Below are 57,671 nucleotides of genomic sequence, written 5' to 3'. Positions count from 1 at the left end.
GGATGCACTGGTCGCACTTGATGCAGCGCTGGAGGAACTCCTGCTCGGCGACCGAGCCGGGAGGCCGGATCACCCGGCGGTCGAAGTTCTTCTTCACGCCTCCGGAAAGGCGGGCCATCGGGAAGAAGAGGACGCCAAAGAGGCCGGCGAGCATGAGCGTGCGGCGGTCGAGCGCCGGGGCGGTGACCTCGCTGGCCTTGCGGGGGAGGAAGCGGAACTGCAGCGCGTCGTGAGGGCAGTCCTCGATGCAGTTGAAGCAGACGAAGCACTCGCTCTTGCGCAGGTCCCCCTGAGGGTCGGAGGCCCCCTCGCAGCTCTTCAGGCAGAGGTCGCAGTCGGTGCAGCGCACCGGGTCGCGGTCGATCCGCCAGAGGGAGAACCGGCTGAAGACGCCGAGCAAGGCCCCGAGCGGGCAGAGGGCCCGGCAGAAGAATCGCGGGATGAACCAGTTGGCGACCAGGAGGCCGAGGAAGATCAACCCGACGACCCAGGCGAACCAGTATTCTCGGGGTTCGGTGTAGACCCCCTCGGTCGCCTTGTCCACCGAGGGCAAGACGCTGGTGGTCATCGACCGGACGGTCAGCGCGATCGGATCAAGCAGGCCGATCTGGAGCGTGGCATTCTCGCGACGGGAGGCGTTGGCCGAGCGGCCCAGGCCGTCTCCGACCGCGGCGATCGTCTCCGGGAGCCCGGCCCGCAAAACGCCGATCCCCAGGCCGAGCACGATCACTCCCAGCGACGCTCCGACGACGGGAACCCTCCCCAGCCTCCGCGGGACGGGAAACCCCAGCCCCCGGAACACCGCGACGGCTCCCAGGCTCGCCAGGCCGAGCCCGACGATCCAGGAGGAAAGGCCGAACGCCTGGCCGAAGGTCGTCGGGGTCTGGCCGTCGGCGGCCCGGGAGAGGGCGGCCTCGTTGTACGACTCGGCGATCTTCTCCGGCGCGTTCCACAGCGTCGGGACGATCCAGAGGCTGGCCATGGCGATCATGCCGGCCAGAATGTAGTACTTCAGCGCATAAATGCGCCGGTATCGGTTGGCTTCGATCGCCTGCTTGGTACTCCGCCGACGACCGATGTTGCCGAACAGGTGGTGCAGGATGCCGAACGGGCACATCCAGTTGCACCAGACCCGGCCAAGCATCATGGTGATGCCCAGGATCACCAGGCCCCAGAACAGGTTGCGGTAGATCGTGTGCGTGGTCAGCGCCGTGGCGACGGCCACCAGCGGAGAGGCCTCCAGGAACCACGAAACCGGCCATCCCTTGAGGAACCGGAGGTCGGTGATCAGCAGGAAGAAGAGGAAGAGTCCGAGGGCAAGCGCCTCGTAGACGCGTCGGATCTTGACCATCGGTCCCTCCGAAGCCTGGGCCGGCGCGACCCGGGATGACTCGCGATCAGGACGAGCGATCGGGCGATTCTAACACGATCGAGCGGGAAGGTTGAACACGGGGGACGGGCGGTCAATCGAACCGGAGGCCCTCGCGGTCGAGGACGAGGACAAGGATGAGGACGGAGAGGACGTCCTCACCGGAGCGCGTCTCCGGGCGCTTGCGGCGCTCGACCGGGGAGGGGAGCCGGGGCGGTCGAGCTCGAAGAGGATCGCCTCGATCCCTTGGACCCGGCCCCGGCCCCGCGACTCCGAGGAGCAGAGGCGCTTGGCCCGCCTCGCCGCGTCAGGCCAGTCGGATTTCCCGGGTCCACTGCGGCCGCCAGTCCTGGGCGAGGCCGCGGTTGATGGCCTTGTCGAGGTAGAGGATCTCGTGTCGGCGCTTCTCCAGGAGCTTGGAGACGCACCAACTGTCCACGGCGACGTGGTCGGTGCCGACGACGATGGCGTCGGCCTGCTTGACGTCGTTGAGGCTGCCGCCGGTGGGGCCGTTGCGCATCAGGAGCTTGCGGCCGTCGGCGACGACGAGGGTCGGCTTCATCATCTTGGCGAAGTCGGAGATGATGCCGTGGATGTCCTGGTGGAACTGGTTGCGGGGGTTGCCGAGCAGGCCGTACCAGTTCTTCAGGCAGACGGTCGCCTTGCAGAGGTTGTGGTCCTTCACCGGGCTGACGCCGATGACCTTGGTGGCCTCCTTGAAGGGGGCGTAGAACATGCTCCAGGTGTCTCGGATCGTCTCGCCGCCGATGTAGAGCTGCTCGAAGGAGGAGGCCTTGGGGAGCATCAGGGTGGCGCCGGAGCGCTGGGCGGCCTCGCCGACCCGGGTCTTGAAGAAGCAGCTCTCGGGGTTGTTGATCGGGTTGTCGCAGACGATCACCTTGCGGGCTCCAGCGCCGAGGCAGAGCTTGACGATCGCCGAGACGGTGTCGGGCTGGGTGGTGGCGGCCAGGTCGGGGTTCTTGTCGAAGGCGACGTTGGGTTTGATGACGACGACGTCCCCCTTCTCGATGAAGGTTTCGACGCCTCCCATCTCCTCCAGCGCGGCCTTGACCATGCGGAGCGCCTGGTCCTCCCGGGCGGCGTACTCGGCGTCGGGAGTGTCGAAGGCCGAGCGGTCGGGAGGGGTGGCTCGGACGACGACGAGGCTCGGCCGGCTCGGCGCGAGGGTGACGGAGTAGTCCTTCAGTCGGACGGGGGGAGGGGGCTCGACCCCCTTCATGCCCCAGGGATCGGCGATGGCGAGGCCGACCCCGGCCGAGGCGCCGACGGCGGCGATCCCTCCGCCGACCTGCGTGAGGAACTGTCGCCTCGGGATCGGTTGCTCGGCGGGGTTGACGCCGCCGAGCCGTTCCAGGTTCTTCTGCTGGGTCCGGGTCAGCTTCTCGCCCATGGCGATGGCCTCGACGTTCGGGGGCGGGCGGCGGGGTCGGCAACGGAATCGCGATTGCGGCGGGAATGATGCCGGGTGGTTGGCGAGGGCCCGGGGAACAGGAGCCCGGGAGCAGGGGAGGCGCCTCGATCGGCCGGGAAGCGGGGTGGATGGACTCGCTCCGGGGCCAGGCGCCAGGCCCGACTAGTCCCCTTCCTCGGCGTCCGAGGCGGCCTTGGTGTCGGTTTCGGTTTCGGAATCGGTGTTGTCGAAGTGCGGGACCTCGGCGGGCAGGGAGCCGGCGAATCGCTCGGCGAAGGCGCGGGCGGCGTCGAGGTCGGTGGCGCCGTTGACGCCGCCGAAGACGTTGCCCCGGAGGAACAGCACGTCGATCAGGCCGAAGTTCTCGGCGACGTACATGGCATCGACCGATTCCGACTCGACCTCCTGGATCTTGGCGTCGAAGGCCTCGGCCTCGGCCCGGTAGAGATCGAAGACCTCCCGGGCGCGCTCGGGGGAGGCATACGGGCGGATGAAGGCCTGCCAGGAGCGGTCCCCCTCGGCGTAGCTGGCCATGAAGACGTGGGAGAGGAAGGAGTAGCCGAAGACGTCCTGGGCGACGTACTGCTCGTTCGAGCGGCCGGGGCCGTCGGGCAGCAGGGCGAAGAGGGCGGTGGGGTCGGCGGCCTCGGCCGGCTCCTCGGTCGAGGAGGGCGGGGGCTCGGAGCCATCCCTGCCGTCGGCCGCCGCGACAGCCGGGGAGGCCGAGGAGTCCGGCTCAGGGGCCGAGCCGGGGAGGATGTCGTTGGAGATCCGGCGGGCCAGGGCGAGGGCGAAGGCGCGGAACTCGTCGGATTCGGAGGTGGGGACGATCTGAACGTAGTACGACTTGGCGTGGAAGAAGACACTGGCGCCGGACGAGTAGCCGGCGGTCCCGAGCTGGAGGGGCTCGGCGTCCTCGGGCTTCTCGGTACCGTACTTGCCGAGGGCGTTCAGGGGGTTGGACAGCTCAAAAATGTAGAGTTGGACCTCGTTGGCCGGGTTCCCCTCGGGGTGGTAGAAGGTGTAGGCCATGCCGACGACGTCGTACTGAACGAAGGACTCGGCTCGGCCGTCGATCTTCTCGTAGAGGTTGTCGGCGTTGAAGGTTTCCAGCGATCGGCCGCCGGAATCGCCGACCTCCCAGCCTTGGGGAAGGTTGGTGAGGGGGAGCAGGGCGGCCAGGTCGCGCTGGGGGGCGGGGACCTGGGCGAGTTCGGCCTCGCGTTCGGCCGGGGTCAGGCCGGGGCCGACGGCGGGGGCCGGGGAGGCTCCCGGGGCCGAGGGCCAGTTGAAGCCGGGGGGAACGGCCATCGGGTAGGGAAAGGGGATCGCCGTCGCGGAGTCTCGAGCGAGCTCGATCGGCGGGGCGGTCTCGTCGAGCAACTGCTGAGGAGCGTCGACGCCGACGGCCTCTCGGATGGTCGCCAGGTTCTCGAGCACGCCGGGGAGCGCCTCGGCGGTGGGGGGGAAGGTCGCGGCGGCGGCCCGGAGGGGGATCATCGCCTCGTCGAGCTTCTTGACCCCTTCGACCAGAAGGCGGCGCTCCTCCTGGAGACGGGAGTACTCGCGCTCGGCGGCCTCGGCGAGCTCCTGGGCGCTGCGGTACTGCCGGCCCTGCTCGACGACCGACCAGGTGGTGTTCGGGTCGAAGGCGTAGCGGTCCTCGTCGAAGTACTGGCTCTTGACCAGCAGCGTGAGGACGATGCCCGGCACCCCCATGACCAGAGCCATGCCGCAGACGACCGACCACCACTCCGGGGGGCGGTAGGTCCGGCCGCGCCGGGTGAAGAGGTACTCGCGGCGGCCGAGCACGGCGAAGGCGACCGGTGTGCTCGCCAGCGCCAGCACGCAGGCCAGCGCGGCCAGCCCCCGCAGGGGATCGGACCAGAACCAGTCGAGCAGCACGGACCACCCCGACGAATCCTGTCCCATCCGCATCCCCCGGAGGAGGCTGAAGGTTGGCGTATGGTTGAACACTTGCCCCGAATTATAGCCGGGCGGAGCGGCCGGCTTCAACGGCGGGGCGAAGGCGCGAAGGCGGGCCAAGGCCGGCCGATCGCGGCGGGGCAGTGGAGGGGTCGATCGGCCCGAGAAGCTCCTCAGGAGAAGAGGGACTCGACAAAGGCGTCGGGGTCGAAGGGCTGCAGGTCGTCGATCCCCTCGCCGACGCCGACGAACTTGACGGGCAGGTCGGTCTGCTGCCGGACGGCGACGACGACTCCCCCCTTGGCCGTGCCGTCGAGCTTGGTCAGGATCACGCCGGAGCAGGCGATTGACTTCGAGAAGATCCGGGCCTGCTGGATGGCGTTCTGGCCGTTGGTGGCGTCGAGCACCAGCAGGGACTCGTGCGGGGCCCCCTCGATCTTCCGGGAGATGATGCCTCGGACCTTCTCCAGCTCCCGCATCAGGTGGGTCTGGGTGTGAAGGCGGCCGGCGGTGTCGACGATCAGGTAGTCGACCTTCCGGGCGAGGGCCCGGTCGCAGGCATCGTGGGCGACGGAGGCGGGGTCGGCTCCGGCGTTTCCCCGAACCATATCGGCGCCGGAGCGTTCCGCCCAGATGGCGAGCTGGTCGGCGGCGGCGGCTCGGAAGGTGTCGCAGGCGCCCAGGAGGATCGAGTTCCCCTGGTCCTTGAGCCGCTGGGCGAGCTTGGCGATGGAGGTGGTCTTGCCCGATCCGTTGACGCCGGCGATGAGGATGACCGTGGGGTTGGTCGGCGCCTTGGCCAGGGCGCCGGCCTGGGGATCCTGGAGCAGCGCCTTCATCTCGGCCTTGAGGAAGGCCAGCAGGTCCTCATCGGCGGTCTTATCGGCGTAGGCCTCCCGGACGCGGTCGATGAGGATCTGGGTGGCCTTCACGCCGACGTCGGCCCGGATGAGCTTGGCCTCCAGCTCGTCGAGGAAATCCTGATCCACCTTGCGGCCGAACCAGGAGCGGACGTCGAAGAGCCGGGCGGTCTTCGCCAGGCCGTGCTTGAAGCGGTCGAGCAGGTCTTTGAAGGCCATGATCGTCGGTTCGGGGTCGCGGGAAGAGAGAGCGTCGAGACTCGTCCCATTGTACGCGATCGGCCGACGCTCGTGCCCGGCCGGCTCAGGAGAGGGCGATCCCCCCTCCGGAGAGTTCCTCGCGGTAGCGGTCGTAATCCTCCTGGTCGAAGCAGCAGAAGATGACCTCCCGGGGCAGGTCGTGGCCGCGGAGGAACAGCCGGACGGCGTCCACGGCGATGGCGCAGGCCTCGTCCTTGGGGTAGCCGAACAGACCGGTGGCGATGCAGGGGAAGGCGATCGTCTCGATGCCGTGGTGCTCGGCGAGCGTCATCGCCTCGACGTAGCAGGAGCGGAGCAGGGCCTCCTCGCCGGACGAGCCTCCCCGGTAGCGCGGGCCGACGGCATGGATGACGTGGCGGGCGGGCAGGTTGTACCCCTGGGTGATGCGGGCCTGGCCGGTCGGGCAGCCGCCGAGGGTTTGGCACTCCTGCTTCAGCCCCGGCCCGGCGGCTCGGTGGATGGCGCCGTCGACCCCTCCGCCGCCGAGCAGCGACTCGTTCGCCGCGTTGACGATCGCCCCGACCGCCAGGGTGGTGATATCCCCCCGAACGACTCTCAAGCGGGAGGAGATGGGATCGGTCGCCATCGGGCAGCCCTCCGCGGTCGGTGGGATTCGGGTCGAGCGGGCCGGGCCGGCCGGGGCGTTATCGACTCGAGAGCCGGCGAAGCCGGTCGAGGTCGGCCGCCGGCGTGGTGATCGAGCCGACCCATCGGCCAGGGCGATCGGGAGCATGGAAGTCCGAGCCGGCGATCGGGACGAGGTCGAGCTGCTCGGCGACGAGCCGCCATCGCGAGGACCGGCGGCGGTCGAGGCTGGGGCCGTCGACTTCCAGCGCGCCGAGCCCCGCCTCGCGGTAGGAGCGGAGCCGCTCCATCGACAGATCATAAGGGGGGTGGGGCAGCCCCGCAACGCCCCCGGCGCGTCGGATCAGGGCGATCGCCTCGGCCACGGTCGGCCCGGCCTTGGGCACGGCGGCGGGGCCGTCGTCGCCGAGGAACCGGGAGAAGACCAGGCGATGGGTCGGCACCTGGCCGGTCCGGACAAGGTAATCGGCCAGGTGCTTGCGGCCGAGCGCCGCTCGGGGGAAGGCGCGCCGGAGGGCCTCGGGATCGACGATCAGGCCGAAGTCGGCCAGCCGATCGATCATCCGCTCCAGGCGGATCCGACGGGAGGCCCGAAGGGCGTCGGCAGCCGATCGCAGCTCGGGGTGATCGGGGTCGACGAAGTGGCCGAGGAGATGAACCTCCCTCCCCTCGTCCCGGGCGCTGAGCTCGATGCCGGGGACCAGCTCGATGCCGAGGCGGTCGGCCTCGGGGAGGGCCAGCGCCAGGGCGGAGAGGGTGTCGTGGTCGGTAATCGCGACGGCCGAGAGGCCGACGGCGGCGGCGGAGCGGACGACCTCGCCGGGGGAGAGGGTGCCGTCGGAGTGCGAGGTGTGGACGTGCAGGTCGGCCCCGCGGTCGGCCCGGTCGACCGGCCGGGGACGGGGCCGTCGGCGTCGGGTCATGGGGAGGGGGGGGCCGAGGGGCCGTCGACCGGGGAAGAGGCGTCGTCGGCCGGGGAGAAGGCCTCCTCCCCGGAGGCCTCTGGAGAGGAGGCGGCCCGGGATTCGGCGGCGGGGGCCTGGAGGCGGTCGAGGATGCCGTTGACGAAGCGGCTGGACTGGGCGGTGCTGTATCGCTTGGCGAGTTCCAGCGCCTCGTTGATGACGACCTTGGGGGGGACCTCGGGGCGGTGGAGCAGCTCGAAGGCGCCGAGGCGGAGGATGTTGCGGTCGATGGCCGCCATGCGCTCCAGCGACCAGTTCTCGGCGACCTGGCCGATGAGGGCGTCGAGCTGCTCTCGGTGAGAGCGGACGCCGGCGATCAGGGCGTCGGCGTAGCAGCGGAGGCCCTCGTCCCGGATCCGACGGGCGATGAAGTCGCGGACCTCGTCCGGGGCGCTGTCGGGATTCTGTTCGAGCTGGTAGAGGACCTGGAGCGCGATCTCTCGTCCTCGGGTGCGTCGGGTCATGATCGGCCGGGGTGCCTGGTCGAGGTTCGGTCGGGCGGTCGGCGAAAGACCGGGCGGGGGGCTCCGTCCGCCCCTCGTGCTCCTGGACCAATCTTAGTCAAACCTTCAGGCCGCCGGGAAGGGCGACCAATCGGGCCGGCCACCCCGGAGGGAGGCGACCCCTGGGAATCGGCCCCGGATCCTGTCATATTCGACGACAGCCGGGCCCGGCCAGGACCGGCCGACCCGCCTCCCGGACGCCGAGCGCGGCGAGCCGCCCGGCACGAACCAGGTCCCGCCAGGAGTCCGACCCCGCTATGATCGACCCCCGACTCGCCGCCCTGCTGCTGCTGTCGATCGCCCCGGCCCCGACCCCGGCCGAGCCCCAGGAGCAGGGCCAGCCCGCCGACCCGATCGCGGCGATCGACGCCGAGTTCGACCGCAAGTTCCGAGCGCTGGAGCGCGAGCGGCTGGAGCAACTGGCGGCGCTCGCCGAGCGGAGCGAGGGACCCGAGGCCATCCGGGCCTACGAAACCTACTTCCGCAGCGCCCTGGGCGCCGGCCTCTTCCAGGAGGCCGAGGAGCTGGCCCATCGGGTGCTCGAGGCCGGGGCCCCCTCCCCGGTGCTCCGCTACCTCGCCGAGGTGGCCAACGTGATGGCGGAGGCGGATCGGGGGGCCTTCGAGGAGTCGCTCACGAGCATCGTCCGCGCCGTGCAGGCCAGCGAACGAGAGGGGCAGGAGGACGCCCAGCTCGCTCGGATCGCCCTGCCCCCCGCGGCCCGGCTCTCGCTGCTGGATACCTACTACCAACGGCTCGTCCAGGCGGGGCAGTACGAGATCGCCCGCAAGGCCTTCGGGACGATCCGGCGGAATCTCCAGGACGGCAGCGAGCCGGAAATCGTCTCCTATCTGGAGAACCGGATCGCCCAGCTCGACATGGTCGGCCAGCCCGCTCCGGCGTTCGAGGGGGTCGACGTGGACGGCCGAGCGATCCGGTCGCAGGATCTCGCCGGTCAGCCGGTGCTGCTGGTCTTCTGGGCGACCTGGTATCAGCCGAACGCCGAGCAAATCGCCTGGATGAAGGAGGCCTACGGCTCGTACCGGGAGCGGGGGCTCCGGATCATCGGCGTGAACCTGGACGCCCTGGCCAATGGGGGACGCCCGCTGGAGGAGGTGCTCCCGGAGGTCCGCGAGTATGTGCTGCGACACAACGTCCCCTGGCCGAACATCGTCAACGTCCCGGGAGACGGGGACATCGCCCGGGCCTTCGGCATCAGCGAGATCCCGGCCAACGTGCTGATCGACGGCACGGGCCGGATCGCGGCGCTGGAGTTGGGGCCGGGGACGTTCGCGACCGAGGTCGAGAAGGTCCTCGGCGGCTCCTAAGGAGAAGCCAGCCCCGATCGATCGCGGGGAAGATCGCCCGGAAGGCGACCCTCCCCCTCGGTTCCTCCGGATCCGAGCGCTCCGACGAGATCGAATCGGATCGGGTCGAATCACGGAGGGGGAGGAGGGCCGCCGGTCCGGGAGGCGCCGCGTTCGGCGGCCTGGGCGAGGGCGTCGTAGAGCGAGAGCAGGAAGAGGTGGAAGGTGTCGGCGACGCGGGGGGTGGAGGTCTCCCGGACGAACTGGAGGGCCGGCTGACCGTAGTCGAGCAGGGCCTGGCGGGCCGAGGCAACGGTCGAGATCCGGGAGTACCCCATCGCCCGCTCCTCGTCGACGACCTCCTTGATGGCGGCGTCGGCCCGGTCGCGCTGGTCGGCCAGGTCGCCGGAGATGGGGGCGTCGGCCGGCCAGACGACCTGGCCGTTGTCGTTGACGAAGCTGGAGACGCTCAGGACCGGCCGGGGGACCGAGGGGGCCTCGGGAGCGCCGGGTTCGGCCGCATTGTCGACGGCCCCCGGCGCGGGTCGGGAGCCGGGGATCGGGGTGCCCCGGCCGCGACGGTCGACGTCGATGCCTTGCATCGACTGGACGTCGTACCGCTGCTGCAGGGCGACCTGCTGGCGGCGGTAGTCGAACCGGTCGGGGGTGGAGAGCGAGGTCCGGTTGAGGGCCTCCTGGTCCATCCCAGCCCGGGTGACGGCGATCCGGTCGAGGGTCGAGACGGAGGGGGGGGTGTAAGGATGCAGGAAGGCCCCGTATCCCCAGCCGTAGCCGCCGAAGCCGAACTGGGCGTCGGCCTCGCCGGCGGAGAGGAGCGCGAGGGCCACCGCGGCGAGGGCCGGGCCCCCGCACCGCCGGAGGGCTCGCCAGGGGGCCGGCCCGGGGGCGGTGCTCGGTGCGAGAGTCGTCATCGAAGCGGCCTCAGTCGGCGTCGTCCGCGATCCGTCGAGATGGTCCCCGGCTGCTCCGAGCGTCCCCGGGCGATCGGCGTCGGCCCGGCGGACGGCCGGCCCGATGTCGCCTCCAATCATAGGTCGCCTGGCTCGCGATCACAACGCCGGGGGCCGGCATCGGCCGGGGCTCGGGCTCCCCGCCGACGACCCCGAGGATGGCCGTCGGCGGGGCTCGCGATCGCTCCCGGAGGATGAGCCCGGTCGGCTCCGGGCTCAGGAGGAGGCCGGGGGGCCGTCGGGATCGCCGGCCAGCAGGGCGGCCGCCTCGGGATCGGGGGCGGGGCCCCGGCCGAAGAGGAGGTAGAGGACCGGCAGGGAGATCATCGTCAGCAGCGTGGCCGTCATCATGCCGAAGACGACAACGGTCGCCAGCGGGCGCTGGACCTCGGCGCCGAACCCGGAGGAGAGGGCCATCGGCAGGAAGCCGAGCGCGGCGACGGTGCCGGTCATCAGCACGGGCCGGAGCCGCTCGAGGGCCGCGTCCCGGATCGCGTCGGCCTTGGACATCCCCATCCTCATGCGCTGGTGGACGGCGTTGAGCAGGACCAGGCCCATGAGCATCGACGCCCCGTTGAGGGCGATAAAGCCGACGCCGGCCGAGATCGTGAAGGGCATCCCGCGGAACCAGAGCCCGAAGACCCCGCCGTTGGTGGCGAAGAACAGGCCGGTGAAGATGAGCAGGGCGTCCCGCAGCGAGTTGAACGTCAGGTACAGCAGGCTCATCGTCAAGAGCAGCGAGAGCGGCACGACCAGGTTCAGCCGGGATCGGGCCCGGATGAGGTTCTCGAACTGGCCTCCCCACTCGATGGCGTAACCGGCCGGCAGGGTGAACTCCCGCTCGATCGTACGCTGGGCCTCCTCGACGAACGAGCCGACGTCTCGGCCCCGGACGTTGGCCTGGACGATGATCCGGCGCTGGCCCCACTCCCGGGGGATGGCCGAGGGGCCGACGGAGTCCTCGAACCGGACGAGGCGGGTCAGAGGGAGCCGGGCGCCGGTGGCCGTCGGGATCAGGATCCCCTTCAGGGCGTCGGGGTTGTCTCGGTACGGCTCGGGAAGGCGGACGACCAGGGGGAAGCGGCGGCCCCCCTCCTCCTCGAAGATCTCGCCGACGGTCGTGCCGCCGATGGCGGCGATCGCGTCGAGGACCACCCGGGCGGGGACGCCGTGGCGGGAGACGGCCTCGCGGTCGACGACGATCCGAAGCACCGGCAGGCCGGTGATCTGCTCGACGCTGACGTCGGCGGCGCCGGGGATCCGCTCGATGACCCGGGCGATCTCGCCCGCCTTGGTCTGGAGCGTCTCCAGATCGTCGCCGAAGAGCTTGATGCCGAGGTCGGCCCGGATGCCGGCGATCATCTCGTTGATGCGCTGCTCGATCGGCTGGCTGAAGACCGCTTCCATCCCGGGAAGCCGCCCGACAACCTCGGCCATCTGGTTGACCAGGTCCTCCTGGTCGACGGCCCGAGTCCAGCCCTCCCGGGGCTTGAGGGTGACGAAGACGTCGCTCAGCTCCAGACCCATCGGGTCGGTGGCCACCTCGGCGGTGCCGGTTCGGGTCCAGATGTCGTCGATCTCGTCGGGGAACTCCTCCAGGAGGATTCGCTCCAGCTCGGTGCCGTAGCGCTGGGACTCCTCGAGGTTGACGCTCGCCAGGCGGACGGTGTTGAAGACGATGGACCCCTCGGCCAGCCGGGGGATGAACTCGGAGCCCAGCCCCAGGCCGACCCGGGCGGCGAGCAGGGTAAGCAGGATCAGAGCGCCGAGCGTGGGCAGCGGGTTGCGCAGGGCCAGCTCGAGCAGCGGACGGTAGAGGGTGTGGGCGATGCGGTCGATGATCGTCTCCTTCTCGGACATCCCCTTGCGGAGGGTGAACGAGGCGAGCACCGGCATCAGGGTCAGCGAGAGGGCCATCGAGCCGAGCAGCGCGAAGATGACGGTCAAGGCCATCGGCCGGAAGAGCTTCCCCTCGACCCCCTGGAGGGTGAGGATCGGCAGGGAGACGACCATGATGATCAGCTCGCCGAACATGGTCGGCTTGCGGACCTCGACGGCGGCCTCCCGAACGACTTCGAGCTTGGGGCGGTCGGTGCGGTCGTGCGAGAGGCGCCGGACGCAGTTCTCGATCATGACGACCGAGCTATCCACAACCAGGCCGAAGTCGATGGCGCCAAGGCTCATCAGGCTGCCGGCGATGCCCACGCGCTGCATCATCGAGACGGCGAAGAGCATCGAGAGCGGAATGGCGCTGGCGACGATCAGGCCCGCCCGGAGATTGCCCAGGAAGGCGAAGAGCACGGCGACGACGAGAATCGCCCCCTCGGACAGGTTCCGCTCGACGGTGTGCAAGACTCGGGAGATCAGGTCGGTGCGTCGGTAGACGACGTTGACCTCGACGCCGGGGGGGAGCAGCTGGCGGACGTCCTCCATTGCGGCCTCCAGCGCGTTGGTGACCTCTCGGGAGTTCTCCCCCATCCTCATGAAGGCCAGGCCGAGAACGACCTCCCCCTTGCCGTGGGCCGTGGTCCCGCCCCGACGGATGGCGTGCCCGATGGCGACGTCGGCCACGTCTCGGACCCGGATCGGCACGCCGTTGACGGCCGTGATGACCACATCGGAGATGTCCCGCTCGGTCCGGAGCAGGCCAACCCCCTGCACGAGGTGGACCTGCCCGGCCTGGTCGACCGGACCGCCCCCGACGTTGGTGTTGTTCTCCTGCAGGGCGAGCGTCAGGTCATCGAAGGTGAGGTGGTACTTGGCGAGCTTGTCGGGATCGACGCGGACCTCGTACTGCTTGGCCAGGCCGCCGAGGGTGTTGATCTCGGCCACGCCCGGCACCCGGATCAGTCGGGGGCGGACAACCCAGTCGTGCAGCGTCCGAAGCTCCGTCAGGTCGTAGACCTCGCTGGTCAGGTAGTAGTGGTAAATCTCCCCCAGCCCGGTGGCCACCGGCCCCATCTGAGGCTGGCCGATCCCGGGAGAGAGCTCGAGATTGGTCAGGCGCTCGGTGATCTGCTGGCGGGCGAAGTAGATGTCGGTGGCATCGCCGAAGATCGCCACCACCTGCGACAGACCGAACTTGGAAACCGAGCGGACCTCCTCCAGCCCCTTCAGGCCGCCCAGCGCCAACTCGACCGGATAGGTGACGAGCAGCTCGATCTGCTCCGGCGTCATCGACGGGGCGACGGTGTTGATCTGGACCTGATTGGGCGTCGTGTCGGGGAAGGCGTCCAGCGGCAGCCGAAGCGCCGAGTTCACCCCGACGAAGATCAGCAGCCCGGCCAGCAGCAGGATGACGACGCGGTTCTGGAGGCTGAAATTGATCAGCGCATTGAGCATCGGCGGACCCTCCGGCGATCGGTTCGGGACGGGACGGACCTCAATCGCCGACGAGTTCGTCGCGACGCAGCTCGGTCATCAGCAGGAAGGAGCCCGTGGTGACGACCTCCTCCCCCGCCTCGAGGCCCCAGGAGACCTCGACCGCCTCCGGGTCGGGCAGGTCCTTCGTTTCGACGCGCTGGGGGACGTAGGTGCCGTCGTCCCGGACGAGAAAGACCAGCCCGACCCCCGGCCCGAAGTCCTGGAGCGCGGCTCGGGGGATGACGACCGCCGCTCGGGGCTCGCCGACCTTAATCACTCCCCGGCCGAACTGGCCGGCCCGGAGGCAGCGGTCTCGGTTGTCCAGCGCGGCGAGCACGCGAACCGTCCGGGTGTTGGGGTTCACCGACGCCTCGACCCACTCAACCTCGCCGCTGGCCGTCACCTCGTCCAGCCCGGGAACGGTGAAGCTCACCCGGTGGCCCGGCCGCACCAACCGGAACTCGGACTCGGGCACGTCGATCCAGGCCCAGAGCGTGTCCAGGTCGGTCAGCTGGAACATCACCGTGTTCGGCTCCAGCGCTTCGCCGACGACGGCGTGCAGCTCGACCACCGTGCCCGAGATCGGGGCCACGACCTCCAGCAGGGAAGAGGTGTCCATCTCCTCGGCGATCCGATCGAGATCGTCATCGTCGAAGCCGAGGTTGCGGAGCGACTGCCGGGCGCCAAGCAGATCGGCCTCGGCCTTGCTGAGCGCGGCCTTCGCCTCAATCTCGTTCGCCTTGGGCAAGGCGTCTTTGGCCGCGAGGCCCTGGATCCGCGTGTAGGTCTTCTCGGCCAGGCCAACCGTCGACCGCAGCGCCAGGTAGTTCGCCTTGGCGAGACCGACCTCGGCCGAGTCAACCACGGCCATCGGCTGGCCGGGCTCGAAGTGGTCGCCGTGGTCGGCGAAGACCTCCCGAACAACGCAGCGCACTCGGGGAATGACCTCGGCGAAGAGGTGGGCGTCGTAGGCGGTCTCGGCGTTCCCCTCGACCCGGTCGACGACGATTCGCTCCTCGGCCCGGGCCGTCTTCAGACCGATGCGGGCCGCCACCTCGGGGGAAGACAGGCGGACGACCGGCAGCTCTCGCCGGAACTCGGCGCCGACCTTCCCCGGGTGGGCGTCGTACCAGCCGTCGTCAACGGTTTCCTCGACGGAGCGGGTGGCCGAAGGGGCCTCCTCCTGCTCGGCCGAGGGCGTCTCGTCCCCCCGGAGCATCGGGATCGGGATCAGTTCCGGGGCCACGATGACGACCCCGACGACGACCATCGCGGCGAGGACGCCGATCGTCGGCAGCCAGGACAGGAAACGGCGCATGGGGGTATCCCTCCGAGGGTGGGAGTGCTTGGGCGGGAATTGGGGAGGGTGATCGATCCGGGGGGGAACCGTTCGAGATGGATCCTCGACGGGACCGGCGTCTCCCGAGGGGGGAAACGCGGCCGAGGGAGCGCTCGGAGGGGAGATCAGCAGCGGAAGGACTGGAGCCGGGCGCGCACGATCCTCGCGTCACTCGGCTCCGGAGATCGAAGCGGAGGAGGGGCGGGGGGAAGATCGGTCAGACCGTCCCGCCCGATCGAGGAGACGAGGGCGAGCAGGTGATCCGGCGCGTCGATCGGGCTGCCGGAGCGATCGGGGGGCGGGCAGTCGGGGCAGGAGGGGGCGCTGGCGCCGTCGCACATGCAAGCGCCGGCCTCGGTGGCCAGATCGTCGGGATTGCCCAACTCGTCGCTGGGAACGCTGGCGGCCCCCCCCCAGGCGAACAGCGACAGCGTGGCCCGATCGTGGATGTTCTGGCCCGTCAGGCACGGGCAGCAGACGATCCGGAAAATCAGGTACAGGTGCAGCAGTCGCACCGCCACGCGGAGCATCGCTGGGGGGTCCTCGGGGACGATCGGGGCCGTTGGCGCGGAAGGCCCCTCTTACGCTACGATACCCGGCGCCGGGCCGGAGTCAAGCGTCGGCTGGGGGGGGACTTGTCCCGTCCCGAGGCGCCCCTTAGACTCGTCTCCGATCGCCGTCGAGGCCCGTGGTCGGGGCCCCGGCGAGCGACCCAACGCCCCCCTTCCACGCGGCGCGAGGCCCTGCGATGTCCGAGTTCTTCCCCGACGTCCCCAAGATTGTCTACGGCGGCCCGGACTCGAAGAACCCGCTCGAATTCAAACACTACAACCCGGACGAGCTGGTCGGCGGCAAGCCGATGAAGGACCACCTGCGGTTCTCCGTCGCTTACTGGCACACCTTCACCAACCCCCTGAGCGACCCCTTCGGCGCCGGCACGGCCCTCCGCCCCTGGGACGACGGCACCCCCACCGTCGAAAACGCCGTCCGCCGCGTCCGCGCCGCCTTCGAGTTCCTGGAGAAGCTGGGAACTCCCTTCTACTGCTTCCACGATCGCGACGTCGCCCCCGAGGGGAAGACCCTCAAGGAAACCAACGCCAACCTCGACGCCGTGGCCAAGGTCCTCAAGGAGGAGCAGCAGCGGACGGGGGTCCGATTGCTCTGGGGCACGGCCAACCTCTTCAGCAACCCCCGATACGTCCACGGCGCCAGCACCAGCCCCAACTTCGACGCCTTCGCCTTCGCCGGCGCCCAAGTGAAGAAGATGATGGAGGTGACCAAGGAGCTCGGCGGCCTGGGCTACACCTTCTGGGGAGGCCGGGAGGGCTACTCGACCCTCTGGAACACCGACCTGAAGCGCGAGCTCGACCACCTCGGCCGGTTCCTGAATATGGCCGTCGACTACAAGAAGGCGATCGGCTTCGACGGCCAGTTCTACATCGAGCCGAAGCCGATGGAACCGACCAAGCACCAGTACGACAGCGACACCGAGAGCTGTCTGAACTTCCTCCGCACCTACGACCTGCTCGGCCACTTCAAGCTGAACCTGGAAACCAACCACGCCACCCTCGCCGGCCACGAGATGCAGCACGAGCTCCGCATGGCCGCCGCCGCCGGCGTGCTCGGGTCGATGGACGCCAACACCGGCGACCCGATGCTCGGCTGGGACACCGACCAGTTCCCCACGAACATCTACCTGACGGCCACCTGCATGCTCGAGGTGCTCGACATGGGCGGCTGGACCACCGGCGGCATCAACTTCGACGCCAAGGTCCGCCGCGAAAGCTTCGAGCCCGTCGACCTGTTCCACGCCCACATCGGCGGCATGGACGCCTTCGCCCGGGGCCTGAAAATCGCCCACCGGATCCGGGAAGACGGCCGCCTGGCCCAGTTCGTCCGAGACCGCTACGCCAGCTGGGACGGCGAGCTCGGCCGGAAGGTCGAATCCGGCCGGGCGACCTTCGCCGACCTGGAAGCGTACATCCTGCCCAAGGGGGACGTGACGCCGAACGTCAGCGGCCGGCAGGAGATGCTCGAGAACCTGATCAACGAGTTCATCTGACCCCCGCGTCCCCCGATCCTTCGAGCCCGGCGGGGCCGGCGTCGCACCGGCTGCCGCCCCCCTCGGCCCGAGGGTCCGTGATCGTCGCCATCCGATCCGAAGCCAGCCGACCCACCGGGCCTCGACGGGTCCGTGCCGCCGAGGCCCGGTCCTCGATCATCGGGCCTCGGAACCGTCCGGCCGTCGGGCGAGGAGCCCCTCCGACTCTTCCTCCGACTCCGGCTCCGAGCCGGCGGCCCAGGACGCGGCCAGCTCGGCGGTGGGGCCGATCCCGACCGCGGAAACCCAGAGCGCGAACGGGCGTTGCTCTTCCTCGAACTGGGGGACGTGGGAGACGTCCGGCTCGACGCCGTCGCACCGCAGTTCCAGCCGGTGCATCCCCTCGGAGAGGGCCAGAGGGGGGGAGATCAGGGTCTGTTCCTCCCCTCCGGAGAACTCCCAGCGGGCCAGCAGGGCCTCCCCCTCCCGCAGCTCGACCACCTTCGTCGGCCTCCTCGACATCGCCCGGATCGCGAGCACGACCGGGCCGCCGGGTTGAGGGTTGTAGAGCGCAAGGCGGCTGACCGGGTCGATGATTCGCCCGACTCCCCTCCTCGACCAGATGTAGCCCCGCCAGCCCTCGGCGCAAAGCACCACCGGGGTCGAGGGGGGCGGCAGCCGGTCGACCTGGTAGACGGCCGCCTCCTCGTCCTCGAAGACCAGGGCGGGGGCGAGCCGGCGCTCGAGTGCGTCCAGCGTCACCGGAAGCTCCGGGTAATCCCCGGGGCGATGGTGGAGGACCAGGTAGTCGAACCCAAATGTCTTCAGATAGAGCCAGGAGAAGTCGTCGAACGGCGCCGGCCCGCTCACGCCGTGCACGTCGAAGCGGATCGACTCGGGATGCTCCAGGTAGTCCGGGATCGCGAGCCGGTGGGCGTGGAACGGAGACTGGTGGGAGAGCAGGTTCTCCTGGACCGGGTTCAGGTCGGCGGTGTATCCGGCGGACGTCCGCAGGCCGTGGATCGACTGCCAGTAGGTGCAGAGCGCGGGCAATCGCCAGGCGGCGTTGAAGTGGGGGGCCTCGAAGATCGAGGCCTCGGGCGCTCGATCCCGGATCCAGCGGTAGCAGGCGGGCATCTCCGGCATCGGGACGGTGCCGAAGGGGACCTGGGCCAGGTCGATCGTCGCCAGGGCCATCACGCCGACCCCCAGCACCGCCCGTCCCGCTCGGGAGGAGATTCGGGAGGCCAGTCGGAGCATCCCGGCCCCCGCGATCGTGGCCGCGACGGGAAGCGCGACGAACGCGAAGCGGCCGGGGACCCGGATCGGCTTGAGGATCTGGCCGTACTCCCGGAGCCAGTGCGCCGGCAGGGTCAGCTCCCTCCCGAGGACCGTCACCGACGCCCCGAGCGAGAGCACCAGGCAGGTCGTCAGCACGACCCACCAGTAAGAGGACCGTTCAAAACGAGCCCGGCCCAGCAGGGCCACGGCAAGGAGCCCCAGGGTCACCAGGCCGAGGTAGGTCGGGAAGACCATGATCCCGGACTCGGTGATCCAGCGCTCCGGCAGCAGGCCAGCGAGAAGCTTGGGAGGAAACGGCATCAGGTAGGAGAGGATCGGGGCCTTGTACAGGTTGAACTCGGCCGAGGAGCGGTCCATCGCGAAGCCATGCGTCATCGCCCAGATCTGGCTGGAGAAGAGCACCAGCAGCGCCGGCAGGGTCAGCCCGACAAACGCGGTCAGCCAGCAGACCCGAGGCGGCAGGAACCGCTCCCGATCCCGATTGCGACGAGCCCGGATCGCCGCCCAGGCGAGATAGATCGCCGCCGGGAAGACCGCGAAGACGCCGTAGTACGGAGCGCTCGAGGCGGTCAGCAGGTAGACGCCCGAGGAGCGGAGCAGCCGTCCCCAGGACGGTCGGTCGACGAAGCGAATCCAGCAGACGAGGAAGATGGGGAACCACCCCAGCGTGATCTGCTCGACCTGGCCGCTGGCGAAGTAGGTCATCGGGCCGCCGAGCATTCCGAGCAACCCGGCCAGGGCCGCCGCCCAGCCGTCCCGGAGGACGTACCACGCCAGGACGTACGTCCCGACGCCCGTGAGCACGAACCCGAGAAACCAGATGATGTTGTAGCAGAGGACGTCGTTGGAAAGGACCGACGACAGGCCCAGGTAGAGGAGGCTCTGGTACTGCAACGGCGGCAGGTAGCCGACCGGCGCCCCGACCGGGTGCTGGAGGCCGGGGGAGTGGAAGGGGAGCCTCCCCTCCAGGAGGCATTGCTTGTGCCACCGCATCGTCCAGAGGTGGACCAGCGGGTCGCTGAACTGCCCCGGCAACGCGGTGTGGACCGTCGTGATCGCCGGCCAGGTCCCGACGACCGCGAGGACGGCGTAGACGGCCGACATGCCGAGCAGTCGCCGGCCGCTCGGCCAGGCCGGGCGACCAGACGGCGGGGAATCGTCCGTGCGTTCCATTCCGATCGGGTCCCTCGGTCCTAACCTGGCCTGTGGAAACCAGTCCCCTGAAGCCGGCGGACGGGGGACGACGCACCTCACGCCGACGACTCCCGTCCCTAGCGGCAGCAAGCAGACCGCCGGGATCATCCTCCGAGTGATCGCCCGGGAGGGCCGGGACGAGGAGGTCAACCACCACCTCTACCCCCTCGGAGGAAGACGGCCAATGCCAATCCGCCGGTGAGGATCGTCGCGTCCCTCGGTCGACGCCCGGCCCCGAGGGAGGTCGAGCCCGGCACTCCGGGCCCTTCCTCCCGATCGGGATCGCCGGCAGACGCCTCATCCCGACAGGGGGCGACGGGCGTTGAACCGCTTGACTTCCTTGTAGGCGGGGCTGCCGATCCCTCCGGAGAGGCCCTCGACGCCCGGGGTCCGGCCCGGGCCGAGCCGCGGGCGATACGGCGCCCCCGGTGCGGCCGGCGGCACAACCGGCCCGTTTTCCAGCCGCACGCGCTTGGCGAAGAAGGCCGAGTCGGCCGAGGACGGATCGACCGCGGGATTCAGGCTGTTGTCGATCAGCCCCTCGACCTTGGCGTTGATGTACCCGGTCGGGATCACCAGGTCGTTGGGCGAGCCAAACACCCCCTGGAACGGCTGCACCGAGGCGGCGATGATCGAGTCGAAGAGGTCGCCGCCGACCCGGATGGTCATCGTGCCCCCCCCCTCGGCGGTGGGGCTGCCTCCGGCGGTCCCCGGAGTGTAGCCGGCCAGGATGTTGGTGTTGATCACGTCGCCGCCGAAGGCGAGCGAGCCCGCCGATCCCCCGACGACGACCGAGGAACCCACCGCCCCCCGGTTCGCCGAGAGCTGCTCGATCTGGCCGGCCTCGATCGACACAGTGTCCATCCCCAGGCCGAAGAGCGCGGTCCGAACCCCCTCGACGGCGGAAACCGACACCTTGTTCGTCTCGCCTCCAATAAAGAAATTCGTCAGACGCGCATTGTTCCCGGTCACCTGCACGCTCAGGTTCGTCGCGTCCCCCCCGATCCGGAACCGGCCAATCGCCCCGGTGGCCACCTGGCTGCCAACCACCTGGGGAGCCGACGAGACAATCGTGGTCCCCCCGGGGTTGTCCCCCTGGAAGACCCCCGAGTCTCCCAGATCAAGCGTCGGGTCGCCTTCGATGGCATTGGCCTGGAAGACGTTCAGTCGGCCGGCGACGTTGATGCTCACCGTGTCCTGGGTGGCCTGCTGGCCCTGGCCAGTCCCGGTGGCCGGCTGATTGGCGGTGATGATCCGGTCCACGATGATGCTCGTGCCCACCCGAGTCGGCAGCCCGAGCGAGATCGTGAAGCGATCAGACTGCCCATTCTGGTCCAGCCGCTGGCTCGGGTCGGTCCCGAAGAAGGCCGTGGTGTCGACGCCGCCGAAGTTCAGGGTCGCGACGCCGTCGGGAATGGAGATCGTGCCCTGGACCGTCTCCGTCCCCCCGGGGCTGGTGTCGCCCAGCCAGAAGTCGGGCATGTCGATGGCCAGGGCCCCCACGCCGATCCCCGGACCCGGCGGGTTGCTCGCCGGAGAGACCAGGTTCGCGAAGTAAACGCGGCCATCGCCGTTGGGCCCCTTGGTGACGGCACCAATCAGCCGGGTGGTGGCGGGGTTGGCCCCCTGGTACGTGATGGTGTCAATCAGGCCGGGCTGCCCCAACGGAACGGGGGTCACGCCATCGGAGCCGGGCTGGTTGATCACCTGCAGCGCCCCCGGCCCGGCCAGTCGCAGCGTCCAGGTGTCCCCGTCAACGTCCACCCCCCGCAGCACGGCGGAGAGCATCTGCCGGCCCTCCAGAGGCTCGGAACCCGGACGGCAGGACCGCGACCGACGGCGCTTCGACGTCGACATGGAGACAGTCTCCCTGCAAGGGGGCAATCACGCCCGGGTCGGGCCGGCCTCCCGGGCCAGCCGAGTCCCCGGGGCCCGTCCGGCCCCGCCGGCGGCGGCGGCGACCCGAGGCCCCCTCTCCGCCCGGACCAGCCACCGCGGCCGCCGTCCCGCCGCCAGTTGCGGCCGGGCCGGCCGTCGACCGCCCTCGGCGGCCTCCGACTTCCCCCCTTAGTGTCGGCCGGCCCGCCTCACCCCTTGAGGAAATCCGTCACGACCGGCACGATCGACGCATCCGCGTGCCGACAATCCACCCCGAACATTCCATGCTTGCCAACAACCATACAATAACGTGATAGGGGCGACGCCAGGAGGGCCCGCCAGGAGAGCCGACGCGCGCCGGGGATCGGGAGCGGGTCGGTCGGGAGGAGGAGTCGAGTCGATGAGCGCCAAGTCGCCGACGAGGAGGAGGCCGGCGGTTCAGATCACCGACGGCCGGGCCGCTCGGCTGCACCGGATGGCCCGCCTGCTCGACGAGGCCCCCCGGAGCCGGGAGGAACTCTTGCAAGCGTTGCGGATCGGCCTGCGGACGTTCTATCGCGAACTGGACCTCCTCCGACGCTGCGGCGTGAAGGTGCGGCTGGTGCGCAAGCAGTACCAGTTGCAGGGCTCGCTGGCCGAGGCGGAGGAGCGGCTTCCGTTCCCCGACCCGAGGCTGAGCTTCGTCGAGATGGCCGAGCTGGCCTCGTACGACGGCCCGGCGGCGAACCGGATGTCGGCCTTGCTCCGGAACGTGCTGGAGGCTTCCGGCGGCAAGACGCCGAGAACCGCCGGCCGGACTCGGGGGGGGACCGCCCCCCAGCGATCCTCCCCGGGAGGCGGCCGAACGCGGAGCCAGTCCAAGTCGAAGTGACCGGGGTGGGACTCGAACCCACGACCAGCGGATTAACCTACCCCATCGGCTTTCACCGACCCCGGTTCGCCCCGAGGGGGTGTTCCGGGTTGGAGTCTGGACTCTCCCTTCACCGTCGCAGGTGTGCCGCGTCGAGTCTCTGGGGCTGGGCCCGGCGATCCGCCGGCGCCCTTGCCTGCTGATGACCCAATCCCGCGCGCTTTTCGGGCCGTCACGTTTGCCGTCACCGGCTGCCGTTGTGGCGGCGCGGGCTCTCAGGGCGTCCCAGCATACTGCGGCATCCACTCCCCCGGTTCGGTTTCTTCCCGGAGGAGGCTCCAGGTGCGCGCCGTTGCCGGCGGCGTCGAAGTCCGCTGCTCTACCGACTGAGCTACCCGGTCAGGGGTGGTCGGGAAGGGGGATCGACGGCTCGACCCCCCGCTCCCCGACTGGTTCCAGGGTACGCGACCGAGGCCGTCACGTCCAGTGACCCACGCCCCCCGGAGATGGTTCTCCCATCGCTCCGAGGGAGGCGGCGGCGGCTGGGGATGATGGAGGCCGGTTAAACATCCTCCTTGTCGGCGGCCGGTGGGGGAGATACAGTCGGAAGGAAGACGACCCCGGTCGGACCGGCCCGACGACGGCCGACTGGGCCGCGCCAAGGAGACGGACCGATGCGAAGCTGGCAGGCCGCGACGACGATCGGACTGGTCCTTTCGGCCCTCGGGCTCGCGGTTCCCGCGGGCGCCGGCGAACCGGCCGATCGGGTCGAGGCCGAGGTGTTGCGGGTCGTCCCCGAGGCGGTTGTCCTGGTCGGGCCAGACTCGGTCCAGCAGCTCGCCGTGGAGGGAACCTCGGACGGCAAGGACCGGACACGCTCCGCCCGGTTCGTCGTGGGCGACGAATCGGTCGCGGTCGTCGACGAGTCCGGGATGATCGAGGCGAGGGGGGACGGCCGGACGACCGTGACGGTGGAGGTCGACGGCCAAGCCGTCGAGGTCCCGGTGGAGGTCCGCCGCATCGCCGACCCGCCCCCGATCCACTTTGCCAACCAGATCGTGCCGATCTTCACCAAGCTCGGATGCAATGGCGGCGGCTGCCACGGCAAATCAGGCGGTCAAAATGGGTTCCGGCTGAGCCTGCTCGGCTTCGAGCCGGAACTGGACTACGAGACGCTGGTCAAGGAAGGCCGAGGACGCCGCCTCTTCCCCGCCGCCCCGGAGCAGAGCCTGCTGCTGACCAAGGCGACCGCCGAGGTGCCCCACGGTGGAGGCAAGAAGCTGGAGCCGGGCTCTCACGAGTATCGTCTGATCCGGCGCTGGATCGCCGAGGGGATGCCCGTCGGAGACGCCGACGCCCCGACCGTCGCCCGGATCGAGGTCCACCCGCCCTCCCGGGTGCTCGAGCAGGGAACCGATCAGCAACTGGTAGTCACGGCCGTCTACACCGACGGGACGACCGAGGACGTGACCCGGTGGGCGCAGTACGAGTCGAACGTCTCGGAGGTCGCCGCCGTCGAGACGGGAGGGCGCGTCCGGACCGGGGAGCTGCCCGGCATGGCGGCCGTCATGGCCCGGTACCAGGGGAAGGTGTCCGTCTTCCGGGCGACCGTCCCCCGGGGGGGAGCTGCCCCCGACCTCACCGGATTCGAGCCGAACAACTTCGTTGATGAGCTGGCGATGGCCCAGTGGCGAGAGCTGGGGCTGGCGCCCTCGGACCTCTGCTCCGACGAGGAGTTCATCCGACGGGCGTCGCTCGACATCACCGGGACCTTGCCCTCGACCGCCGAGGTCGAGGCGTTCCTGGCCGACGACCGATCGGACAAGCGGGCCCGGCTGGTCGACGCCCTGCTCGACCGCCCGGAGTACGCCGAGACGTTCGCGATCAAGTGGGCCGACATCCTCCGCAACAAGCGGGCGGGGAACGCGAGGTATCAGCGCTCGACCTATCGGTTCTACGACTGGATCCGCCGGCAGCTCGACCAGAATACCCCGTTCGACGAGTTCACCCGCCAGATCCTCGCCGCCAACGGCTCTCCGGAGACGACGCCGGCGACCGTCTGGTACCGCGACCTGAAGCAGCCGGACCAGTTCGTCGACGACTCGGCCCAGGTCTTCCTGGGAATGCGGCTCCAGTGCGCCAAGTGCCACCACCACCCGTTCGAGACCTGGAGCCAGGACGACTACTACGGCTTCGCCGCCTTCTTCGGACGAATCGGGCGGAAGCAATCGCTGGCCGCGCAGCAAGCGGGGCGCGACGAGCTGGTGATCTTCACCAAGCGGAGCGGCCGAGTGCCCAACCCGAAGACCGGGCAGCCGATGGAACCCCGGGCCCTGGGAGAGCCGGAGCCGGCCGCCGTTTCGCCGCTGGAGGACCCCCGGGAGGCCCTGGTCGACTGGCTGGCGGCGCCGGAGAATCGCTTCTTCGCCCCGGCGGTGGTCAACCGCTACTGGGCCCACTTCTTCGGCCGGGGGCTGGTCGAGCCGATCGACGACCTCCGGGAGACGAACCCGCCGACCAACCCGGCCCTGATGCAGGCCCTCAGCGACGACTTCATCGCCAGCGGTTACGACCTGAAACACCTGATCCGCACGCTCTGCACCAGCCGGCTCTACAGCCTCTCCAGCCTGCCGAACGAGACGAACCGGGACGACACCCAGGGGTTCTCGCGGTTCTACCCGAAGCGGATGAGCGCCGAGGTCCTGCTCGACGCGATCTCCAGCGTCACCGGGGTGCCCAACCGGTTCGAGGGGCTCCCGGTCGGCTTCCGGGCGATCTCCCTGCCGGACGAGGCGGTGACGTCCGACTTCCTGGACACCTTCGGCCGGCCGAGGAGGGAAACCGCCTGCGAGTGCGAGCGGGTGGCGGACGCGAGCCTGAGCCAGAGCCTGATGCTGCTGAACTCCGTCGAGATCCAGTCGCGGCTGTCCGACGACTCGGGCCGGGCCGCCGCCCTGGCGAACGACCCGAGGCCGATCGAGGAAAAAGTGGACGAGCTGTTCCGGCTGGCCTTCGGTCGGCTCCCCTCCGACAGCGAGCGGGCGACGGCGGTCTTCCACGTCGAATCGCGGCCCGACCGGGTCAAGGAGGCCTTCGAGGACATCCTCTGGGCCCTGGTCAACGCGAAGGAATTCCAGTTTATTGACTGACGACGCCGGAGGGTCCGGCTCCCGGTCGATCCCATTCCCGATCCGCCCTCCTCAACCCGGGGAACGTCGTCTCATGCTCCGCCTCGGCACGGTCACGTACAACATCGCCAAGGACTGGGACCTCGACACGATCTTCGAGACGCTCCCCAAACTCGGCTTCGAGGGGGTGGAGCTGCGCACCACCCACGCCCACGGCGTCGAGGTCGACCTGACCGAGAAGCAGCGGGAGGAGGTCCACCGGCGGTTCGACGATTCCCCGCTCGTCCTGGTCGGCCTCGGCAGCGCCTTCGAGTACCACTCCAGCGACCCGGCCGAGGTCCGCCGCAATATCGAGGGGACCAAGGAGTACATCCGCCTGGCTCACGACGTGGGAGCCCCCGGCGTGAAGGTCCGGCCCAACGGCATCCCCGACGGGGCCGACCCGGCGGCGACCTTCCGCCAGATCGGCGACGCCCTGATCGAGGTCGGCGAGTTCGGCGAGGGGTTCGGCGTCGAGATCCGGGTCGAGGTGCACGGGAGCCAGACCGCCGAGTTCCCGGCCTTCGCGACGATCATGCGGCACGCCAACCACCCGAACGTGACGGTCTGCTGGAACTCCAACCCGACCGACCTGATCGACGGCTCGATCGAGCCGGCCTTCCGAATGGTCGGCGACCGGATCGGCATGGTCCACATCAACGAGCTGCACAGCGGCTACCCGTACAAGACCCTCTTCCGGCTCCTCCAGCAATCCGGCTACGAGGGCTTCACCCTCGCCGAGATCCAGGGCAACCCCGATCCCGAGCGGCTGCTCCGCTACTACCGGGCCCTCTGGGAGGAGCTCCAGCCCGACGAGGGCTGATCCCCCGGACCACCACGGCCCCGGACCGGACCGGACCGGACCGGACCGGACCGACCCAAGATCGAGTCGGTGCGCTCCCGGTGCGCTGCCGCCAGATTGGGAAACCGCTTTCGCCGCCTCCAGTTACGGCGACCCGTTTGGGTTCGTTCCGCGCGACGGCGCGACTCGCTCCGTCTCCCTTCCCCGGGGCCGCCTCGGACGCCGAGGACGCCTCGGGGAGCGGGTCGGTTCCCCGACCGGTGCGCTGACGACGGGTCCGCGACTTCTCGCCCCATCTTTTTTGAGAGATGGGAGTTCCATCAATCCCCACGAGCCCGCAATGGGTTCGTTCCGCAACGGTGCGCGAGCGTTCCCGTCCGGATCGGGGCCAGCGCGGATCGGCACGATCTGATGGCGAGATTCGATTGTCAAAGAGACGGGAGACGAACCGGAACATTTGACCACCGGCGAGGATCGGCCCCAGGGTGTCGACGGACGGGGGCCGCGGTGCCAGCGGATCGCTGCCTAATCGATAAGATCGAAGCGCCGGGCCTTGCCAGTCAGGACGGGAGGCGAGATTCCCGATGCGGAGGGGGGGCGGCCGCGGTGAGACTCCAGGATCGGACGCGATGCCGAGCCGGGTCGAGCCATCGCCAGTCACCCTGAGGCGCCGTCGACCGGTCGATCCGAATCAGTCCGATCGTCCGACGTCCCATTTCCCCACGGTCGGCGCCTTCGGTCCGAACTTCCCGGGCCGGTCGGCGAGAATGCGGCGGCTGAGCCCGTCGAGGAGGACGAGGATCAAGACAGGAGCGACGAACAAGAAGGAGATCATCATCGCGAAGGCCGCGACGCCTTGCCATCGGCCGCCGTCGGACGGAGCGAGACCGGGGAGGATTAGGACGCAGGCCGGCAGGAGAACGGTGCAGGTGAAGCCGACCAGCAGCATGCCGAGCATCAGGGTCCTGGCCTGGTTGATCCCCTCGCCGAGCCAGACGCGCATCCCCGATCGCAGCGCCTTGATCAGTCCGGCCGCGGTCAGGGCGGCCGACGCGATGAACCCGGCGAGACTCAGGAGCGACGCCACGAGGAATTCCGGGGGAGGTTCATCCCCCTCCCAGCCGGTGGCTCCGGCCAGGGCCAGGGTGACGAACATCAGCGCGAAGGAGGTCACGCCGATCCTCCAGCCCCCCCATGCTTCGCGGAACAGGGCGCAAATCTCGCCGCCCGCCGGGTCGGGAATCGCCCTCCGCAACCGCCGGGCCGCTCGGAACTCCCCGATCGACGCGGCCACGCTCGCCATCGCGACCGCCAGCGAAGGAGAGAGCAGCCAGCAGAGCACAACGATCGGGACGGCCTTCCGCCACCAGCCCAGGCGACTCGCCGTCGCGGTCGGCTCGCCCTCGGGGAACAGCTCCCAGACCGGATCGCCCGCCAGTCGATCGTCGTGTTCATCCATCGCAGGAACGCTCCAGGCTCCTCATTCTCCGAGGCTTCGTTCCGACGCTTGTTGGATCACTCCCGACGAGTCATGGTGGTCCTGGCGGCCGAGCACTCGTCGGGCGGGCGTTGATGGGTCGGGGACACGCGAATGGACAGGGGGCTCCCCTCCGGGCCAAGCGGGATCGTCGCACCCAGCAGCACCCTGCGCCGGCTCAGAGCCGGTAGACCGGCCCGTAACGCTCCCGGAGGGATCGGACGAGGGGGGAGGGGTCGGGGGGGGAGCCGGTGGCGCGCTGGATGAGGAGGGCGGGGCAGTGGCGGCGGGCGTGGCGGTGGATGTGGTCTCGGAGCCAGTGGAGCAAGGGGAGGGCGTCTCCCCGGGAGAGGGACTGGTCGAGGTCGCCGAGGGTGGCGGTGGCGCGGTCGAACAGCTGGGCGGCGTAGAGGTTGCCGAGGGTGTAGGTCGGAAAGTAGCCGATCAGGCCGGCGGACCAGTGGACGTCCTGGAGGCAGCCGGAGGAGGCGTCGGGGGGGACGACGCCGAGGTCGTGGCGGTAGCGTTCGTCCCAGGCCGAGGGGAGGTCGGCGGGGGGGAGGTCGCCGGAGAGCAGGGCGCGTTCGAGGTCGAACCGGATGATGATGTGAAGGTTGTACGTCACCTCGTCGGCCTGGGTGCGGATCAACGAGGGCTCGACGCGGTTGATGGCGCGGTGGAAGGCGTCGAACTCGGCGTGGCCGAGGGGGTCTCGGAAGAGGCGGCGAGCGATGGGGAACCAGTGAGTCCAGAAGGGTCGGCCCCGGCCGACGAGGTTCTCCCAGAGGCGGGACTGCGACTCGTGGATGCCGAGCGAGACGGACGCCCCCATCGGGGTGCCGAAGCGGTCGGGGTCGAGCCCCTGCTCATAGAGGCCGTGGCCGACCTCGTGGAGGACGCCGAAGAAGGACTCCTCGAAGTCGTCCGGCCGGTATCGGGTGGTAATCCGGCAGTCTCCCGGGGCGATGCCGGAGCAGAAGGGGTGGGCGGACGTGTCGAGCCGTCCTCGATCGAAGTCGAACCCGATCGAGGAGGCGACCAGCTCGCCCAGGATCTTCTGGCGGTCGACGGGAAAGGTCCCCTTGAGGACGGCGGGATCGGGGCGGTCGGTCGCTCCGGCGATGGCCTCGACGAGGGGGACGAGATCGGCTCGGAGGGCGTCGAAGAGCCGGGAGAGCTGGGAGGCGGTGGCGCCGGGCTCGTACTCGTCGAGCAGGGCGTCGTAGGGGTCGCCGCTGGGGGCTCCCACGCAGTCGGCCTCCTGGCGCTTGAGGGAGAGGACGCGACCGAGCCAGGGGAGGAAGCGGCCGAAGTCGCGGGCCTTGCGGGCGGCGACCCATTCGTGCTGGGCCCGGGAAGTGACCCGGGCCAGCTCCTCGACCAGCGAACGAGGAAGCTTGGTCTTCCGGTCGAACGATCGGCGCAGCTCTCGGACGTTGACGGCCTCGGGGGATTCGGGGTCGGCGACGAGGTCGGAGCCCTCGACGATCGCGAGCAGCTCGCCGACCCGGGGATCGGCGGCTCGGTCATGCTCCAGGCCGGCGAGGAGGCCGAGCTGCTCGCTCCGGAACGAGGAGCCCGAGGGGGGCATCATCGTCTGCTCGTCCCAGGAGAGCAGCGCGGAGCAGGAGGAGAGCGTCGACCATTCTCGGGAGCGTCGGATCAACTCGTCGTAGGAGGCCCTGGGGTCCACGGGAGGGCTCCGAACCGGGGGCAAGGGACGGTGTGTCGAGATCGTCCCCAGTGTAACCGGAGGGAGGCCCCCGAGGCGCCGGGGGAGATCGAATCGCCGGAGAGCAGCCGCGGCGGCCGGTCGCGCCGTCGGCCGGGCCGAGAACCGAGCGATCCTCGTGCAACGGTTCCTGGCGAGGCGCTGCCGGCCCCCCTGGGACGAGGAGCGTCGTCCGATCGATCGAGGGGAGGTGCGGGGCGGCCTGGGGTCCGGGCGACCGGCGTCGGGAGGCGGAGGACCGGCTCGGGTCCGTCCTGAACCACTCGGAGCTCTTGTTCCGACAGGGAGCGGTCCCCGGGCCGAGGCCCGGGAGCGCGCTCGGCTCCTGAGCGGAATCGGCCCGGAAACCAGGACTGAGTCTCAATACGAGTCGGAACTGATCACCTCGCCCCCTCGGATCGTGCCGAGGCCGCGCCAGACGAGGCCGTTGACGGTCTCCTGGATGAACCGGACGGAGCCGTCGCCGAAGAGGGCGTTGACGCCGCCGGGGTGCCAGGAGCGGCTGGTGACGGCGGCGAAGGTGGGGCCGCCGCGTGCCTCGCGCTGGCCGTTGATGTCCAGGTCGAACTGACCGTCGGCCGACCGGATGGCTCGATTCGGCCGCCAGGCGGTGGTGAAGCCGGACTGGTGCACGTGGCCGTCGACCCACTCGGTATGGCCGCTGGAGTGGAGTGAGCCGCACGAGCCGCCGTACTCGGGAACGAGGGTCAGGGGGTCGGCATCGGGAGGGTAGGAGCCGGCGGGCTGGTTGACGTGGGCCAGGCCGCCGCAGTCCCGGTAGTAGTGCTGATAGGTCTTGACCTCGGAGGCCACGAGGGTCTGGGTCAGGCCGTCTCGGAAGTCGGCCGGCCGCCGGCTGCGGTTGACGACGAAGGCGGCGCGGTTGTCGGGGCCGCCGAAGCCTCCCCAGACGTACCAGTCCCCCATCGAGAAGCCGTAATTGGTGATGCCCGCCAGGCCGAAGCCGTGAGTGGCAACCTCGGTGTTGACCTCGCTCGGGCAGAGAAAGACCTCCAGCATCTGGGCCGAGACGGTCACGTTCTGAGGGTGGCTGTACGAGGTGGCGAAGTTGATCGCGTCGAACATCGGCCCCTGCTCCAGGAAGGGCAGGATCCGGCCGTGGACGCTCCAGCCGCCGAACCAGGAAACGGTGGTCCCCGATCCGGAGACGACCAGTGCCGGCGGGTACGCCCCGTGGGCCGACTCGTAGCTGTGCAGGCCCAGCCCCAATTGCTTCAAGTTGTTCGCGCAGGACATCCGCCGAGCCGCCTCCCGGGCCGACTGGACCGCCGGCAGCAGCAGGGCGATCAGGATGCCGATGATGGCGATCACCACCAGGAGCTCGATCAACGTGAAGCCGCGACGACGGGGGGAAAACGAGAACACGACGGCCTCCGGAGGCTCGGAAGATTGAGACTCGATCTCAGTCGCGGGACCGATCGTGCCCAAGCCGGGGGCCGATTGTCAAGGGGCGCGACGCCGGGCTCGAGCGGGCCGGGGAGCCGACCCGAGCGGCCGGGCCGGGGGGATCGGCCGCTCGGGAACGGCGGGGGGGGCTCAGGGGACCTGAATCGTCGGGCTGGCGGGGAGGAGGCGGCGGCCGGGGGACTCGGCCACCTGGAGCTGCTCGAAGAGGCGGCGGCGGATGAGGCGGAGCAGTTCGTCGATGGCCTCGGGGGAGGGGTCGGAGAGGGGGATGGCGCCTCCGGCCCGCTTGTCGTGCCCGCCGGCGGTGCCGAGGCCGTCGACGACGGCGCGGAGGACCTCGCCGCTGTTGGTGCCGAGGGAGTCGGTGCGAAGGGAGAGCCGGATCTGGTCTTGGAACCGTCCGATCGCGACGACCCAGTGGGCCTGGTCGCAGCGGATGAAGAAGTCGGCCAGCTCGGCGATGATGTCGGGCTGGGGGACCTGGCCGCACCAGCAGACCAGCAGCGGGCCGTAGAGGAAGGCGTTGGCCAGGGCGTGCTGGGCGGTGGCGAAGTAACTGACCGGCAGGCGGGGGTTTCGGATGCGGGCCATCAGGTCTTTGTCGGCCCGAGGGAAGAGCCAGACGAGGGCGCCGTCGTCGGCGGGGCCGGCCTCCCGGGGGTAGCCGATGCTCTCGGACTCGATTCCGTAGAACAGTGCGGTCGCCAGGCGGGGGGTGAGGGGGACCGACTGCTCCATCAGGTAGCCGGCGACCATGGTGGAGGTGGCGCCCATGTCGGGTCGGATGTCGAGGAACGCGACTCCGTCCAGGTTCCCTCCGGTCTGGTGGTGGTCGAGCACGGCGACCGGGGTAATCGACTCGCTGGCTCGTCGGCCGGTGTGAGGCTGGGAGTCGACCATCACCAGCGCCACGCCGTCTCCCCGGGGGGCATCCTCGATGGGGACCAGTGGGATCTCCAGCAGCTCGACCATGGCTCGGTTCTCGGCCCGGGCGAGCATGCCGTCGAGCGTCAGGGTGACCTCGAGCCGAGGGCGGCGGTGCTCCAGCACGGCCCGGATCCCGAGCATGGAGGCGAGGGCGTCGGGGTCGGGGTTGATGTGAGAGGCGAGCACGACGCGATCGAAGGGGGCCATCGCCTCGAGGAAGCGATCGGATCGGCGACTTGGGGAAACGGCGGGGCGGCGGTTCGTTTCGGTCTTCATCATGGGATCGCCCCCGGGACGCCGGGGGGCCGTCGCACGGTCGTCCTCGGCGGTCGACGCTGCCAACGGCCCGGCATCATTTAGTTTACGACGCGGATTCGGGGGGCTTCCAGGCCGGACCGAGGCCCCTCGGGCTCGGGCTCCCGGAGGGGAGCGACCGCGGGGGAGCCGGCCGCCGTCCTTGCCGATCGCCACCGCTGCTGCTCCTGCCGCCAGCGATCGACGCTGCGTCTGGCCCGCTCGGCGGGGGACGGCTCCGAGACGCCGGGGCCGGTCGGATCCGGCCGGCAGGCGTGGGCGACGACGAGCACGGCGCTCGAGAGGAGCATCAGGGCATTGATGCGGACACTCCTCCGGTGGAGCCGGTCGAACCGGCTTGATTGCTCGGGTCCGGCGTCCCTCGCGGCGTTGATCCGGGGGGTCAGCACGTTGCCGCAATAGAGGTTGCCCAGAACCCCGCCGAGGAGCAGCACAATCTGTGCCAGCGCCCCGGGTCCTCGGAACTCGGGATAGACGAGCACCCCCGAGGTGAAGGCGGCCAGCGCGATCGTCGCCGAGGTCGCCCCCCAGGCGTAGTACCTGGGGAAAAGCGTCCGGACGAATCGGGCGGCCTGTGCCGCCTCGAGCACCTGGAAGATGATCGGCGCGACTCCGAAGGAGAAGAACAGCAGGGCGCCGAGCCAGGCGGCCAGAGCCAGCAGGAAGATGGCATCGAAGAGAGTCAGCAGCGTCCGCGCATCCATTGGGGGAATCGGTGGGCCAGAGGGCTCGAATCGGGTCCGAGGGCTTCGACCGCCGGGGGTATCGTCTCGGATCACGCCCCGGTGCTGGGCCGGGGGGGGCAGACGCCGGCGCCAAGGCCGCCGTCGACGCCCCAGACCTGCCCCGTGATCCAGTCGGCCTGGGGGCTGAGGAGGAAGGCGGCGACGGCGGCGGGCTCGGTGGGCGAGCCGATCCGGCCGAGCGGATGCATGGTGGCGCTGAAGCGGCGCGAGGCCTCGTTCTTGAGCAAGGGCTCGGTCAGGCCGGTTTCGGTCATCCCCGGGGCGACCGCGTTGAACCGGATCTTGGACCGAGCATAGGAGATGGCGGCCGATCGGACCAGGCCCTCGATGCCGGCCTTGGCGGCGGAGATGCCCTCGTGGTTGTTGATCCCCTGCCGGACGGCCACGGTGCTGAAGAGGACGATCGCGCCGGAATTCCGCGACCGCATCGGTTTCAACGCGGCCTTGACGGCGTTGAAGGCGGTGCGAAGGTTGATGTGCAGGGCGGCGTCGAACTCGTCGAGGCTGAGCAGGTGGAGCGGCTTGATGACCACGGAGCCGATGCAATGGGCCAGGCCGTCGAGGCGGCCGAAGGTTTCGACGGCGTTCGCGACGGCCCGTTCCAGGTCGGCGGGGTTGCCGGCGTCTCCGACCTCGGGCCGGGCGACCGGATCGCCGCCGAGTTCCGAGGCCAGCGCTCGGAGGGGCTCCTCGTGGCGGGCGAAGAGGACGACGCGGTCGCCGCGATCGACCAGCATTCGTGCCAGGTGGGACCCGATCCCTCCGGTTGCTCCGTTGATGAGGATGGTCTGGGGGTCGGCCATGGTCGCGTCCCTCCGGGTTCTGAATACACGCCGGGCCCAGGTTGCGTCGATGTCAAGGATGGTGGTGTTGTAGGCCGGCTCCGGGGTCGGTCAACCTGATCGGCCGGCCGGCCGAGTGGCGTCTTTTGGTGAGACGAGTCCCATGCAACTCCGCGTCCGTCGCCTGCACGATCGCGCGATCCTGCCGTCCCGGCACACCCCGAGGGATGCGGGGCTGGACCTCTTCGCCCTCGACGACCTGGTGGTGCGGCCGGGGGAGATCCTCAAGGTCCGCACCGGGATCGCGATCCAGCCGGCATCGCCCCCGTCGGGATCGGAGGCGATCGTCTCGCTGGTCTGGGACAAGAGCGGGCGGGCCGCCTCCGGGCTGAAGACGATGGGAGGGGTCATCGACGAGCCCTACACCGGGGAATTGCTGGTGGTCGTCACCAACTTGAACCTTGGGCCGGTGCTCCGGGCGCTGGCCTCGGGCCCCCAGGAGGGGGTCGAGCGGGCGATGGAGGAGGCCAGCGTCCGCATCCCCTACGGGAAGGCGGTCGCCCAGTTGCTGATCCAGTCGGTGAGGCTGGCGGAACCGGTCGAGGTGGCGGAACTCGACCAGACCGACCGGGGGGACCGGGGATTCGGGTCGAGCGATCGCCTCTGACGATCGGGTTGCCTTGCCCGGCCTTGCGCTCGATCTTTGCCCAAGCGCCGAGAACCCCTTGTCGGATCGGGTCCCACTCGGCAGAATGGTGTACAAAATGCAATCGGAAGCCCGAACCGGGCGGCCGCGCCCTCGAACCGGAGAGGTGGGCGACGATCGTGATCACGCAGATCCGGGGCATCTTGAGGTCGGTGGCGGAGGAGTCGTTGATCCTCGGCGTGGAGCCGTTCTTCGACCTGGAGGTGCTCATCCCCGAGTACGCCCGGCGCCAGCTCCAGGCGAAGGTGGGCGAGCCGGTGGTGCTGCACACGGTGTTCGACATCGAGGGGAACCAGATGTCGGGGAGGATGCGGCCGAGGCTGATCGGCTTCCTCTCTCCGGTGGACCGGGAGTTCTTCGAGGTCTTCTGCTCGGTCGATGGCGTCGGGGTGCGCAAGGCGCTTCGGGCGATGGTCCGGCCGGTTCGGGAGCTGGCGAGGATGATCCAGGACTCGGACCTCCGGACGCTGGCCACGTTCCCGGGGATCGGCGAGGCGACGGCGGAGCGAATCGTCGCCAAGCTGCGCCGGAAGGTGAGCAAGTTCGCGTTGATGGTCGGCCCGGGGACCGAGGACCACGCCGCCGGCTCCCACGAAGCGAACGGCGAGCCCGCCAACGCCGAGCCGGACGTGATCCGGGACACCTACCACGCGCTGCTGTCGGTCGGGCACTCCGAGGCGCAGGCCAGGCAACTGATCGACCAGGCTCTCTCGGGCAAGAAGAAGTACAAGACCGTCGACGCGATGCTGATGGCGATTTACCAGAACGAGGCCCCCGGGAAGTGAGTCGGGAGAGGCCCCGGGCGCGAGTCCGAGTCGAGGAGGGGGGACCGCGATGAGCGCGAGAGAGCCGATCATCACGGGAGGAGGCGGCCCGGCGCCCGGCGACGACGATCGCCGGAGGGGGCACGACGTCCACGACGACCGGCTCCACAAGCCGGCCGACGCGATGGACGAGAAGCTCCGCCCGCAACGCCTGGACGAGGTGATCGGCCAGCGGGCCGTGGCCGAACGGCTCTCGATCGCGCTGGAGGCCTCCCGGAAGCGGGGAGAACCGCTGCCCCACATCCTCTTCGACGGCCCCCCGGGCCTGGGGAAGACGACCTTCGCCACGGTCCTGCATAACGAGCTGGGGGTCGAGCTGGCGATGACCAGCGGCCCGGCGCTGGCCAAGAACGCCGACATCTTGCCGTACCTGACCAACGCCTCGCCCGGGTCGATCCTGTTCATCGACGAGATCCACCGGCTGCCCCGGGTGGTCGAGGAGTTCATCTACCCGGTGATGGAGGACTTCCGGGTCGACATCGTCCTCGGCGAGGGGATGAACGCCAGGACGGTGAACCTGCCGCTGAAGAAGTTCACCATCATCGGAGCCACGACCCGGAGCGGGATGCTCTCGGGCCCGCTCCGAGACCGATTCCACCTGCACGAGCACCTGGAGTTCTACGAGGTCGAGGAACTGGCGAAGATCGTGGCGATCAACGCGGGGAAGCTCCGCACGACGATCACCGAGGATGCCTCGCAGGAGCTGGCCCGGCGGAGCCGGGGAACCCCTCGCCTGGCCAACGCCCGGCTGCGCTGGGTCCGGGATTACGCCGTCGCCCGGGCCGACGGGCACATCACCCGGACCATCGCGGTCGACGCGCTCGACATGCAGGAGGTGGACATCGAGGGGCTCGACCGCCAGGACCGCCGCTACATCGAGACGATCATCCGAGTCTTCCGGGGAGGGCCGACCGGGGTGGAGGCCCTGGCGGCGACAATGAACGTGGCGGTCGACACGCTGACCGACGAGGTCGAGCCGTATTTGCTCCGGCGCGAGTTCATCGTCCGCACCCCCCGGGGCCGTCGAGCCACCGAGTCGGCCTACCGGCATCTCGGGCTCGAACCTCCGGAGCCCGAGCCGACCTTCGACCTTTCGGACCAGCCCCGCCTCTTCGACTGATCGATGCGATCGGGAGCAGGCCCCGTTATTTCCCCCCGTTTTCTTAACTCACCCATCCCCGACCGCGGAAGGGTCCTTCCAGAAACGGGCCGACGAGGGCCCCGGGGCAATGGCCAACGAGCCGCTTGGTCGCGGGGTGAGACCGAAGCATTCGGTACGAGGCAGAAGACCTGATCGTCACGACGGGGAGCGACGGCGCGTACCTCGGACAACCACATCCATGCAACTCCGATTCAGCGCATGAACGGGGGGATGGCGATGGAGGTTCGGTTCTCGTTTGATCGGGTGGCCGAGACGGTTGGCCTCATCGCCCGGCATCCGGACTACCCGGGGAAGGACCGGGTGATCGCGTCGTGCTTCGAGGAGGTGGAGGAACTGGCGAAGGCCGGTCGGATCACCGCCGAGCAGAGGGAGACGCTCCGGGAGATTCTCGGGGTGGGAGGGAGGAGCTCCTGCTGAGGGGGTTGGGTGCCGGGGAGGGCCCGGGGGGCCGATCGTCGCTGTCGCTGGGCAGGAGGCGACCGCCCGGCAGGAGGGCGGGCCGATCCGGGGGTCGGCGGATCGGCGGGCGGCGGCTTCCCAGGAGCCGGCCGCTTGGCGATGATGGAGGACCCGGGGACGCCCCCCGGTCGATGGGGAAGGAGGCGGAGCCGCGATGAGCGATCGGATCCTGAGCGGCGATCAGGCGAAGGGGCATACGCGGGTCTTCGCGCTGCTGAACAGCGATGTGCAGGTCCGGCCGGCGACCGTGATGGTCAGCAAGGTGACGGTGCGGGACGGCTCGTCCACGAACATCCTGATGGGGACGGTCCAGGCGGCGGTCGCCAACGGGGTGCTCGACGCCGTTCGGGCCGGCGACATCCCCTGGGAGAAGGTCAACGACCTGGGGATCATGGACTCCGTCGGGCTGGGTCCGGCCGTGACGACGGTCGACCGGCTCGACCCCGAGGCCCTGTTCCGGATCCACCGAGAGGCCACGGCGAAGGTCATGGGCAAGGCGATGCGCCTCGAGCCGACGATCGACTGGCTGCGGGTGGACCAGGAGAAGGGGGAACATCACGACCACCGGCTTGGGCGCGACGGCCAGTTGTAACCACTGATTCCGCAGGAGGATTCGCCGGAGGAGGGGTCGGTGTCGATGGCGAAGACGAATGCCGTCCGCCTGCTGGAGCGGCAGGGGATCGGCTTCGAGTTGAGGGCCTATGAGGTTGACCCGGACGACCTGTCGGCCGAGTCGGTCGCCCGGAAGGTTGGCCTGCCTCCGGAGCAGGTGTTCAAGACGCTGGTCGCCCGGGGAGAGACGCACGGGATCTGGCTGGCGGTCGTTCCTGGGGACTGCGAGCTTGATCCGAAGGCGATGGCCCGAGTCACCGGGGACAAGAAGGTGGACACGGTCCCGCTCCGGGAGGTCGAGCCGCTGACCGGCTACGTCCGGGGAGGGGTAACCGCCCTCGGCTGCAAGAAGCCGTACCCGGTGGTGCTGGACGAGACGGCGGAGCTGTTCGAGGTGATCTCGATCTCCGCCGGAGCCCGGGGGCTCCAGATCCTCCTGTCGCCGGCCGACTACATCCGGGCGGTCGGAGCCCGGGTGGCGGCGATCTCGAGGGCGAAGCGGTAGCCGCCAGGCTCGGGAGCCTTCGGCCGAGGGAGCCGCCTGGCCTTCGATTGGGGGAGGAGCGGCCCCCCCCTGGGTTTCGGGCCTGGGGGACGGACGGTCCGAGAGGGAATCCGCCCACATCGCGACGCTCTCGGCCGGTCGGCCGGGAACGCGCCCGACTCGAGACCGAGGAGAGGCATGACCCCTGACGAGTTCCGGTCGGCCGGACACCGGCTGATCGACTGGATCGCGGACTACCGGGAGACGATCGGTCGGCATCCGGTGATGGCTCGGACCGAACCGGGGAGCATCCGGGAGCAGCTCCCGGCGGCTCCCCCGGAATCCCCGGAGGACCTGGAGGCGTTGATCGGCGACCTGGAGCGGATCCTCCTGCCGGGGATCACCCACTGGCAGCATCCCGGGTTCTTCGGCTACTTCCCGGCGGTGGCCTCGCCGAGCAGCGTGCTCGGCGACCTGCTCAGCACGGGGCTGGGGGTGATCGGGCTGTCCTGGCAGGCGTCGCCGGCGCTGACCGAGCTGGAGGAGGTTGTCCTCGACTGGATGAGGCAGGCGGTCGGGCTTTCGGAGCAGTGGCGGGGGGTGATCCAGGACTCGGCGTCGACGAGCACCCTGGTGGCCCTGATCTGCGCCCGGGAACGGTCGAGCGCGTTTGGGCTCTCCCGGGGGGGGTTGCAGGGGGTGTCGTCTCCGCTGGTGGTGTACGCCTCGGAACAGGCGCACAGCTCGGTGGAGAAGGCGGCGCTGCTGGCCGGGTTCGGCAAGGAGCACGTGCGATCGCTCCCGGTCGACTCGGAGTTCGCCCTCGACCCCGAGGCCCTCTGCCGGGCGATCCGAGCCGACCGGGCCGCGGGGAAGACCCCGTGCGCCGTGGTGGCGACCACCGGGACGACCGCCTCGACCGCGATCGACCCGGTGGGACGGATCGCCGAGGAGATCGCCGGGCAGGGGCTCTGGCTGCACGTCGACGCCGCGATGGCCGGCTCGGCGATGATCCTGCCCGAATGCCGACACCTCTGGGAGGGGGTCGAGCGGGCCGACTCGGTCGTCCTGAACGCCCACAAATGGCTGGGAGCGGCGTTCGACTGCTCGCTGTACTACGTCCGGGACCCCCAGCACCTGGTCCGGGTGATGTCGACCAACCCGAGCTACCTCCGATCGGCGGCCGACGACCGGACGGTCAATTACCGGGACTGGGGCATCCCGCTCGGCCGACGCTTCCGGGCGCTGAAGCTCTGGGCCTTGCTGCGGATGGAGGGGCTGGAACGGCTCCGATCGAGGCTCCGGCGCGACCTGGAGCTTGCCCGGTGGCTCGCCGATCAGGCGAGATCGACGCCCGGCTGGCGCGTCGTGGCGCCGGTCCCCCTCCAGACGGTCTGCCTCCGGCACGAGCCGCCGGGCCTCGACGCAGAGGAGCTGGACCGGCACACCCTGGCCTGGGTCGACCGGGTCAACCGGTCCGGGGAGGCGTTGCTCACCCCGGCGATCCTCGAGGGGAGGTGGATGGCCCGCGTCTCGATCGGCGCCGAGGCCACCGACCGGGGGCGGGTGGAATCGCTCTGGGAACGGCTGCGCCGGGAGGCCGAGGGATGAGCTCGCGCTCGATTTGGGGATCGCGAGCAGTGGCGAGGGGGGCGAAATCGGGCTAGGATCGGCCCATCGCCGCCCCCAGGACCGGGAGATTGCTGAGATGGCCCCTTCGCTCGACTCCGTTCTTGTGCTCGTCCTCTCGCTCTGCCTCGCTCCGGTCGAGGCGAGGGGGGAAGGTCCCGAACCCGCCCCTCCCCCCGAAGACGGGAAGGAGATCACTCGCCTCGACCTCTCGGACCAGGACGGCCGCCGGGTGGTGGTCGATCGCGAGGAGGGGCAGTACCTCGGCCATCCGACCACCGTGCTGCTGGAAGACGGCCGGACGATGATCGCCGTCTACCCGAAGGGGCACGGCCGGGGCCCGATCGTCATGAAGCGGAGCGTCGATGGCGGCCTGACCTGGAGCGATCGCCTGCCGACGCCGGAGAACTGGGCCTCGTCGCAGGAGACTCCCACCATTCACCGCGTCATCGACGCCGAGGGGAAGCGGCGCTTGATCCTGTTCTCCGGCCTGTATCCGATCCGCATGGCCGTCTCCGAGGATGACGGGGAGTCGTGGTCCCCCCTGGAGCCGATCGGGGACTTCGGCGGGATCGTGGCGATGTCGAGCGTGGAACGCCTGGCGGACGGGTCGTACCTGGCCCTCTTCCACGACGACGGCCGGTTCTTGACCGGAAGCGGTCGGGCCTGCCGGTTCCGAGTCTTCGCCACGAGATCGGCCGACGGCGGCCTGACCTGGGGGCCTCCCGAGGTGATCGCCGAGCACCCCGAGGCCCACCTCTGCGAGCCGGGCCTGATCCGATCCCCGGACGGGAGGCGGATCGCCGTCCTCCTCCGAGAGAACAGCCGGCGCTTCCCCTCGTTCGTCATCGTCTCCGACGACGAGGGGAAGACCTGGTCCGAGCCCCGGGAGGTGTCGCTGGCGCTGACCGGCGACCGTCACGTCGGGAAGTACGCCCCCGACGGCCGCCTGTTCATCTCGTTCCGGGACACGGCGCCGGGAAGCCCGACCCTCGGGGACTGGGTCGCCTGGGTGGGCACCTTCGACGACATCATCCAGGGCCGGTCGGGGCAGTACCGCGTCCGGCTCATGGACAACACGAAGGGGGTCGATTGCGCCTACCCCGGGGTCGAGGTCCTGCCGGACGGAACCATCGTGACGACGACCTATGGGCACTGGGACGAGGGGGAGCCCCCGTACATCGTCAGCATCCGGCTTTCTCTCTCCGAGCTGGACGCGATGGCCGACCGGGAGGGCGCCTCCCCTCAGGGAGAGTCGGCGCCGGAATCGCCGACCGACCGATAAGAGCGCTCGAGAGGAGTCTTCGACCCGAGGCGATCTCGGGGCGGAGAGGTCGACCGGGGGCTCGTCCGCCGCTGGGGAGGCCCCGGGGGGGCTTATCGGATCGCGTCGACCGCCCCCCGGAAGATCCGGAGGCCGTCCCCCTCGGGCCTCGGGTGGAGCCGGGTCCACCTCGGGTGCTGGATGAACTCGATGAACCGCTCCGGGTGCGGCATCAGGCCGAAGATGCGGCCGGTTGGGTCGACGACGCCGGCGACACCTCGGGGGGCGCCATTGGGGTTGGCCGGATACGACTCGGTGGGGAGGCCGTGCTCGTCGGCGTACCGGAGGGCGAGCTGACCGGATCGGTCGAGCGCCTCGAGGGCGTCGGCGCTCTCGGCCACGAACTTCCCCTCGCCGTGGGCGACGGGCAACTCCATCGGGGCGTCGTCGGGGAGGAACGGGGATCGGGCGCCGGGGGAACGGACGAGGCGGACCCAGCGGCACTCGAACCGGCCGGAGTCGTTCTGGGTGATCGTGGCCCGGCTCGGGCCGGGGAGCAGGCCGGCCTTCACGAGCACCTGGAAGCCGTTGCAGATGCCGAGGATCAGGCCTCCTCGGTCGTGGAACCGCCGGAGCGCCTCGTCCAGCGCCCCGAGCCGGGTGGCGAGGATCCGGCCGGCGCCGAGGTCGTCGCCGTAGCTGAAGCCTCCCGGGAGGGTCAGGATGCCGAAGGCGTCGAGGGACTTGGGGCGTTCGAGCAGGCGGTCGACGTGGACTGTCTCGGCCTCGGCGCCGGCGCGCTCCCAGGCGGCGACCGTCTCCTCGTCGCAGTTGGTGCCGGGGGCCCGGAGGACGATCGCTCGGGGGGTGCTCATGTCCGTGTCGTCGGCGAGGGGCGAGGATGGGAAATCGGCGGGTCGAGACTCAACCGAAGGGCGGGCAGGGCGCGCCGGTCGACCCCGGCAAGCTCCCGGACCCTGGGGGAGCGATGAGGTCCGGTGCTCCCCCCGAGTCGGAGGCCGAGGGGAGGGGGCGGGAGCAACCCCGAGCGGACGACGACCACGATCGGCGGGGCTCAGTCCTCGTCGGAGCCGAGGTCGGTACGGCCGTTCGACGGGGTCTGGCCGAGAATGCGGTCGCGGCCCGGGGCCGCTCTCTAGTAGTCGGACGAGGCGTCGTAATCGGGGTTGGCGCGATAGGACAGGTCGTGGCGGAGCAGGTCGGCCTCGTAGATCTGCACGACGAAGTCGGCGGCGATCTTCAGGCGGGAGCTGGCTCCCTTGAGCGAGTCGTCCCGGGAACCGCGCCGAAACTCGACGACGCCAACGTGCTTGGACCGGTTCTTGACGTAGTTGATGCCGGGGATGCCGTCGGCGTCTCCGGAGATGAGCAGGGCGATGTCGTAGGTGTCCTGGAGGGCCACCATGTCGACGGCCATGCTCGTGTCGAGCCCCTTCTCCGTGAGGTTGTGGTGCAGCAGGTCGACCTTCCAGTGCCCCTCCTGGCGGATCTCGACGAAGTCGGTGGCCGACTGGACGCCGTGATAGAAGCGCTTCTTGCGCTCCAGGGCGCGGCGCTTGCCCTCGTACCAGTCTCGGGTCTCGGCGAAGCAGAGGGCCCAGGCCTCGTCGAGTCGGCGTTCGGGGGGGACGTCGGGCTGCTTGCGGATGACGTCCTCGATGTAGCTGTCCCGAAGGCGGGGGTTGAGCTCGAAGCGGTTGCGCAGCCGGTTCTCGGCCTTGGAGTCGTTGAGGTCCCACTCGTCCATCTTACCGACGACGTACCAGTAGATCCGGGCGTGCTGGGCCGAGGCCCAGGGGGCGCCCTCGGCGAAGGTGCGGCCCCAGTGGCTGACGCTCTGCTCAAAAATGTAGCGATAGAACGAGCCGTAGTCGTCGACGCGGAGGTTCAGGTGCTTCAGGACGCCGTCGAGATTCGAGCCGTCGACGAAGGTGACGAAGCGCTGCATCGGCGCGATCCTTCCGGGCGGGTCACCGGTTCAGAGGAGGATGGATGACAGGATCAAAACCATGATCATTGATCGGACGGAGCCAGCGTGCCCGGAGTTCGGACACGGTCGCATCAATCAAGGTCGTCTCCTGGAGCCCCCGGACGACCAGTCGGGGAGGACCGGCGCCGGGGTCGGAGACCGAACCGAGCCGGCCCACGGGAAGGCCAGCGAAGAGATCCAGCACGTCGGACACGTCGGCGGGCCGAACCTCGATCAGGAATCGGGACGGGGACTCGGAGAAGAGCAGCACCGGGTCGATCGCGGCGGAGTCGGGGCAGGGGACGTCTCGGAGGGAAACCTCGGCCCCGAGTCCTCCGGCCAGGCACATCTCCGCGACCGAGACGGCAAGGCCCCCCTCGCTGAGGTCGTGGCAGGAGCGGATCAGGCCCCGAGCGATCGCGGAGAAGAGCGCCCGGAAGGTGGCCAGGCCGGTCGGGGGATCCACCTTCGGCACGAGGCCTCCGGAGAGGCCGAGGATCTTCAGGTAGGAGGACCCTCCCAGCTCTTCCCTCGTCTGGCCGACCAGGAGCAGCGTATTGCCGGGCTCCTTCAGGTCCATCGTGACGCATCGGCGGGCGTCGGGGACCTGGCCGATGGCGGAGATCAGCAGGGTCGGCGGGATCGCCAGGCTCTTCCCCTCGTGGGAGTATTCGTTGTAGAGGCTGTCTTTGCCGGAGATGAAGGGGGTCCGGTAGGAGAGGGCCAGGTCGTGGCAGCCCTGGGCGGCCAGGACGAGCGAGCCGAGCGTCTCGGGACGCTCGGGATTGCCCCAGCAGAAGTTATCGAGCAGGGCGATCCGATCGGGGTCGGCACCCACGGCGACCACGTTGCGAATGGCCTCGTCGATGACGTTGCCGGCCATGGCGTAGGGGTCGAGGTCGCCGTACCGGGGATTCAGCCCGCAGCCGACGGCGAGCCCCCGGTTCGACCCCCGGACGGGGAGAACCACGGCGGCGTCCCCCGGCCCCTCCTCCCGAGGACCGACCAGCGGCTTGAGGACCGTGCGGCCCTGGACCTCGTGGTCGTACTGGCGGATGATCCACTCCTTGGAGCAGACGTCCCAGTCGTGCAGCAGGGCAAGCAGGTCGGGGGTGTAGTCGTCGCGATCGGGCAGGGGGACGGGCCGTTCCGGGGGAGGGGAGAAGGTGGCCTTGCGGACAACCTTCGGCCGCCCCTCGTGGAGGAACCGCATCGAGAGGTCGCCGACGACCTGGCCGTGATAGCGGAGCGTCAGGCGGCCGGTGTCGACGAATCGGCCGAGGTCGGTCGCCTCGACCCCCTCGGAGGCGCAGAGCGCGACCAGTTCCTCGAGGTGCTCGGGGGGGACGGCCAGCACCATCCGCTCCTGGGCCTCGGAAATCCAGATCTCGGTATACGAGAGCCCTTCGTATTTGAGCGGGGCCTTCTCCAGGTCGACCTCGGCCCCGAGGGCGGCCCCCATCTCGCCGACGGCGGAGCTAAAGCCGCCGGCTCCGCAGTCGGTGACGGCTCGATAGAGGCCGAGGTCCCGGGCTCGGAGCAGCGCATCGAGGACCATCTTCTCGGTGATCGCGTTGCCGATCTGGACGGCGCCGCCGGAGAGTTCCTCGCTCTCGCCGGTCAGCTCGGCGGAGCTGAACGTGGCGCCGTGGATGCCGTCCCGACCGGTCCTCCCGCCCAGGGCGACGATCCGGTCCCCCGGCTCGACCGACTTGAACGCCTTCCCCCGGGGGAGGACCCCGACCGTGCCGCAGAAGACCAGAGGGTTGGCCAGGTAGCGCTCATCGGCGACGACGGCGCCGTTGACGGTCGGGATGCCCATGCGGTTCCCGTAGTCTCGGACGCCGGCCACCACGCCCTTGAGGACGCGTCGAGGGTGGAGAACGCCGCCGGGGAGGGCCTCGGCGGGGAAGTCGGGGGGGGCGACGCAGAAGACGTCGGTGTTGCAGATGGGCTTGGCGCCGAGCCCGGTGCCCATCGGGTCCCGGATCACGCCGCCGATGCCGGTGTTGGCGCCGCCGTACGGGTCGATGGCGGAGGGGTGGTTATGGGTCTCGACCTTGAAGCAGACGTCGTGGTCGTCGTCGAACCGGATGACCCCGGCGTTGTCCTCGAAGACCGAGACCAGCCAGTCGAGGCCGTCGGCCTCGAGGTCCTTGGTGGCCTTGAAGATCGTCTGCTTCAGGAGGTTGTCGATGATCTCGCCGTCGAACTCGACCCGGCCGCGGAGGGTCTTGTGCGAGCAGTGCTCGCTCCAGGTCTGGGCGATGGTTTCCAGCTCGGCGTCGGTGGGGTCTCGGCCGAGGTCGAGGAAGTGGTCTCGGATGGTCCTCATCTCGTCGATTGAGAGCGAGAGCTGCCCCTCTCGGCTGGTCCGCATCAGCGCGGCATCATCCATGGACCGCAGGGGGATCTCGATGCGACGAAAGGCGTAGGGCCTCCCCTGGCCGAGGTGGTCGAGGGCCAGTTCGCCGACGACCGCGACCTCGACGGCGTCGTTGGCCAGCACTCGACGGATGAGCGCCGGCAGGGCGTCGGCCGGGCCTTCGAGGGTGTAGGAGCGGACGGACCGGACCTCGGCGACGGCCAGCCCCAGGCCTCGGAGGACGGCCCGGGCGCTCTCGGCCACCGGGTCGGTGACGCCGGGGCGGGGGAGCACGTGCACGATCGAGGAATCGCCTCCGTTCCGGGCCCGGGCCCGGGCCCCGCCCTCGGCCCGGCAGGGCGCGATCGTGAACGTCTCGACGATTGGGTCGGCGAGCACCTGCTCGGCGGCCCGACGCAAGTCGGATTCGTCGAGGTCACCCTCGATGAGGAACCCCCGGGCGGATCGGACGGACCAGGGGCCGGGAAGGCCGAGATCGGCGGCCTCGGCGGCCACCCGGTGCCCTTCCGAGTCGGAGAGGCCAGGGGCCGGATCGATTTGGAGATGCCAGAGCATGAAAGCGTTCGATTTCGGTGTCCGACTCGGAGGGCGTTCTTGACGATTCCAGCGGGCGTTGTGTCCAGGAGGGCGAGCGACTCCGGCCCGATCCGGAGGGGGAGCGAGCCGTCTCGAGGAGGGACAGCCAAAGCGCGGTGGGGGTCAGTTGGCCGTTCGATGACAGGTCATCAGGAGGAGTATCTTGAATCGGGACGCTCCGCGTCAAGACGGTGCCTCGTCCGACCGGCATCAACAACGACGGCCCGCTCACCCCGATGAGCGGTGAGCGGGCCATTCACGTTCCGATGCGGTTCAGTACGGGGTCCGACCGCGACGATCGGATCGTTGCTTGCTTACTTGGACGGCGTTTCAGCGGGGGGGAGGATCACGGTGTCAATCACGTGGATCACGCCGTTGGAGCAGGCGATGTCGGTCTGGACCACCTTGGCCTGATCGACGCGCACCGTGTTTCCGGAGACGCTGATCGTGACCTTCGGGCCGGCGGCGGTGGCGACCTTCTCCCCGTCGAGCTTGACCACGTCGGCGGCCAGGACGTTCCCCGGAACGACGTGGTATTTCAAAATCGTCGCCAGCTTCTCCTTGTTCTCCGGCTTCAACAGATCGTCGAGCGTCCCCTCGGGCAGCTTCGCAAACGCCTCATTGGTCGGGGCGAAGACGGTGAATGGCCCCTCGCTGGAGAGCACCTCGACGAGGTCCGCCGCCTTGACCGCGGCGACCAACGTGCTGAAGGCGTCGTTGCCGGCCGCGGTCTCGACGATCGTCTTCTCTTGGCCGAAGACCGGAGCGCTGAGCGAAAGGGCGAACGCAAGAGCGGCGAATGTGCGCATAAGTCGATCTCCTTGGTCGCAGCCTATCGGATGCGCAAATCGTTCGTTCCGATCGAAGCCCCCCCCGAAGCGAGTTCTTCGATCGGCCGTCGGTGTTGTAGGCCGGTCCGCTCGTTCGTCGAGAGAAACACAGCAAAAAATTCCACAAGCGCCGCGCATCAGGCCCTGGCGGCTGTGCGATCCTCGAACCCGCTTCGCTCGTTGAGGTCGGTGGGAGGGAGCACGAGCGATGACGCGAGGCGGAAGAGAAGAGCCAACCGCCGGGGGTGCCGCGCGGCGGAACGCGATCGACGGGAACGCCGATGCGGGTGGCTCGGGCCCTCCGGGCGCGGCGAACCGCCGGGGGAGGACCGCCTCGCGATCTCCGTTCCGGTCGCGGCGAGGAGACACGGGGGTACGGGATCGATGAGGGGATCCCCATCGAGCCGGGAGGATGGAAGGGATCGAGAGCCGAGAGGGCAGCGCCTCGGCGAGCGCGAGGGAGAACTCTCCGAGGCGGCTTGCCCGCGGGTTGTCGGTTCGAGCGCGATGGAGCCAGATTGGATGGAAGCGGGAAGCCGATCGGTGCTCAGGAAACGGTTCCGGCGCCGATGGTCGTCCCGCCGCGCGCCGCGGCGACCGGGCTCACTTGGAACGGGGAGCGCGACTTCGGGCGGGCTTGGCCTCGCCATCGCCCGAGGGCGAGGAGCGTCGGCGACCGGTGGCGGCAGCGGCCTCGGAAGCTACTTTGGCGTCGGAGGCGGACCTGGCGGCGGGGGCGGCTTTGGCAGCGGCCAGCCGAGTCTGGCCCGTCGGACACAGTTTGACGACCACACACGCGACGCAACGCGGATCGTTCGCAACGCAGGTATCGTGGGCGAGTTCTTCGAGCAGGCCGAGGACCTGAGGACCGCGGGCCTTGGGCACGGCGCGCTCCAGGGAGCCCCGGATCGCCTCGGCGGGAGTCCCCTCGTCGGCGAAGCCGAGGCGGGTCAGGACCCGGGCGATCGGTTCATCGACCGGCATCGCGTGGCCGCCGAGCGCCTGCTGGACGACGGTGGCGAGCACGAAGTCGGACCTCAGCGCCTCGAATTCCTGGAGGGACTTGATCGACTCCTTGAGCGGCTTCTTGCCCAGGTGGTCGAGGTCGAACTTGTAGGTCCGGGTGAACAGCTGCCGGAGGAACTTTCGGATGCGTTGCGCCTTGCCCTCGGGGTCGGGCAGTCCGGAGAGGGTGTCTCGAATCTCCTCGACGGAGCTGACGCGGAGTTCGTTCCAGTCGAAGAAGGTGTCTCGGAAGCGGCTCATCGCCTGGTTGGCCTGCTCCCGGGTGGTGCCCTCATGGCAGATCCCGAAGAGGACCGCTTCCAGCACCGACATCTTCGCCTCGCTCGGGCCGAGCTGATAGTGCTTGGCCAGCGGGGGTTGAATCTTGTCGAGCAATTGCGACTTGCTGGGTGCGGCCATGAGTGTCTTGGGGTCCGGAGCGAGATCGGGTCGAAGAGTCGGGAGCCGGGGGATCACTCGGCGGGAAGGCGATCGGCCCCGGGGGATTCGGTGTCGGTGTCGGTGTCGACCGCAAGGTGAACATCCACATCACCGTCGGCCGAGGGTGAGGGGACGGGCTCGGAGGAGTCCTCGACGGAGGGTTGGACGCCCGCTTCGGTCGGGTCGGGCTCTCCCCGGGCGCGGCGGTCGGCGGCGAGGGTTTCGTCGATGAGTCGGGACATGGCGACCGACCGCTTGACGCCCTGGTCGAGCTTGAAGGAGAGCAAGGGGGTGTATCGGGTCTTCAACCGGGAGGCGAGCCGGGACTGAAGGAAGCCGGCGGCGGACTGGAGGCCTCGGAGGGCGAGCTTTTGTTTCCCCTCGTCCCCCATGACCGAGACGAAGACGGTGGCGTGCTTCAGGTCGGCGGCGACCTCGGCGTTCAGGACGGTGACGCCCTGGACGCGGGGATCGGCGACCTCGAAGAGCACGGCTGAGGAGACCACCTCGCGGACGGCCTCGTTCAGGCGCTCGATGCGGTGCGAGGGCATGGGGAGGGGCCTCGGGCGGTCGTTGCGATGCGGATGCGTCGGATGCGGCGGCGGTGCTCAGGCCGGCCCGGGACGACTCGACCCCTCCCCGCGCCGGAAGGGGGGCGGGGGGAGGGGCCGGGGGTCGGGGGCGGGGGAGGTCAGAGGGTACGGCGGATGACCTCGACGCGGTAGGCCTCGATGACGTCGTCGACCTTGATGTCGTCGAACTTGGCGATCTTGATGCCGCACTCGAAGTTCTCGCGAACCTCTCGGACGTCGTCCTTGAAGCGGCGGAGGGCCTCGATGGCACCCTTGTAGATCTCTCGACCTTCCCGGATGATCCGGGCCTGGGCGTTGCGCTCGATGACCCCTTGGGTCACGAAGCAGCCGGCGACGGTGCCCGCGCCGCCCCGGGAGATCTTGAAGACCTGGCGGACGACCGCGCGGCCGAGGTGGACCTCCTTGATCTCCGGTTCGAGCCGGCCCTCGATGGCCTGCTTGATCTCGTCGGAGACCTGGTAGATGATGTCGTATCGACGGATATCGATCTGCTTTTCCTCGGCGAGGCTGACGGCCCGGTCCTCGGGGGCGACGCGGAAGCCGATGACGATCGCCTCGCTGGCGTCGGCCAGCATGACGTCGCTCTCGGTGATCCCGCCGACGCCGCGGTGGAGGATGCGGACGGGGACCTCGTCGTTCTCGAGCTTGTCGATCTCCTTGATCAACGCCTCGAGCGAGCCCTGGACGTCGGCCTTGAGGATGACGTTGAGGCTCTTGACCTTTTGCTCGGCCATCTTGCTGTAGAGGTTCTCCAGCGTGATGGCCTTGGTCTCGCCGAGGCTGGCGCCCCGGGAGCGGGTCCGGCGGGTTTCGGCGACCTCTCGGGCCTGGCTGATGTCCTCGAGCACGGCGAACTTCTCGCCGGCGGTGGGGACGGCGTCCAGGCCGGAGATCTCGACGGGGGTGGAGGGGCCGGCCTCCTGGATCGAGCGGCCCTGGTCGTCGAAGAGGGCTCGGACGCGGCCGAACCCCTCGCCGCAGACGATGGCGTCGCCGACGCGGAGGGTGCCGTCCTGAACGAGCACGGTGGCGATGACGCCGCGCCCCTCGGAGATCTCGGCCTCCAGGCAGGTGCCGGTGGCGGGGCGGTCGGGGTTGGCCTTGTACTCGTAGACCTCGGCGATGGTGGCCAGGGTCGCCAGCAGGTCGTCGACGCCCTGGCCGGAGACGGCCGAGGTGCGGACGACCGGCACGTCGCCGCCGTATTCCTCGGGGATGAGTCCCTCGGCGCTCAGCTCGCCGAGGATGCGGTTGACGTTCCCCTCGGCGCCGGGCAGGTCGATCTTGTTCAGGGCGACGACGATCTGGACGCCGGCGGCCTTGGCGTGGGCGATCGCCTCCTTGGTTTGGGGCATGACGCCGTCATCGGCGGCGACGACCACCACGGCGATGTCGGTGACGTTCGCCCCTCGGGCCCGCATGGCCGTGAAGGCCTCGTGGCCGGGGGTGTCGACGAAGGTCACTCGGCGGCCGTCCTGCTCGACCTGGTAGGCGCCGATGTGCTGGGTGATGCCCCCGGTCTCGCTGGCCACGACGTTGGCCTTGCGGATGTAGTCCAGCAGCGAGGTCTTGCCGTGGTCGACGTGGCCGAGGATGGTGACGATCGGAGGGCGGGGCTGGAGGTGTTCGGGGGCGGTTTCCTCGGCCCGGGCGTCCTCGAGGAGCCGATCGAACTGATCCTCGGCGGTTTCTTCCCGGACGATCGCCAGTTCGACACCGAATTCCAGAGCCAGCTCGATGGCGGCGTCCTCGTCGAGTGTGGTGTTGATGGTCACCAGCTGGCCGGTGAGGTCCATCATCCGGCGCATGAGCTGGTTGGCCTTGATGCCGATGGCCTCGGAGAGGGAGCGGAGGGTGATAGGCGGCTCGATCTCGGCGGAGGTCTTTCGGGGGGTGACGGCGGCTCCTCGGCTCTTATGCCGCTTCGGGCCGCGGCGGCGCCCGCCGTCCTCGTCGGAGTCAAGCAGCGCGGCGGCGGGGACCGGGGAGGCGACGCGGTCCTTGGCGCGTTCCTGTCGGGCCTTGCGGCGGCCGGCGCGGTCGGTGGCGCCGCCGAAGCGGCCGCCAACGCCGCCCCCCTTCCCCTTGCGTTCCTCGTCTTCGAAGTCGGCTCCCTTGCCCCGGGCGTGGCCGCCGGGGACGGAGCCGCGGGGGGTCGGGCCGGTGGGCAGTCCGACCGGAGGGACCGCCGGGCCCCCTTCGGGCCGAGGGCCCCGGGCTGCTTCCCGACCGGGAGGGGGAGGAGCGGTGGGCAGTTGCCCGCGCCGCATCATCTCCAGCATCTCTTCCCGGGTGAAGCGGCGCTGGGGCTGGACGTGGCCGCCGGGGGCCGGGCCGCCGGGCCGGGGGCCTTCCGGGCGCTTGGGGGGGCCGCCGGGAGAGGCCACGGGGGGCAGGGGACGGCCGCCGCCGCCGGAGGCGACCGGAGGAAGCGGGCGGCCGCCGGGGCGGCGTCCCTCGCCTCCGCCCTCGCCGGGACGACGGGGAGGGCCCGCCGGGGCGGGTCGCCCCGAGGAGACTGGGCGGGTGCCGGCTGGGCCGATGTAGTCGCCCCGCTCCAGCGGCCGGTGCCCCTGCTGGGGAGGGGAGCCGCCGGGCCGGGGTCGGGGGGGCTCGCCCATCCCGCCACCGGCCAGACCGGTCGGGTGTGATCCGGCGGGACGGGAGCCGGAACCGGTTCGGGTGTGTCCGGCCAGGGGGCCGGCCTGCCGAGGAGCCTGGGTCGGGGGGGTCTGCGACATGGGGGGGGAGGGCCTGGGGGCGGGGCCGGCCGGAGGTTGGGACAACGAGGGCCCTGGACGGGCCTCGGTCCCGGTCGGCGTGGGAGGCTCCGCGGCGGGGGGAGTCTGAGACGGCCGGGAGGACGGAGGGGCCGGGGCGCTCGCGTTCGCGGCAGCCTCCGCGGTCCGGGGAGAGGCGGCGGTCGGGCTGATGGCGAGGGCCTCCGCGGTCGGGGTCTTCGGGGCCGATTCCGATTCCGATGCGGTTGTGGGTGCGGGGGTCGGTGTGGGAGGCGTGCCGGCGGCTGCTCGGGGAGCCGCCGCGGGCTGATCGGCGTGCATGCGCCGCCGGATCTCGTCGGCCGTTTCCTCGTCGACTCCGGCCACGGCGCTGGGCTTAACGTCCAGTCCCCATTCTTGGATCCGATCGATCAGGTCTTTGGCCTTGTCCAGCCCGAGTTCCTTCGCCAGCTCATGGACACGTAGTTTCGCGGACAACGGCTCCTCCTCCAGGCTTGGCACGCTCCCTGACGATCGGGGCGGCCCGGTCGGTATTGTGGTCTCGACCGACCGCTCGTGCCAGGCCAATTTCCCGGTCCTCCCGCCCGCAACGCGGCCGGGTTGGCCCGGTGCGAAGCTCAGGAGGGGGGGGCGGCGGGGGCGTCGCGATCGGCGCGCGGCGGTCGTAGGGGGACCGTCGCGGGGGTCATGGCTGATTGGGATCCATCTCGGTAGGCTCCGGAGAGTCCGGCCCCGGGGTCTCGGCCTCGGCGGTCGAGGGGGCGTCGGTCGGGGGGGGCGGGGGGGCCGTTCGATCCCCTGCCTCGGCGGTGGCCTTGGTCGGGGGCCGGTGGTCGGCCCGATCGGTCAGGATGGTGCTGGGGCGGATTCCCGTCTCGTCCTGCAGGTCGTCCTCGGGGTTCTCCTCGTCGACCGGGGGATGCGTCACCTCGTGCCCCCGGTGTTCGAGGTGGCCGGCCTCGTCGGCCAGGTCCAGGTCATGCGACCCGTAGGCCGCCTCCTCGCCGTCGGGCTCCAGGTCCGGGGAAACCTCCTCCAGGGAGGGCTCCTCCGCCTCGCCCAATTCGGATTCGACACCGGCTTCCCGGGTCGGGTCGCGCTCCGGCTCCTCCTCGAGGGGGGACGGGAGCTGGTCGGTGGCGATTCCCTCGGCGCCCGACTCCTCGGGGGTGGGGGCCTCGGACTCGGGGGCCGGAGCAGCGGCGGCGGGACGGCCTCCCTTGCGGCGCGGCAGCTCTTCCTGCTCGGCCTGCTCGGCCAGTTGCTCGGCCTGGGAGACGAGGGACCGTGCGAGTTCTTCGTCCAAACCCTCGATGGTGTTCACCAGGTCGTCGATCTCCATGATCGACAGGTCGTCGTAGCTGAGGATGCCCTGCTCGACAAGGCGGTTGGCCAGGTCGGTGTCACACCCCTCCAGCGCGGAGAACTGGCCGACGGCCTTGTCGATCAGCTCGTCGAGCTCCTCGCCGGTCATGATCTCGATGTCCCAGCCGACGAGCTTCGACGCCAGCCGGACGTTCTGACCGCGGCGGCCAATGGCCAGGGAGAGCTGGTCGTCTCGGACCAGGACGATGGCGCGACCAAGCAGGTTGCAGAGCAGCACCTCCTCGATCTCGGCCGGCTGCAAGGCGTTGGGGATGAGCACCTGCAGCGCGTCGTTCCAGCGGACGATGTCGATGCGCTCGCCGCCCAGCTCGTCGACGATGTTCTTGATGCGGGTCCCCCGAACGCCGACGCAGGCGCCGACGGCGTCGACCTTCTGGTCGAGCGAGCTGACGGCCACCTTCGAGCGATAGCCGGCCTCCCGAGCCAGGGCCCGGATCTGGATCGTCTGGTCGGCGATCTCGGGGATCTCCAACTCGAAGAGGCGGCGGACGAAATCGGGGTGGGTGCGGCTGAGGATGATCTTCACGCGCTGCCCGACCTTGCGCACGTCCAGCACAATGGCGCGGACCCGCTCGCCGGGATGGTGGCTCTCGCCGGGGATCGACTCGCTGCGGGGGAGCAGGGCGTCGGTCTTCCCCAGATTGACGGTGACGGCCCCCCCCTCGAAGCGCTGGATGGTGCCGGTGACCATCTCGCCGCGAAGAACGTCGAACTCGTCGAAGAGCGTGTCGCGCTCGGCCTCCCGGATCTTCTGGATGATGACCTGCTTGGCGGTCTGGGCGGCGATCCGGCCGAAATCCGGCGGCTCGACCGATTCCCCGTCCTTGAGGGTGGCGATCCTCCCCGTCTCGGGATCGATCGTGACCTGGATGTCGTTGGCGTCGGGATAGTGCTTCCGGGCGGCGGTCGCCAGCGCCGACTGCAAGCCCTCGAAGAGGACTTCCTTGGGGATGTTCTTCTCTCGGTGGATACTATCCACGATCCGGACCAGATCGACGCTCATCCAACTCCTCCGACGCGAGTGGCGGGACCGGCCTCGCGGCGGCGTCCCGACCCTCCGGTGCGCGACGATGGGGGCTCTCCGACGGGCCCGACCACCGCGGTGCAACCGGACGCCGCGATCGCAGCGTCGTTGGACCTCGACCGATCCGGGCCCTCCGGTGACGATCGACCGGAGGGGATCATCGTCGCCGAAGACTCGCGACGGCGAGCGAATCCGGAGCCGGAAGGACGCCCCAACCCGGAGCCGAGGCGCATCGCACCAACCTCGACCCACTTGCTTACTCTATCGACGTCCTCCGCCGGCTGTCAAGCGGCCGGAAGGACCCTGCTCCGGCGGCCGTCCGCGCTCCCCAGGAGAGGGACCGGGATCGTCCCCGGGTCGCCTGGTCAGCCACGAGAGCCATCGCAAGAATACAGACTGCGCACCATGAGAGGACTGGAGCGAATGGGCCGAATCGCCGGCCGTCGCGTCGCGGAGGGCCGGGAGTCGATTCCGTGATCAGGCGTTTACGAGCCGATCGAGTGATCGCCGGTCGAGCTCGACGAACCGGGAGGGGAGGAGGACGATGGGGGGGGCCTCCCGGACGCACCCGGGATTCCAGGATCCGGGAGATCCTGCCTGAGTGGAGAGAGCGGCTCGGGGGAGCGCCCTCGAGGGCTCGGGCGGAGGTCGGAGCGGATCGCAGTCACGATGGTTCGAGAGGAGCGGGGGAGTGGCAGTCGAGGAACCAACCGTCGGCCCGGATCGAGCGGCCCGACTGGTCGATACACACGCTCATCTGGACGATCCGAGGCTCTCGAAGGAGCTCGACGCCGTGCTGGCTCGGGCGATCGACGCGGGGGTCGTGCAGGTTGTGGCGATCGGCACGACGGCCGATTCGAGCCGGGAGGTCGTCCGGCTCTCGGGGTCGAGGAGGGGGGTGTTCTCGGCGGTGGGGATCCAGCCGAACCACGTCGCCGAGGCGAGGCCGGGGGACTGGGAGCAGGTGGTATCGCTCGTCGGGGAGCCCGGGGTCGTGGCGGTTGGGGAGACGGGCCTGGATCGCTACTGGGACCACACCCCGTTTCCCCAGCAGCAGGAGGAGTTCGATCGTCACCTTGCGCTGGCGGCCGATCGGGGGTTGCCCGTTGTGATCCATTGCCGGCAGTGCGAGGAGGAGATCATCGCCCAGCTCGAACGGCTCGGCCGGCCGATCTCGGGGGTGTTGCACTCGTTCACCGGGACGTGGGACGATGCCCAGGCGTTCCTCGCACTGGGGCTGCACCTGTCGATCGCGGGGATGATCACCTTCCGGAACCCGACGCTCGATCCGCTGCGGCAGGTCGCTGCTCGGATCCCTCTGGACCGGCTCCTTGTCGAGACCGATAGCCCGTACTTGAGCCCGCATCCGTTCCGGGGGAAGACCAACGAGCCCTCCCGGGTGGCCGTGACCTGCGCCCGGATCGCCGAGCTGCGCGGCCTGGAGTTCGAGACGCTGGCGGAGGCGACGACCCGGAATGCTCGGGGCCTCTTCCGGCTGGACGCCGAGGAGGTGCTCAACCGAGGGACTCCGGCCCGGGATTGACCCGCTCGGGGCGGGATCCGGGTCCGGTCGAGCCTGGCGGCGGGGCTCCGAGGGGAGGAGCGGGGGCGAGTGGAGGTGGATCGGATTCGCCCCGCTCCGGGCCCTCGAGGCCTCGGCCCGTTCTCCGATCGGCGCCGATCAGTGATCGTCGCCGAGGACGATCTCGGTCAGTTGCTCGGCGGTTGACTCATGAAAGCTGAGGCCGCGGCGGTGCAGCTCATGGTGCAGGCGGAGGGCGATGCGGTGCAGCTCGGGGGAGTCGATGCGCCAGGCGATGTCGGCCAGCTCGGCGGGAGAAACCTCGCCGAGGCTGCGGTCGCGGCGTTCGAGCTCGGATTCGAGCCGGAGCACGGTTTCGAGCAGCTCGGCGTGGGTCTGCTCCGAGCCGCCGAGGACGAGACATTGCTCGCCGTTGATGATCCGCCGGGTCGCGTCGACGTCGTCGAGGCCCAGCCCAACCAGCATGGCCCGGAGCCGTCGCCGGGGCCGGGGCTCCGAGGGGTGCGTCGTCATCAAGGGTTGGCCTTTCGCGAGTGGGGAGTCGGTCTCGGTCCGACGCGGCGGCTCGGATCGGGCCGGTGGGCCCCGGCCGCCACGGCTTTCATATCGGCTCCCCGACGGCGACGGGCCAGCGCCCAAGGGGGGGAATCGGCCCCCCCGGCCGGCCCAAGGCGGACCCCTCCTCACGCCTCTTACGACCCGCCCAGCAGTTCCCGGACGGTTGCCTTGGCGACCCGGTAGGCGTGGCGGACCGTCATGGCCCTCGCCTCGATCTGCTCCTCGTTGAACAGCCGCCCCTCGCTGGGGGGCAGGCCGGCCAGGGCGATCGTCAGGGGCATCAGATCCAGAAACTGGCGATACTTCTGCTGGATGTCGCCGCTGGCGGGGGTCTGGTCGGCCATCGCTCTCGCACTCCCGAAGGCCAGGAAGAGGTATCCTCGCCGGGGGCCGGCCCGGATGGGGGTGAGGCCCGGCCGAACCGCCCGAAGGGATCGTTCGTACCCAGAGAAAAAGCCTATCGGCGGCGCGGGGCGCCCCGCAAGAGCCGCCCGGGAAGGTCCCATCGTCCCATCGATCGGACTTGACCGGGGCCGCCTCTGGAAGTACGGTGGAAAGATCGCGAAAATCTGTACCATCAGGGCGTCACCGTACGCCTGATCCTTCCTCTTCCCTCGACCATCCCCCACGAGGAGGTCCTGTTTGATCCAGCGAGCCGCCGAGGAGCCGGAACCCGGCTTCTCCGACCTGGGGCTGAGCCCCGAGATGCTCGATTCCCTGCGCCGCGCCCGCTACGTCACCCCCTCTCCCATCCAGGCCGCCGTCATCCCCGAGGCCCTGGACGGCAATGATGTGATCGGCCAGGCCAAGACCGGCACCGGCAAGACCGCCGCCTTCGGCATCCCGCTGATCGAGATGCTGGAGGAGCGCGGCAAGGGGCCTCAGGCCCTGATCCTCGCTCCGACCCGCGAACTCGCCCAGCAGATCGTTGCCGAGCTGGAGAAGCTGGCGATCAACCACGACGTGGCGATTTGCGCCGTCTATGGCGGGCAGCCGATCGACAAGCAGCTTCGGGCGTTGCAGCGCGGCGTCGACATCGTCGTCGGCACCCCAGGTCGCGTCATCGACCACATCCGACGCGGCAGCCTGTACCTCGGCGACGTGGTCCACGTCGTCCTGGACGAGGCCGACCGCATGCTCGACATCGGGTTCCGGCCCGACATCGAGAAAATCCTCCGACGGGTCCCCGACCCGCACCAGACGCTGCTCCTGTCGGCCACCATCGATCCGGAGATCCGGCGCCTGGCCGACACGTACATGTTCGAGCCGGTGGAGCTGCTCCTCTCCAAGGACGAGCCCTCGGCCGAAACCGTCAACCAGTTCTACGTCACCGTCGACCAGGACCGGAAGACCGAGCTGCTGCTGCACCTGCTTCGCAAGGAGAAGCCGACGCAGTGCATCGTCTTCACCCGCACCAAACGCGGGGCCGATCGCCTGGCCGCTCGCATCAATCGCGTCGTCAAGGGCGTGGCCACCATCCACGGCGACCTGCCCCAGACCGCCCGAGACAAGGTGATGAAGGCGTTCCGGAGCGGCGAGATCCCCGTGCTGGTGGCCACCGACGTGGTCGGCCGGGGCATCGACGTCACCGGCATCAGCCACGTGATCAACTACGACATCCCAGAAGACCCGGAGAACTACGTCCACCGGATCGGCCGTACCGGCCGGATGGGACGCAACGGCGTCGCCTACCTGTTCGTCACCCCCGAGCAGGGCGAACCGCTGACCAACATCGAACTGCTGATGAACCGCACCATCCCCCCCTTGCCGCTGGACGACTTCGTCGCCCACGATCCCGAGGCGAAGGCCCGCAAGAAGGAAGGGGCCTTCCGAGAGCTGTTTAGCTATCTGTGATGGGATCCGGGCGACTCCCCTCGCCCGATCGGCGACCGACCCCGGTCGCACCCGAGCCGGAGGCGAATCGATCGGCGGGCCG

At 69.9% G+C, this 57,671-nt stretch carries 44 protein-coding genes and 1 pseudogene (1 of these 45 running past the window's edge); 16 read left to right on the top strand and 29 right to left on the bottom strand.

Going from position 1 to position 57,671, the window contains the following annotated elements:
• The 7 genes from TsocGM_RS27115 to nusB form a co-directional block, all read right to left on the bottom strand.
• Positions 1 to 1,351 carry the 5' portion of a 4Fe-4S dicluster domain-containing protein gene (locus TsocGM_RS27115; protein ID WP_233578903.1) on the bottom strand. 539 nt of this gene lie to the left of the window's left edge, so only the first 1,351 of its 1,890 coding nucleotides appear in the window; its start codon is at positions 1,349 to 1,351; its stop codon lies off the left edge, out of view.
• Between the two features lie 325 nt (positions 1,352 to 1,676).
• Positions 1,677 to 2,780 carry a DUF362 domain-containing protein gene (locus tag TsocGM_RS14955; RefSeq protein ID WP_126726274.1) on the bottom strand — a complete coding sequence of 368 codons (1,104 nt, stop codon included), beginning with the start codon at positions 2,778 to 2,780 and terminating at the stop codon, positions 1,677 to 1,679.
• A 183-nt stretch (positions 2,781 to 2,963) separates the two neighbouring features.
• Positions 2,964 to 4,847, bottom strand: coding sequence for a DUF6599 family protein (locus TsocGM_RS14950; protein WP_233578901.1), 1,884 nt, complete (start codon positions 4,845 to 4,847; stop codon positions 2,964 to 2,966).
• A gap of 53 nt (positions 4,848 to 4,900) precedes the next feature.
• Entirely contained in the window at positions 4,901 to 5,806 is a 906-nt protein-coding gene (ftsY, locus tag TsocGM_RS14945; protein WP_126726273.1) for a signal recognition particle-docking protein FtsY, read from the bottom strand.
• Between the two features lie 85 nt (positions 5,807 to 5,891).
• Positions 5,892 to 6,434 carry an O-acetyl-ADP-ribose deacetylase gene (locus tag TsocGM_RS14940; protein ID WP_126726272.1) on the bottom strand — a complete coding sequence of 181 codons (543 nt, stop codon included), beginning with the start codon at positions 6,432 to 6,434 and terminating at the stop codon, positions 5,892 to 5,894.
• 58 nt (positions 6,435 to 6,492) lie between these two features.
• Complete coding sequence (locus TsocGM_RS14935; protein ID WP_126726271.1) at positions 6,493 to 7,356, bottom strand: PHP domain-containing protein; 864 nt, start codon at positions 7,354 to 7,356, stop codon at positions 6,493 to 6,495.
• Entirely contained in the window at positions 7,353 to 7,862 is a 510-nt protein-coding gene (nusB, locus tag TsocGM_RS27655; RefSeq protein ID WP_126726270.1) for a transcription antitermination factor NusB, read from the bottom strand. The genes TsocGM_RS14935 and nusB overlap by 4 nt, the downstream gene beginning before the upstream one ends.
• 296 nt (positions 7,863 to 8,158) lie before the next feature.
• Between nusB and TsocGM_RS14925 the strand changes: the two genes are divergently transcribed.
• A complete protein-coding gene (locus TsocGM_RS14925; RefSeq protein ID WP_126726269.1) occupies positions 8,159 to 9,229 on the top strand; it encodes a peroxiredoxin family protein in 1,071 nt (356 codons plus the stop codon).
• 110 nt (positions 9,230 to 9,339) lie between these two features.
• Here the strand turns inward: TsocGM_RS14925 and TsocGM_RS14920 are convergent, their stop codons facing one another.
• The 4 genes from TsocGM_RS14920 to TsocGM_RS14905 form a co-directional block, all read right to left on the bottom strand.
• Positions 9,340 to 10,140 carry a hypothetical protein gene (locus TsocGM_RS14920; protein WP_126726268.1) on the bottom strand — a complete coding sequence of 267 codons (801 nt, stop codon included), beginning with the start codon at positions 10,138 to 10,140 and terminating at the stop codon, positions 9,340 to 9,342.
• Between the two features lie 255 nt (positions 10,141 to 10,395).
• The gene (locus TsocGM_RS14915) at positions 10,396 to 13,521 is read right to left on the bottom strand and encodes an efflux RND transporter permease subunit (protein WP_126726267.1); all 3,126 of its coding nucleotides are present in this window, start codon (positions 13,519 to 13,521) and stop codon (positions 10,396 to 10,398) included.
• A gap of 40 nt (positions 13,522 to 13,561) precedes the next feature.
• The gene (locus TsocGM_RS14910; protein ID WP_126726266.1) at positions 13,562 to 14,860 is read right to left on the bottom strand and encodes an efflux RND transporter periplasmic adaptor subunit; all 1,299 of its coding nucleotides are present in this window, start codon (positions 14,858 to 14,860) and stop codon (positions 13,562 to 13,564) included.
• A 146-nt stretch (positions 14,861 to 15,006) separates the two neighbouring features.
• Positions 15,007 to 15,411 carry a hypothetical protein gene (locus TsocGM_RS14905; RefSeq protein WP_126726265.1) on the bottom strand — a complete coding sequence of 135 codons (405 nt, stop codon included), beginning with the start codon at positions 15,409 to 15,411 and terminating at the stop codon, positions 15,007 to 15,009.
• Positions 15,412 to 15,629: 218 nt separating this feature from the next.
• Here TsocGM_RS14905 and xylA point away from each other — a divergent pair, with 218 nt between their 5' ends.
• Positions 15,630 to 16,943, top strand: coding sequence for a xylose isomerase (gene xylA, locus TsocGM_RS14900; protein ID WP_126726264.1), 1,314 nt, complete (start codon positions 15,630 to 15,632; stop codon positions 16,941 to 16,943).
• A 156-nt stretch (positions 16,944 to 17,099) separates the two neighbouring features.
• Here the strand turns inward: xylA and TsocGM_RS14895 are convergent, their stop codons facing one another.
• Positions 17,100 to 19,397 (bottom strand): hypothetical protein, encoded by a 2,298-nt coding sequence (locus TsocGM_RS14895; protein ID WP_126726263.1) that lies wholly within the window; start codon positions 19,395 to 19,397, stop codon positions 17,100 to 17,102.
• 318 nt (positions 19,398 to 19,715) lie between these two features.
• Complete coding sequence (locus TsocGM_RS14890; protein ID WP_126726262.1) at positions 19,716 to 21,206, bottom strand: hypothetical protein; 1,491 nt, start codon at positions 21,204 to 21,206, stop codon at positions 19,716 to 19,718.
• A gap of 490 nt (positions 21,207 to 21,696) precedes the next feature.
• Here TsocGM_RS14890 and TsocGM_RS14885 point away from each other — a divergent pair, with 490 nt between their 5' ends.
• The 3 genes from TsocGM_RS14885 (at position 21,697) to TsocGM_RS14875 (ending at position 26,136) form a co-directional block, all read left to right on the top strand.
• Positions 21,697 to 22,167 (top strand): hypothetical protein, encoded by a 471-nt coding sequence (locus TsocGM_RS14885; RefSeq protein WP_199756797.1) that lies wholly within the window; start codon positions 21,697 to 21,699, stop codon positions 22,165 to 22,167.
• Between the two features lie 653 nt (positions 22,168 to 22,820).
• The gene (locus TsocGM_RS14880) at positions 22,821 to 25,295 is read left to right on the top strand and encodes a DUF1549 domain-containing protein (RefSeq protein ID WP_126726261.1); all 2,475 of its coding nucleotides are present in this window, start codon (positions 22,821 to 22,823) and stop codon (positions 25,293 to 25,295) included.
• 73 nt (positions 25,296 to 25,368) lie between these two features.
• Positions 25,369 to 26,136, top strand: coding sequence for a sugar phosphate isomerase/epimerase family protein (locus TsocGM_RS14875; RefSeq protein ID WP_126726260.1), 768 nt, complete (start codon positions 25,369 to 25,371; stop codon positions 26,134 to 26,136).
• Positions 26,137 to 26,806: 670 nt separating this feature from the next.
• On the opposite strand, the gene TsocGM_RS14870 is transcribed toward TsocGM_RS14875, so the two are convergent.
• The 6 genes from TsocGM_RS14870 to TsocGM_RS14845 all read right to left on the bottom strand — a co-directional run bounded on the left by TsocGM_RS14870 (position 26,807) and on the right by TsocGM_RS14845 (position 33,543).
• Positions 26,807 to 27,574: a hypothetical protein gene (locus tag TsocGM_RS14870; RefSeq protein ID WP_126726259.1), complete on the bottom strand. Its 768-nt coding sequence runs from the start codon at positions 27,572 to 27,574 to the stop codon at positions 26,807 to 26,809.
• Positions 27,575 to 27,770: 196 nt separating this feature from the next.
• The gene (locus TsocGM_RS14865) at positions 27,771 to 29,285 is read right to left on the bottom strand and encodes a carboxypeptidase M32 (RefSeq protein ID WP_126726258.1); all 1,515 of its coding nucleotides are present in this window, start codon (positions 29,283 to 29,285) and stop codon (positions 27,771 to 27,773) included.
• A 399-nt stretch (positions 29,286 to 29,684) separates the two neighbouring features.
• Positions 29,685 to 30,710: a DUF1559 domain-containing protein gene (locus TsocGM_RS14860; RefSeq protein ID WP_126726257.1), complete on the bottom strand. Its 1,026-nt coding sequence runs from the start codon at positions 30,708 to 30,710 to the stop codon at positions 29,685 to 29,687.
• A gap of 171 nt (positions 30,711 to 30,881) precedes the next feature.
• A complete protein-coding gene (locus tag TsocGM_RS14855) occupies positions 30,882 to 31,958 on the bottom strand; it encodes a DHH family phosphoesterase (protein WP_233578899.1) in 1,077 nt (358 codons plus the stop codon).
• 77 nt (positions 31,959 to 32,035) lie between these two features.
• Positions 32,036 to 32,698, bottom strand: coding sequence for a DUF4149 domain-containing protein (locus TsocGM_RS14850; protein WP_126726256.1), 663 nt, complete (start codon positions 32,696 to 32,698; stop codon positions 32,036 to 32,038).
• A gap of 71 nt (positions 32,699 to 32,769) precedes the next feature.
• Positions 32,770 to 33,543: an SDR family NAD(P)-dependent oxidoreductase gene (locus TsocGM_RS14845; RefSeq protein WP_126726255.1), complete on the bottom strand. Its 774-nt coding sequence runs from the start codon at positions 33,541 to 33,543 to the stop codon at positions 32,770 to 32,772.
• A 142-nt stretch (positions 33,544 to 33,685) separates the two neighbouring features.
• Between TsocGM_RS14845 and TsocGM_RS14840 the strand changes: the two genes are divergently transcribed.
• From TsocGM_RS14840 to TsocGM_RS14805, 8 genes and pseudogenes are all read left to right on the top strand, one after another.
• Entirely contained in the window at positions 33,686 to 34,189 is a 504-nt protein-coding gene (locus tag TsocGM_RS14840) for a dUTP diphosphatase (protein ID WP_126726254.1), read from the top strand.
• Positions 34,190 to 34,347: 158 nt separating this feature from the next.
• Positions 34,348 to 35,013 carry a Holliday junction branch migration protein RuvA gene (ruvA, locus tag TsocGM_RS14835; protein WP_126726253.1) on the top strand — a complete coding sequence of 222 codons (666 nt, stop codon included), beginning with the start codon at positions 34,348 to 34,350 and terminating at the stop codon, positions 35,011 to 35,013.
• A 49-nt stretch (positions 35,014 to 35,062) separates the two neighbouring features.
• Positions 35,063 to 36,172 (top strand): Holliday junction branch migration DNA helicase RuvB, encoded by a 1,110-nt coding sequence (ruvB, locus tag TsocGM_RS14830; RefSeq protein ID WP_126726252.1) that lies wholly within the window; start codon positions 35,063 to 35,065, stop codon positions 36,170 to 36,172.
• A 240-nt stretch (positions 36,173 to 36,412) separates the two neighbouring features.
• Positions 36,413 to 36,631, top strand: a complete 219-nt coding sequence (locus TsocGM_RS14825; RefSeq protein WP_126726251.1) for a hypothetical protein — start codon at positions 36,413 to 36,415, stop codon at positions 36,629 to 36,631.
• A gap of 169 nt (positions 36,632 to 36,800) precedes the next feature.
• Positions 36,801 to 37,265: pseudogene (locus TsocGM_RS14820) on the top strand (formaldehyde-activating enzyme); the annotation flags it as partial.
• Between the two features lie 45 nt (positions 37,266 to 37,310).
• Positions 37,311 to 37,790, top strand: coding sequence for a Cys-tRNA(Pro) deacylase (gene ybaK / locus TsocGM_RS14815; protein ID WP_126726249.1), 480 nt, complete (start codon positions 37,311 to 37,313; stop codon positions 37,788 to 37,790).
• Between the two features lie 177 nt (positions 37,791 to 37,967).
• On the top strand, positions 37,968 to 39,380 hold the full coding sequence (locus tag TsocGM_RS14810; RefSeq protein WP_126726248.1) for a pyridoxal phosphate-dependent decarboxylase family protein: 1,413 nt from the start codon (positions 37,968 to 37,970) through the stop codon (positions 39,378 to 39,380).
• Positions 39,381 to 39,477: 97 nt separating this feature from the next.
• Positions 39,478 to 40,683, top strand: coding sequence for a sialidase family protein (locus tag TsocGM_RS14805; protein WP_126726247.1), 1,206 nt, complete (start codon positions 39,478 to 39,480; stop codon positions 40,681 to 40,683).
• A gap of 92 nt (positions 40,684 to 40,775) precedes the next feature.
• Here TsocGM_RS14805 and purQ read toward each other — a convergent pair whose 3' ends face one another.
• From purQ to infB, 7 genes are all read right to left on the bottom strand, one after another.
• Positions 40,776 to 41,537 carry a phosphoribosylformylglycinamidine synthase I gene (gene purQ / locus TsocGM_RS14800; RefSeq protein WP_126726246.1) on the bottom strand — a complete coding sequence of 254 codons (762 nt, stop codon included), beginning with the start codon at positions 41,535 to 41,537 and terminating at the stop codon, positions 40,776 to 40,778.
• A gap of 281 nt (positions 41,538 to 41,818) precedes the next feature.
• Complete coding sequence (locus TsocGM_RS14795) at positions 41,819 to 42,631, bottom strand: NYN domain-containing protein (protein WP_126726245.1); 813 nt, start codon at positions 42,629 to 42,631, stop codon at positions 41,819 to 41,821.
• Between the two features lie 22 nt (positions 42,632 to 42,653).
• Positions 42,654 to 45,593, bottom strand: coding sequence for a phosphoribosylformylglycinamidine synthase subunit PurL (purL, locus tag TsocGM_RS14790; RefSeq protein WP_126726244.1), 2,940 nt, complete (start codon positions 45,591 to 45,593; stop codon positions 42,654 to 42,656).
• A gap of 335 nt (positions 45,594 to 45,928) precedes the next feature.
• Positions 45,929 to 46,423 carry a fasciclin domain-containing protein gene (locus TsocGM_RS14785; protein ID WP_126726243.1) on the bottom strand — a complete coding sequence of 165 codons (495 nt, stop codon included), beginning with the start codon at positions 46,421 to 46,423 and terminating at the stop codon, positions 45,929 to 45,931.
• A 624-nt stretch (positions 46,424 to 47,047) separates the two neighbouring features.
• Positions 47,048 to 47,869, bottom strand: a complete 822-nt coding sequence (locus TsocGM_RS14780; RefSeq protein ID WP_126726242.1) for an endonuclease III domain-containing protein — start codon at positions 47,867 to 47,869, stop codon at positions 47,048 to 47,050.
• A gap of 53 nt (positions 47,870 to 47,922) precedes the next feature.
• Complete coding sequence (gene rbfA, locus TsocGM_RS14775) at positions 47,923 to 48,441, bottom strand: 30S ribosome-binding factor RbfA (RefSeq protein WP_126726241.1); 519 nt, start codon at positions 48,439 to 48,441, stop codon at positions 47,923 to 47,925.
• Between the two features lie 140 nt (positions 48,442 to 48,581).
• A complete protein-coding gene (gene infB / locus TsocGM_RS14770; protein WP_233578897.1) occupies positions 48,582 to 50,756 on the bottom strand; it encodes a translation initiation factor IF-2 in 2,175 nt (724 codons plus the stop codon).
• Here infB and TsocGM_RS27095 point away from each other — a divergent pair.
• Entirely contained in the window at positions 50,739 to 51,134 is a 396-nt protein-coding gene (locus tag TsocGM_RS27095) for a hypothetical protein (RefSeq protein ID WP_233578895.1), read from the top strand. The two genes, infB and TsocGM_RS27095, sit on opposite strands and share 18 nt — an antisense overlap.
• 775 nt (positions 51,135 to 51,909) lie before the next feature.
• On the opposite strand, the gene nusA is transcribed toward TsocGM_RS27095, so the two are convergent.
• Complete coding sequence (nusA, locus tag TsocGM_RS14765) at positions 51,910 to 53,613, bottom strand: transcription termination factor NusA (protein ID WP_126726239.1); 1,704 nt, start codon at positions 53,611 to 53,613, stop codon at positions 51,910 to 51,912.
• 712 nt (positions 53,614 to 54,325) lie between these two features.
• Here nusA and TsocGM_RS14760 point away from each other — a divergent pair.
• Complete coding sequence (locus TsocGM_RS14760) at positions 54,326 to 55,177, top strand: TatD family hydrolase (protein WP_233578893.1); 852 nt, start codon at positions 54,326 to 54,328, stop codon at positions 55,175 to 55,177.
• A gap of 138 nt (positions 55,178 to 55,315) precedes the next feature.
• Here the strand turns inward: TsocGM_RS14760 and TsocGM_RS14755 are convergent, their stop codons facing one another.
• Positions 55,316 to 55,690, bottom strand: coding sequence for a hypothetical protein (locus TsocGM_RS14755; protein ID WP_126726238.1), 375 nt, complete (start codon positions 55,688 to 55,690; stop codon positions 55,316 to 55,318).
• A 179-nt stretch (positions 55,691 to 55,869) separates the two neighbouring features.
• The gene (locus TsocGM_RS14750) at positions 55,870 to 56,079 is read right to left on the bottom strand and encodes a hypothetical protein (protein ID WP_126726237.1); all 210 of its coding nucleotides are present in this window, start codon (positions 56,077 to 56,079) and stop codon (positions 55,870 to 55,872) included.
• Positions 56,080 to 56,377: 298 nt separating this feature from the next.
• Here TsocGM_RS14750 and TsocGM_RS14745 point away from each other — a divergent pair, with 298 nt between their 5' ends.
• Entirely contained in the window at positions 56,378 to 57,589 is a 1,212-nt protein-coding gene (locus tag TsocGM_RS14745; protein WP_126726236.1) for a DEAD/DEAH box helicase, read from the top strand.
• Positions 57,590 to 57,671 lie beyond the last annotated feature (82 nt).

This window comes from Tautonia sociabilis (assembly GCF_003977685.1).
Lineage (GTDB): Bacteria > Planctomycetota > Planctomycetia > Isosphaerales > Isosphaeraceae > Tautonia > Tautonia sociabilis.
The sequence above is the reverse complement of the archived record's forward strand: the minus strand, read 5'-3'. Positions and strand labels throughout refer to the sequence as shown.

Coding starts and splice junctions, on each gene's coding strand:
- TsocGM_RS14955 (WP_126726274.1), bottom strand. CDS start 2,780: ATGGGCGAGAAGCTGACCCGGACCCAGCAGAAGAACCTGGAACGGCTC.
- ftsY (WP_126726273.1), bottom strand. CDS start 5,806: ATGGCCTTCAAAGACCTGCTCGACCGCTTCAAGCACGGCCTGGCGAAG.
- TsocGM_RS14940 (WP_126726272.1), bottom strand. CDS start 6,434: ATGGCGACCGATCCCATCTCCTCCCGCTTGAGAGTCGTTCGGGGGGAT.
- TsocGM_RS14935 (WP_126726271.1), bottom strand. CDS start 7,356: ATGACCCGACGCCGACGGCCCCGTCCCCGGCCGGTCGACCGGGCCGAC.
- nusB (WP_126726270.1), bottom strand. CDS start 7,862: ATGACCCGACGCACCCGAGGACGAGAGATCGCGCTCCAGGTCCTCTAC.
- TsocGM_RS14925 (WP_126726269.1), top strand. CDS start 8,159: ATGATCGACCCCCGACTCGCCGCCCTGCTGCTGCTGTCGATCGCCCCG.
- TsocGM_RS14920 (WP_126726268.1), bottom strand. CDS start 10,140: ATGACGACTCTCGCACCGAGCACCGCCCCCGGGCCGGCCCCCTGGCGA.
- TsocGM_RS14915 (WP_126726267.1), bottom strand. CDS start 13,521: ATGCTCAATGCGCTGATCAATTTCAGCCTCCAGAACCGCGTCGTCATC.
- TsocGM_RS14910 (WP_126726266.1), bottom strand. CDS start 14,860: ATGCGCCGTTTCCTGTCCTGGCTGCCGACGATCGGCGTCCTCGCCGCG.
- TsocGM_RS14905 (WP_126726265.1), bottom strand. CDS start 15,411: ATGCTCCGCGTGGCGGTGCGACTGCTGCACCTGTACCTGATTTTCCGG.
- xylA (WP_126726264.1), top strand. CDS start 15,630: ATGTCCGAGTTCTTCCCCGACGTCCCCAAGATTGTCTACGGCGGCCCG.
- TsocGM_RS14895 (WP_126726263.1), bottom strand. CDS start 19,397: ATGGAACGCACGGACGATTCCCCGCCGTCTGGTCGCCCGGCCTGGCCG.
- TsocGM_RS14890 (WP_126726262.1), bottom strand. CDS start 21,206: ATGCTCTCCGCCGTGCTGCGGGGGGTGGACGTTGACGGGGACACCTGG.
- TsocGM_RS14885 (WP_199756797.1), top strand. CDS start 21,697: ATGAGCGCCAAGTCGCCGACGAGGAGGAGGCCGGCGGTTCAGATCACC.
- TsocGM_RS14880 (WP_126726261.1), top strand. CDS start 22,821: ATGCGAAGCTGGCAGGCCGCGACGACGATCGGACTGGTCCTTTCGGCC.
- TsocGM_RS14875 (WP_126726260.1), top strand. CDS start 25,369: ATGCTCCGCCTCGGCACGGTCACGTACAACATCGCCAAGGACTGGGAC.
- TsocGM_RS14870 (WP_126726259.1), bottom strand. CDS start 27,574: ATGGATGAACACGACGATCGACTGGCGGGCGATCCGGTCTGGGAGCTG.
- TsocGM_RS14855 (WP_233578899.1), bottom strand. CDS start 31,958: ATGATGAAGACCGAAACGAACCGCCGCCCCGCCGTTTCCCCAAGTCGC.
- TsocGM_RS14850 (WP_126726256.1), bottom strand. CDS start 32,698: ATGGATGCGCGGACGCTGCTGACTCTCTTCGATGCCATCTTCCTGCTG.
- TsocGM_RS14845 (WP_126726255.1), bottom strand. CDS start 33,543: ATGGCCGACCCCCAGACCATCCTCATCAACGGAGCAACCGGAGGGATC.
- TsocGM_RS14840 (WP_126726254.1), top strand. CDS start 33,686: ATGCAACTCCGCGTCCGTCGCCTGCACGATCGCGCGATCCTGCCGTCC.
- ruvB (WP_126726252.1), top strand. CDS start 35,063: ATGAGCGCGAGAGAGCCGATCATCACGGGAGGAGGCGGCCCGGCGCCC.
- TsocGM_RS14825 (WP_126726251.1), top strand. CDS start 36,413: ATGAACGGGGGGATGGCGATGGAGGTTCGGTTCTCGTTTGATCGGGTG.
- ybaK (WP_126726249.1), top strand. CDS start 37,311: ATGGCGAAGACGAATGCCGTCCGCCTGCTGGAGCGGCAGGGGATCGGC.
- TsocGM_RS14810 (WP_126726248.1), top strand. CDS start 37,968: ATGACCCCTGACGAGTTCCGGTCGGCCGGACACCGGCTGATCGACTGG.
- TsocGM_RS14805 (WP_126726247.1), top strand. CDS start 39,478: ATGGCCCCTTCGCTCGACTCCGTTCTTGTGCTCGTCCTCTCGCTCTGC.
- purQ (WP_126726246.1), bottom strand. CDS start 41,537: ATGAGCACCCCCCGAGCGATCGTCCTCCGGGCCCCCGGCACCAACTGC.
- TsocGM_RS14795 (WP_126726245.1), bottom strand. CDS start 42,631: ATGCAGCGCTTCGTCACCTTCGTCGACGGCTCGAATCTCGACGGCGTC.
- purL (WP_126726244.1), bottom strand. CDS start 45,593: ATGCTCTGGCATCTCCAAATCGATCCGGCCCCTGGCCTCTCCGACTCG.
- TsocGM_RS14785 (WP_126726243.1), bottom strand. CDS start 46,423: ATGCGCACATTCGCCGCTCTTGCGTTCGCCCTTTCGCTCAGCGCTCCG.
- TsocGM_RS14780 (WP_126726242.1), bottom strand. CDS start 47,869: ATGGCCGCACCCAGCAAGTCGCAATTGCTCGACAAGATTCAACCCCCG.
- rbfA (WP_126726241.1), bottom strand. CDS start 48,441: ATGCCCTCGCACCGCATCGAGCGCCTGAACGAGGCCGTCCGCGAGGTG.
- infB (WP_233578897.1), bottom strand. CDS start 50,756: ATGATGCGGCGCGGGCAACTGCCCACCGCTCCTCCCCCTCCCGGTCGG.
- nusA (WP_126726239.1), bottom strand. CDS start 53,613: ATGAGCGTCGATCTGGTCCGGATCGTGGATAGTATCCACCGAGAGAAG.
- TsocGM_RS14755 (WP_126726238.1), bottom strand. CDS start 55,690: ATGACGACGCACCCCTCGGAGCCCCGGCCCCGGCGACGGCTCCGGGCC.
- TsocGM_RS14750 (WP_126726237.1), bottom strand. CDS start 56,079: ATGGCCGACCAGACCCCCGCCAGCGGCGACATCCAGCAGAAGTATCGC.